Annotated in this window: 56 protein-coding genes and 1 pseudogene (1 of these 57 cut by a window edge); 41 read left to right on the top strand and 16 right to left on the bottom strand. The window is 69.5% G+C overall.

Annotated elements, in window-relative coordinates; genetic code table 11:
* The 16 genes from CRP56_RS43240 to CRP56_RS43165 all read left to right on the top strand — a co-directional run.
* Positions 1–874: the 3' portion of a DegT/DnrJ/EryC1/StrS family aminotransferase gene (locus tag CRP56_RS43240; protein WP_097275724.1), read on the top strand. The gene continues 275 nt to the left of window position 1, outside the view; the window shows 874 of its 1149 coding nt (coding positions 276–1149); its start codon lies beyond the left edge, outside the window; the stop codon is at positions 872–874.
* Positions 875–1013: 139 nt separating this feature from the next.
* Positions 1014–2600 (top strand): class I adenylate-forming enzyme family protein, encoded by a 1587-nt coding sequence (locus tag CRP56_RS43235; protein ID WP_097275189.1) that lies wholly within the window; start codon positions 1014–1016, stop codon positions 2598–2600.
* Positions 2601–2909: 309 nt separating this feature from the next.
* Positions 2910–3983 carry a polyprenyl synthetase family protein gene (locus tag CRP56_RS43230; RefSeq protein WP_257042164.1) on the top strand — a complete coding sequence of 358 codons (1074 nt, stop codon included), beginning with the start codon at positions 2910–2912 and terminating at the stop codon, positions 3981–3983.
* Between the two features lie 73 nt (positions 3984–4056).
* The gene (locus CRP56_RS43225; protein WP_097275187.1) at positions 4057–4971 is read left to right on the top strand and encodes an aromatic prenyltransferase; all 915 of its coding nucleotides are present in this window, start codon (positions 4057–4059) and stop codon (positions 4969–4971) included.
* A gap of 55 nt (positions 4972–5026) precedes the next feature.
* Positions 5027–6235, top strand: coding sequence for a cytochrome P450 (locus CRP56_RS43220; protein ID WP_179851373.1), 1209 nt, complete (start codon positions 5027–5029; stop codon positions 6233–6235).
* A gap of 38 nt (positions 6236–6273) precedes the next feature.
* Positions 6274–6567, top strand: a complete 294-nt coding sequence (locus CRP56_RS43215; protein WP_097275183.1) for a hypothetical protein — start codon at positions 6274–6276, stop codon at positions 6565–6567.
* A gap of 278 nt (positions 6568–6845) precedes the next feature.
* Positions 6846–7592, top strand: a complete 747-nt coding sequence (locus tag CRP56_RS43210; RefSeq protein ID WP_097275181.1) for a helix-turn-helix domain-containing protein — start codon at positions 6846–6848, stop codon at positions 7590–7592.
* A 64-nt stretch (positions 7593–7656) separates the two neighbouring features.
* The gene (locus tag CRP56_RS43205; RefSeq protein ID WP_097275179.1) at positions 7657–8313 is read left to right on the top strand and encodes an undecaprenyl diphosphate synthase family protein; all 657 of its coding nucleotides are present in this window, start codon (positions 7657–7659) and stop codon (positions 8311–8313) included.
* A gap of 55 nt (positions 8314–8368) precedes the next feature.
* Positions 8369–9637, top strand: coding sequence for a cation:proton antiporter domain-containing protein (locus CRP56_RS43200; protein ID WP_097275177.1), 1269 nt, complete (start codon positions 8369–8371; stop codon positions 9635–9637).
* Positions 9638–9679: 42 nt separating this feature from the next.
* Positions 9680–10576, top strand: a complete 897-nt coding sequence (locus CRP56_RS43195) for an aromatic prenyltransferase (protein WP_097275175.1) — start codon at positions 9680–9682, stop codon at positions 10574–10576.
* 17 nt (positions 10577–10593) lie between these two features.
* Positions 10594–12027 carry a DUF6851 domain-containing protein gene (locus CRP56_RS43190; protein ID WP_097275173.1) on the top strand — a complete coding sequence of 478 codons (1434 nt, stop codon included), beginning with the start codon at positions 10594–10596 and terminating at the stop codon, positions 12025–12027.
* 317 nt (positions 12028–12344) lie between these two features.
* Positions 12345–13118 (top strand): sigma factor-like helix-turn-helix DNA-binding protein, encoded by a 774-nt coding sequence (locus CRP56_RS43185; RefSeq protein WP_097275171.1) that lies wholly within the window; start codon positions 12345–12347, stop codon positions 13116–13118.
* A 76-nt stretch (positions 13119–13194) separates the two neighbouring features.
* On the top strand, positions 13195–14781 hold the full coding sequence (locus tag CRP56_RS43180; protein WP_097275169.1) for an MFS transporter: 1587 nt from the start codon (positions 13195–13197) through the stop codon (positions 14779–14781).
* Positions 14781–15428: a TetR/AcrR family transcriptional regulator gene (locus CRP56_RS43175; protein WP_097275167.1), complete on the top strand. Its 648-nt coding sequence runs from the start codon at positions 14781–14783 to the stop codon at positions 15426–15428. Before CRP56_RS43180 ends, CRP56_RS43175 begins: the two co-directional genes overlap by 1 nt.
* Before the next feature lie 105 nt (positions 15429–15533).
* Positions 15534–16436 (top strand): aromatic prenyltransferase, encoded by a 903-nt coding sequence (locus CRP56_RS43170; RefSeq protein ID WP_097275165.1) that lies wholly within the window; start codon positions 15534–15536, stop codon positions 16434–16436.
* Between the two features lie 148 nt (positions 16437–16584).
* Entirely contained in the window at positions 16585–17142 is a 558-nt protein-coding gene (locus CRP56_RS43165) for a sigma factor-like helix-turn-helix DNA-binding protein (protein WP_097275163.1), read from the top strand.
* Here CRP56_RS43165 and CRP56_RS43160 read toward each other — a convergent pair.
* The 7 genes from CRP56_RS43160 to CRP56_RS43130 form a co-directional block, all read right to left on the bottom strand.
* Entirely contained in the window at positions 17045–17620 is a 576-nt protein-coding gene (locus tag CRP56_RS43160; RefSeq protein ID WP_097275162.1) for a TetR/AcrR family transcriptional regulator, read from the bottom strand. The two genes, CRP56_RS43165 and CRP56_RS43160, sit on opposite strands and share 98 nt — an antisense overlap.
* Positions 17621–17641: 21 nt before the next feature.
* Positions 17642–18157 carry a carboxymuconolactone decarboxylase family protein gene (locus tag CRP56_RS43155; protein WP_101924621.1) on the bottom strand — a complete coding sequence of 172 codons (516 nt, stop codon included), beginning with the start codon at positions 18155–18157 and terminating at the stop codon, positions 17642–17644.
* Between the two features lie 100 nt (positions 18158–18257).
* A complete protein-coding gene (locus tag CRP56_RS43150; protein ID WP_097275160.1) occupies positions 18258–18635 on the bottom strand; it encodes a toxin Doc in 378 nt (125 codons plus the stop codon).
* Complete coding sequence (locus CRP56_RS43145) at positions 18635–18880, bottom strand: hypothetical protein (protein ID WP_179851372.1); 246 nt, start codon at positions 18878–18880, stop codon at positions 18635–18637. Before CRP56_RS43145 ends, CRP56_RS43150 begins: the two co-directional genes overlap by 1 nt.
* Positions 18881–19024: 144 nt before the next feature.
* Complete coding sequence (locus tag CRP56_RS43140; RefSeq protein ID WP_228049661.1) at positions 19025–19252, bottom strand: replication initiation protein, RepL2; 228 nt, start codon at positions 19250–19252, stop codon at positions 19025–19027.
* 80 nt (positions 19253–19332) lie between these two features.
* Entirely contained in the window at positions 19333–19830 is a 498-nt protein-coding gene (locus CRP56_RS43135) for a MarR family transcriptional regulator (protein ID WP_257042158.1), read from the bottom strand.
* A gap of 879 nt (positions 19831–20709) precedes the next feature.
* Entirely contained in the window at positions 20710–22029 is a 1320-nt protein-coding gene (locus CRP56_RS43130; RefSeq protein WP_097275156.1) for a multidrug effflux MFS transporter, read from the bottom strand.
* A 1340-nt stretch (positions 22030–23369) separates the two neighbouring features.
* On the opposite strand from CRP56_RS43130, the gene CRP56_RS43125 reads away from it, so the two are divergent.
* The 10 genes from CRP56_RS43125 (at position 23370) to CRP56_RS43080 (ending at position 35076) form a co-directional block, all read left to right on the top strand.
* Positions 23370–24440 (top strand): methyltransferase, encoded by a 1071-nt coding sequence (locus tag CRP56_RS43125; protein WP_179851371.1) that lies wholly within the window; start codon positions 23370–23372, stop codon positions 24438–24440.
* Between the two features lie 46 nt (positions 24441–24486).
* On the top strand, positions 24487–25143 hold the full coding sequence (locus CRP56_RS43120; RefSeq protein ID WP_097275154.1) for an undecaprenyl diphosphate synthase family protein: 657 nt from the start codon (positions 24487–24489) through the stop codon (positions 25141–25143).
* A gap of 86 nt (positions 25144–25229) precedes the next feature.
* The gene (locus CRP56_RS43115; protein WP_097275152.1) at positions 25230–26144 is read left to right on the top strand and encodes an aromatic prenyltransferase; all 915 of its coding nucleotides are present in this window, start codon (positions 25230–25232) and stop codon (positions 26142–26144) included.
* 9 nt (positions 26145–26153) lie between these two features.
* Complete coding sequence (locus CRP56_RS43110; RefSeq protein WP_097275150.1) at positions 26154–26648, top strand: TetR/AcrR family transcriptional regulator; 495 nt, start codon at positions 26154–26156, stop codon at positions 26646–26648.
* The gene (locus CRP56_RS43105) at positions 26649–27584 is read left to right on the top strand and encodes an aromatic prenyltransferase (protein ID WP_097275149.1); all 936 of its coding nucleotides are present in this window, start codon (positions 26649–26651) and stop codon (positions 27582–27584) included. It begins immediately after the preceding gene.
* 158 nt (positions 27585–27742) lie between these two features.
* The gene (gene dxs, locus CRP56_RS43100; protein ID WP_097275147.1) at positions 27743–29632 is read left to right on the top strand and encodes a 1-deoxy-D-xylulose-5-phosphate synthase; all 1890 of its coding nucleotides are present in this window, start codon (positions 27743–27745) and stop codon (positions 29630–29632) included.
* Positions 29633–29669: 37 nt separating this feature from the next.
* Complete coding sequence (ispG, locus tag CRP56_RS43095; RefSeq protein ID WP_097275146.1) at positions 29670–30827, top strand: flavodoxin-dependent (E)-4-hydroxy-3-methylbut-2-enyl-diphosphate synthase; 1158 nt, start codon at positions 29670–29672, stop codon at positions 30825–30827.
* A 233-nt stretch (positions 30828–31060) separates the two neighbouring features.
* Positions 31061–32536, top strand: a complete 1476-nt coding sequence (locus tag CRP56_RS43090; protein WP_097275145.1) for a DUF6851 domain-containing protein — start codon at positions 31061–31063, stop codon at positions 32534–32536.
* A 134-nt stretch (positions 32537–32670) separates the two neighbouring features.
* A complete protein-coding gene (locus tag CRP56_RS43085) occupies positions 32671–34188 on the top strand; it encodes an MFS transporter (protein ID WP_257042156.1) in 1518 nt (505 codons plus the stop codon).
* 213 nt (positions 34189–34401) lie between these two features.
* Positions 34402–35076, top strand: a complete 675-nt coding sequence (locus CRP56_RS43080) for a sigma factor-like helix-turn-helix DNA-binding protein (RefSeq protein WP_097275143.1) — start codon at positions 34402–34404, stop codon at positions 35074–35076.
* Between the two features lie 45 nt (positions 35077–35121).
* On the opposite strand, the gene CRP56_RS43075 is transcribed toward CRP56_RS43080, so the two are convergent.
* Positions 35122–36393 carry an NAD(P)/FAD-dependent oxidoreductase gene (locus CRP56_RS43075; protein ID WP_097275141.1) on the bottom strand — a complete coding sequence of 424 codons (1272 nt, stop codon included), beginning with the start codon at positions 36391–36393 and terminating at the stop codon, positions 35122–35124.
* Between the two features lie 485 nt (positions 36394–36878).
* Here CRP56_RS43075 and CRP56_RS43070 point away from each other — a divergent pair, with 485 nt between their 5' ends.
* Positions 36879–38153 carry a cation:proton antiporter domain-containing protein gene (locus tag CRP56_RS43070; RefSeq protein WP_097275139.1) on the top strand — a complete coding sequence of 425 codons (1275 nt, stop codon included), beginning with the start codon at positions 36879–36881 and terminating at the stop codon, positions 38151–38153.
* Between the two features lie 60 nt (positions 38154–38213).
* On the top strand, positions 38214–39611 hold the full coding sequence (locus CRP56_RS43065) for an MFS transporter (protein ID WP_257042152.1): 1398 nt from the start codon (positions 38214–38216) through the stop codon (positions 39609–39611).
* Positions 39612–40282: 671 nt separating this feature from the next.
* Here CRP56_RS43065 and CRP56_RS43060 read toward each other — a convergent pair.
* Positions 40283–40954, bottom strand: coding sequence for a nucleotidyl transferase AbiEii/AbiGii toxin family protein (locus CRP56_RS43060; protein ID WP_097275135.1), 672 nt, complete (start codon positions 40952–40954; stop codon positions 40283–40285).
* A gap of 8 nt (positions 40955–40962) precedes the next feature.
* Positions 40963–41352 carry a hypothetical protein gene (locus CRP56_RS43055; protein ID WP_097275713.1) on the bottom strand — a complete coding sequence of 130 codons (390 nt, stop codon included), beginning with the start codon at positions 41350–41352 and terminating at the stop codon, positions 40963–40965.
* A 295-nt stretch (positions 41353–41647) separates the two neighbouring features.
* Between CRP56_RS43055 and CRP56_RS43050 the strand changes: the two genes are divergently transcribed.
* Positions 41648–41908, top strand: coding sequence for a hypothetical protein (locus CRP56_RS43050; protein ID WP_097275133.1), 261 nt, complete (start codon positions 41648–41650; stop codon positions 41906–41908).
* A 139-nt stretch (positions 41909–42047) separates the two neighbouring features.
* On the opposite strand, the gene CRP56_RS43045 is transcribed toward CRP56_RS43050, so the two are convergent.
* Positions 42048–42935 (bottom strand): replication-relaxation family protein, encoded by an 888-nt coding sequence (locus CRP56_RS43045; RefSeq protein ID WP_257042343.1) that lies wholly within the window; start codon positions 42933–42935, stop codon positions 42048–42050.
* 577 nt (positions 42936–43512) lie between these two features.
* Here CRP56_RS43045 and CRP56_RS43040 point away from each other — a divergent pair.
* Both CRP56_RS43040 and CRP56_RS48805 read left to right on the top strand, forming a co-directional pair.
* A protein-coding gene (locus CRP56_RS43040) for an IS3 family transposase (protein ID WP_373559782.1) occupies positions 43513–44683 on the top strand; the annotation gives its coding sequence in 2 pieces (ribosomal slippage) (positions 43513–43778 and positions 43777–44683; 1173 coding nt in all).
* A 38-nt stretch (positions 44684–44721) separates the two neighbouring features.
* A pseudogene (locus tag CRP56_RS48805) lies at positions 44722–45037 on the top strand (ISAzo13 family transposase); the annotation flags it as partial.
* A 522-nt stretch (positions 45038–45559) separates the two neighbouring features.
* On the opposite strand, the gene CRP56_RS43030 reads toward CRP56_RS48805, so the two are convergent.
* Both CRP56_RS43030 and CRP56_RS43025 read right to left on the bottom strand, forming a co-directional pair.
* A complete protein-coding gene (locus CRP56_RS43030; protein WP_097275129.1) occupies positions 45560–46228 on the bottom strand; it encodes a DUF11 domain-containing protein in 669 nt (222 codons plus the stop codon).
* A gap of 100 nt (positions 46229–46328) precedes the next feature.
* Positions 46329–46589 carry a hypothetical protein gene (locus CRP56_RS43025; RefSeq protein WP_143665005.1) on the bottom strand — a complete coding sequence of 87 codons (261 nt, stop codon included), beginning with the start codon at positions 46587–46589 and terminating at the stop codon, positions 46329–46331.
* A gap of 484 nt (positions 46590–47073) precedes the next feature.
* Here CRP56_RS43025 and CRP56_RS43020 point away from each other — a divergent pair, with 484 nt between their 5' ends.
* The 3 genes from CRP56_RS43020 to CRP56_RS43015 all read left to right on the top strand — a co-directional run bounded on the left by CRP56_RS43020 (position 47074) and on the right by CRP56_RS43015 (position 49233).
* Positions 47074–47556 carry a hypothetical protein gene (locus CRP56_RS43020; RefSeq protein ID WP_097275125.1) on the top strand — a complete coding sequence of 161 codons (483 nt, stop codon included), beginning with the start codon at positions 47074–47076 and terminating at the stop codon, positions 47554–47556.
* A 671-nt stretch (positions 47557–48227) separates the two neighbouring features.
* Positions 48228–48845 carry a hypothetical protein gene (locus tag CRP56_RS47320; protein ID WP_143665004.1) on the top strand — a complete coding sequence of 206 codons (618 nt, stop codon included), beginning with the start codon at positions 48228–48230 and terminating at the stop codon, positions 48843–48845.
* 151 nt (positions 48846–48996) lie between these two features.
* Positions 48997–49233: a hypothetical protein gene (locus tag CRP56_RS43015; protein ID WP_097275123.1), complete on the top strand. Its 237-nt coding sequence runs from the start codon at positions 48997–48999 to the stop codon at positions 49231–49233.
* A 154-nt stretch (positions 49234–49387) separates the two neighbouring features.
* Here the strand turns inward: CRP56_RS43015 and CRP56_RS43010 are convergent, their stop codons facing one another.
* Entirely contained in the window at positions 49388–49924 is a 537-nt protein-coding gene (locus CRP56_RS43010; protein WP_097275122.1) for a hypothetical protein, read from the bottom strand.
* A gap of 233 nt (positions 49925–50157) precedes the next feature.
* Here CRP56_RS43010 and CRP56_RS43005 point away from each other — a divergent pair, with 233 nt between their 5' ends.
* Complete coding sequence (locus CRP56_RS43005; RefSeq protein ID WP_179851370.1) at positions 50158–50676, top strand: RICIN domain-containing protein; 519 nt, start codon at positions 50158–50160, stop codon at positions 50674–50676.
* A 1139-nt stretch (positions 50677–51815) separates the two neighbouring features.
* Complete coding sequence (locus tag CRP56_RS47315) at positions 51816–52685, top strand: hypothetical protein (protein WP_143665003.1); 870 nt, start codon at positions 51816–51818, stop codon at positions 52683–52685.
* A 226-nt stretch (positions 52686–52911) separates the two neighbouring features.
* Here CRP56_RS47315 and CRP56_RS43000 read toward each other — a convergent pair whose 3' ends face one another.
* Entirely contained in the window at positions 52912–53220 is a 309-nt protein-coding gene (locus CRP56_RS43000) for a hypothetical protein (RefSeq protein ID WP_257042148.1), read from the bottom strand.
* Between the two features lie 462 nt (positions 53221–53682).
* Between CRP56_RS43000 and CRP56_RS42995 the strand changes: the two genes are divergently transcribed.
* Both CRP56_RS42995 and CRP56_RS47875 read left to right on the top strand, forming a co-directional pair.
* The gene (locus CRP56_RS42995; protein ID WP_097275117.1) at positions 53683–54120 is read left to right on the top strand and encodes a hypothetical protein; all 438 of its coding nucleotides are present in this window, start codon (positions 53683–53685) and stop codon (positions 54118–54120) included.
* On the top strand, positions 54111–54248 hold the full coding sequence (locus CRP56_RS47875; RefSeq protein ID WP_179851369.1) for a hypothetical protein: 138 nt from the start codon (positions 54111–54113) through the stop codon (positions 54246–54248). Before CRP56_RS42995 ends, CRP56_RS47875 begins: the two co-directional genes overlap by 10 nt.
* A 23-nt stretch (positions 54249–54271) precedes the next feature.
* Here the strand turns inward: CRP56_RS47875 and CRP56_RS42990 are convergent, their stop codons facing one another.
* Positions 54272–54601 carry a hypothetical protein gene (locus CRP56_RS42990; protein ID WP_143665002.1) on the bottom strand — a complete coding sequence of 110 codons (330 nt, stop codon included), beginning with the start codon at positions 54599–54601 and terminating at the stop codon, positions 54272–54274.
* Positions 54602–54633: 32 nt separating this feature from the next.
* Between CRP56_RS42990 and CRP56_RS47310 the strand changes: the two genes are divergently transcribed.
* The 3 genes from CRP56_RS47310 to fxsT all read left to right on the top strand — a co-directional run.
* Positions 54634–54942, top strand: coding sequence for a hypothetical protein (locus CRP56_RS47310; RefSeq protein WP_143665001.1), 309 nt, complete (start codon positions 54634–54636; stop codon positions 54940–54942).
* Between the two features lie 109 nt (positions 54943–55051).
* Positions 55052–55282 carry a hypothetical protein gene (locus tag CRP56_RS42980; RefSeq protein WP_097275112.1) on the top strand — a complete coding sequence of 77 codons (231 nt, stop codon included), beginning with the start codon at positions 55052–55054 and terminating at the stop codon, positions 55280–55282.
* Between the two features lie 239 nt (positions 55283–55521).
* The coding region (gene fxsT, locus CRP56_RS42975) for an FxSxx-COOH system tetratricopeptide repeat protein (RefSeq protein WP_143665000.1) at positions 55522–57187 on the top strand (1666 nt) is incomplete at its 3' end.

Genomic DNA, 57187 nt, shown 5'->3' with positions numbered 1-57187 from the left:
CGTCGGCGCGACCCCGGTCTTCGCCGACGTACGCCCCGACACCGGCACCGTGGACCCCGAGGCGGTGGCCGACCTGGTCACCCCGCGGACCGTCGGCATCATCGCCGTCGACGTCGTCGGCCTGCCCGCCGACTACACCGAACTGCAGGCGATCGCCGACCGGCACGGCCTGTTCCTCGTCGAGGACGCCGCCTGCGGGGTCGGCGCCACCTACCAGGGCCGGGAGGCGGGCTCGCTGGCCGAGGTCGCCTGCCTGTCCTTCCACGGACGCAAGGGCGCCACCAGCGGCGAGGGCGGCGCGCTCATCGCCACCGACCCGGCCATCGCGGCCAAGTCCCGGCAGCTGGCCTCGTTCGGCATCGGCAGCATCTTCGACATGGGCCAGGTCATCGGCCTGCCCGTGCCGGAGTTCACCGAGATCGGCTACAACTTCAAGCTGTCCGACATCGCCGCCGCCATCCTCCAGGTGCAGCTCGGCCGCATCGAGGAGCTCATGGAGCGCCGCAACGCGGTCGCCGCCCGGTACGCCGAACTCTTCGCCGACGAAGAGCTTCTGACGGTCCCGTACGTGCCGGCCGACCGCACCCACTCCTGGCAGTCCTACCTGGTGACCCTGGACCCGAGCGTGGACCGTGCCGCCGTCGCCACGGACCTGCGCGCCCAGGGCATCGGCTGTCTGCACGGCACCTGGGCCAGCCATGTCCAGCCCGCGTTCGAGTCGAAGCAGGTCTGCCCCGTCTCGGCCGACCTGTTCCGCCGCAACCTCGGCATACCCATGCACGCCGAGCTGACCATGGACCAGGTCGAGCGCGTCGCCAAGGTCCTGCGCACGTCCCTGCGCGCCCACTCGACGCCGGCCCGCAGCGCGGCCTGACACCGCACCCCCGGCCGGTCTGCCGGACGCCGTGTCTCCCGTGCGGAGCGCGCGTCCGGCGGGCCGCCGCTCTCAGGCGAGCCCCGGCACCGGCGCCGACCGGCCTGCCCAAGCCGTGCCCCCGAAGGAGACAGTGCCCATGAAGGGCTCCACAGCCTACAAGTCGATACAGAAGCGCGGTCTTCACATAGGCCTGCTGCCGGAGATGGCCGCGGCCGTGAACCCGTACACCCCCATCACCCTCGACCACGACCTGGACGTCCTGCCCGAAGCGGGACGCAAGCTCACGGTCGCCCAGTACGCCGACCACGTCGACGACCTCGCGGCCCGCCTGTGGGCGGCCGGGGTCCGCCCCGACGAGCGCGTCGTCATCTACAAGACGGCCAACGCCGACCACTGGATGCTCGCCGCCGCCGTCTCCCGCGTCGGCGGCGTCGTCGTGAACCTCTCACCGGCCCTGGACCCGGCCACCGTCGGCGTCCTCATCCAGCGCGTCGACAAGCCGACCCTGCTCACCGACGGCACCAAGCTCGACACCCTCACCGAGCTGCCGCTCGCGGACATCACCAGCCGCGTCATCACCTCCGCCCACGACCGGCCGAACGCGATCGCCCTGTCCGGCCTCGCCGGGTCGCCGCGGGTGAAGCCGGTGGTCCGGCCGATCGACGCGGCCGCCGTGATCACGCACACCTCCGGCACCACCGGCATCCCCAAGCTCGTCGTGCACACCGCCCGCACCCAGGGCATCCGCCTGGTCCCGCAGTGGCGGCTGCTGTCGCTGATGCGGAAGAAGGAGACCGTCGCGATCCATGTGCCGTTCGTGCACTCCCGCATGGTCGCCGCGATGTCCCTGGCCCTCCTCAAGGAGTACCCGGTCCTGCTGATGCGCGAGTCGGACCCGGCCGACGTCGCCGAGCAGTTCCTCACCCACCGGCCGGCGTTCATCGAGGCGCTGCCCAACTCCCTGATGGAATGGGAGGGGTTGACCGAGGACCCGCGGGCGCCGTTCGCCTCCGTGAAGGTCTTCAGCTCCACCTTCGACGCCATCCACCCCGGCACCATGAGCAAGCTGCTCAAGGCGTCCGAGCGGCGCGGCGCCCTGTTCTTCCAGATCTACGGGCAGAGCGAGGTCGGCCCGGCCGTGGGCCGCGCCTACTTCCGCCACACCGCCCACAAGGCCAACGGCCGCTGCGTCGGCTGGGCCATGCCGAAGGGCGCCGCCCGCATCCGCGTCGTCAGCCGCGACGGCAACCCGCCGTCCGAGAAGACCCCGGGCTTCATCGAGGTCGCCTGGGACGGCATCGCCACCGCCTACTACGGCGAGCAGGAGCGCTACGACGCCAACCGCACCGGCGAGTGGTGGCGCACCGGCGACGTCGGCTACCGCACCAAGTTCGGCTGTCTGCACATGCTCGACCGCGAGGTCGACATGATCCCCGGGGTGAAGAGCTCCCTGGAGATCGAGGACGTCGTCCTCAGCAAGCTGCCGGAGCTGAGCGAACTCGTCGTCGTCCAGGGCCCCAACTCCGAGGCGGTCCCGGTCATCTGCACCGTCGACGACCAGCCCCTGGACCGCGACCGCTGGCGCTCGGCGATCGCGTCCTTCCCCCAGCTGGCCGCCCCGGTCCAGATCCCGCAGGCCGAACTGCCCCGCACAGCCACCCTGAAGGTGCAGCGCCTGGCCCTGGCCCGCCGCCTGGAGGAGGAACTGCGCGAGAAGGCCTGACGCCCCGGCGCCACGCCTCTCGCCCTCGACCCAGCGGGGGCGGCGGACAACCCCCCGCCCCGCCGCCCCCGCTGCACCCCCTTCCCCATCGATACGACGAGGACGGAGACCCGGTGCCCCGACCCCGCCCTCGCGAGGACGACCCCTCTCCGCACCCCCGACGCTGCACCCGGGCCCGCCGCCCCCACGGCCACCGCACCCCCCCGCCGCGGCCACCCGCTCCACCTGTGTCGGTACCCCAGCCCCCGCCCAGCCCTCTGACGCACCGCGCGCACCCGACGTACCGGCATCCGCCCGAGGAGATACGCAGTGACCACCGAAGTGACCCCCAGGCCCCGCACCGCCCGGGAGTCGGCCACCTCCGAGCGCCGGACCATGGACGACCTGCTGCGGCGCGTGGAGCACCGGCTGTCGACGTTCCTGGCCGCCGAACGGGCCCGCTGGGCCGAGGTGGACGAGCGCACGGTCGTCGCCATCGACGCCCTCAGCGACCTGGTCGTCTCGGGCGGCAAGCGAGTGCGGCCCACCTTCTGTCTCACCGGCTACCTCGCCGCCGGCGGCGACCCGGACGACCCCGGGATCGTGGCGGCCGCCGCGGGCCTGGAGATGCTGCACGTCTCCGCGCTGATCCACGACGACGTGCTCGACGACTCCGACCAGCGCCGCGGACGGCCCACCGTGCACACCGTGTTCTCCGCACTCCACGAGCGGCACGGCTGGCAGGGCGAGACCCGCCGCTTCGCCGAGGGCGTCGCCATCCTCGTCGGCGACCTGGCGCTCGCGTACTCGGCGGAACTGGTCTCCCAGGCGTCCCCGGCACTGCTCGCGGAGTGGCACCGGCTGCGCTCCGAGGTGCTCGTCGGCCAGTACCTGGACATCGCCGCGGCCGCCGAATTCTCCGTCGACCCCCGCCTGTCCCGCCTCATCGCCGTCATCAAGTCCGGCCGGTACACCATCCACCGCCCGCTGGTCATGGGCGCGAACGCGGCCGGCCGGCCCGACCTCGCCGCGGCCTTCGCGGAGTACGGCGAGGCGCTCGGCGAGGCGTTCCAGCTCCGCGACGACCTGCTGGACGCGTTCGGCGACTCCGCCCAGACCGGCAAGCCGACCGGCCTCGACTTCAACGGCCACAAGATGACGCTGCTGCTGGGCTGGGCGATGCAGCAGGACGACAAGATCCGCAGCCTGGTCACCGAGCCCGGCCACACCCCCGACGAGGTCCGCGCCCGCCTCCTCGACACCGACGTCCCCGAGAACGTCGAACGACACATCACGGGCCTGGTGGAACGCGGCTGCGAGGCCATCACGGACGCCCCCGTCCCGGAAACCTGGCGCGCCGAACTGAAGGAACTGGCCCTGAAGGTCGCCTACCGCAACAAGTAGCCACGCCCCCAGCCCTCACAACCCCCACGCCCCCCGTCCCACCAGGACGCCGAGATCGATGCTTGGAGGAAGAATGTCGCAACCCACCCACCTGGCCGGTCTCTACGCGGGCGTCGAGGAATCGGCCGGTCTCATCGACGTCGTGTGTTCGCGGGACACGGTCCAGAACATCCTGACGGCCTACGAGGACGTACTGCCGCAGGCCCTCGTCGCCTTCCGGGTCGCCACCAACGCCCGCCACGAGGGCGAGTTCGACTGCCGCTTCACGGTCCCCAAGGACGTCGACCCCTACGTCCGCGCCCGCGCCCACGGCCTGGTCACCGAGACCGGCCACCCGGCGGAGTCGCTCCTCGCGGACGTCGAACAGCGCTGCGTCGTCGACCTCTACGGCGTCGACTTCGGCGTCGTCGGCGGATTTCGCAAGATCTGGGTGTACTTCCCGCCCGGCCAGAGCCAGAGCCTGTCGACGCTGGCCGCCATCCCGTCGATGCCCCGCAGCCTCGCCGAGAACATCGGCTTCTTCGCCGACCGCGGCATCGAGGACAAGGCCGACCTGATCGCCATCGACTACCACAGCAAGACCGTCAACCTGTACTTCACCGACCTCCCGGAAGGCCTGTGCACCCCGCGCTCCGTCCTGGAGATGCACCGCGCCATCGGCCTCCCGGACCCCAGCGAGCAGATGTTCCGGTTCTGCGAGAAGGCGTTCGGCTTCTACGCCACCTTCAGCTGGGAGTCACCGGCCATCCAACGGATCGCGTTCAGCGTGAAGACGAAGGACCCGCTGTCGCTGCCCGCCCGACTCGGCCCGAAGATCGAGAAGTTCGTCAAGACCGTCCCGTACGGAGTCGACGACCCGAAGATGGTCTACGCGGCCATGACGTCGTCCGGCGAGGAGTACTACAAGCTCCAGTCGTACTACCGCTTCCGGTCGCGCAGCCGCCTGGACCTGATGCCGTCGGCGGACCGCGCCGCCGACCCCGCATGACCGCGGCCGGCCCATGGAACCGGAAGCCTTTCAGTTCAGCCGCCTGGAGCGCCTCGTGCGAGGGCACGCGATCCGCACGGTGACGGTCGACGGGGTCCGCGCGGAGTTCGTCGCGGACCCGGCCCTCGTCCACCGCATCCTCGTCAAGGACGCCAAGAGGTACGGAAAGGGCGAGCTGTTCCGCAAGGCCAGGAACCTCAGCCGGGTCGGCCTTCTCGCCGACGACGATGCCGTGCACCGCCACTACCGGCGCCTGGCGCACCCGCAGTTGCGCACGTCCGCGGTCGCCGAGCACGCCCCCCTCATGCGCGACATCGCCCGCGAGACGGTGGCGTCCTGGCGCCCCGGACAGGCGGTCGACGTCCAGACCGAGATGTGCGGGATCGCCAGTGCGATCGCCCTGCGCACCCTGCTGCCCGGCCTCGCCCCTGCACAGTCGGCCGCCCTCACCGAACAACTCGCCGCGCTGTCCTGGGAATTGATCAGAAAGCCGCTCTACGGCAGGGCGGCCGCCCGCGCGAACCGGCCGCGCCCGGCGGAGCGCCTCGCCCGCGTCCGCGAAAACTTCCGCACCCCGCTCGCCGCAGCCCTGGCCGACCGCGCCGACCGCACCTGCCCCGCGAGCGCCACCCCGGACTACGTGTCCGCGCTCGCCTCACACCCCGGCCACGGCGGCGCCCCCGCCCTGACGGCCGACCAGATCTGCGACGAGGCCGTCATGCTGCTGACCGCGGCGACGGTCACCACCGCCTCCGTGCTGTCCTGGGCCCTCCACGTGCTGTCCGAGGAACCGCTCATCGAGGAGAAGGTCCTCAAGGACCTGGCCCAGGAGGGCGACGGGAACCACTACACCCCGCGCTTCCTGACGGAGGTGATGCGGCTGCACCCGCCGGTGTGGATCAGCTGCCGCCGGGCGCTCACCGACGTCGAACTGGGCGGCACCTCCTACCCCGCGGGCACCCACGTCCTGTTCAGCTCCTACCTGCTGCACAGGAACCCCGACAGCCACCCGGACCCGCACCGCTTCGACCCCGACCGCTGGCTCACCCACCGGCCGGCGCCGGGCGAGGCGTCGTACATCCCCTTCGGGATCGGCGCGAAGGGCTGCATCGGGGAGTCGTTCGCCTGGCAGGAGCTCGAGACCGTCCTGGCCGCCGTAGTCCAGGAGTGGCAGCTGACCCCCGAGCCCGGCCACCGGGTCCGCACCGCGGCCGAGACCGCACTGCACCCCCGCCGCCTGCGCCTGATCCCGCACCCGCGGTGACCGTGAAGAACCGTCAGAACCTCCCGAGGAGGGGCGTCATGCCGACCCAGACGACGCACACCCACCCGCACACCGCTGACGCCGAGATCGTCACCCGCGCCTGGGCCGAGGCCCGCTCCATGGCCGGCCTCGGCCCGCGCGGCGGCCGCCCGCCCGGCGGCCGCCCGCCCGGCGAGGTGGCCGCCGCCGCGCTCAGCGCCCACGGCACCCTCTCCGCCGGCCTCGGCCGCAGCGTCCCGTTCACCGCCCTCGCCCCTGCCGGGACCACCGACTCCGGGGTACGCCAACTCGCCGCCTTCCTCGCGGTGTACGCCGCCCAGCAGGCCGCTTGACGGCCCGAACCGCCGTGCCTCGTAAGGGACTTGAGGCAAGGTCAAGCCCTCTTGGCGGGGCGCTGGCGGCCGTGTCACTCTTTCGGCACACCTGTCCTGCCCGAAAACCGCCCCTACGGCGGCCAGTAGGGGCCGCCCTCGCCGGCGGACCGCAGAACGGCGACGGCAGACCCTGGCCCGCGCCCTGGAGCGCGGGCTTTTTTCGTGCCCGTGCCCAGGGCACGGCCCGGCTGTCGCCCCCTCGACCCCGGCCACCCGGCCTTCAACAGGAGCCCTTCATGGAGCACCTAGTGCGGCACGCCGTCACCGCGATCCGCGAACGCTACGCGGAGCCGCTGAGCCTCGACGAGCTGGCACAGAGCGCAATGGTCAGCAAGTACTACTTCCTGCGGGTCTTCAGCCAGGTCACCGGCGTCACCCCAGGACGGTTCCTGACCGCAGTACGGCTCCAGGAGGCCAAGCGCCTGCTGCTGAGCACCAGCCTCAACGTCGCCGACATCTCGGCACGCGTCGGCTACAGCAGCACCGGCAGCTTCACCCGCCGCTTCACCGAGTCGGTCGGTCTGCCGCCCACCCAGTACCGCAAGCTGTCGCTCTCGGCCTGCGACGAGGCACCCGAGCCCGCCCGGCCCGACACGGCGGCCTCGCCGGACCCCACGGCGCGCCAGGCCGACCCGGCGCCCACCGGCTCCGTGACCGGAATCCTGCGCACCCCGGGCCCCGTGGGCTCGCCCGTCTACATCGGCTCGTTCGACAGCCCCATCCTCCAGGGCACCCCCGCCTCCTGGAGCAACGTGAGCGCGCCGGGCCGCTTCACGCTGACCGGCATACCCACCGGCACCTGGTACATCCACGCGGTGGCCCAGGCGGACCACACACCGCTGACGGCCACCGTGGGCCCGGTCTGCGTGGAGGGCGCGAGGAAGCACGCCCTCGACATCACCCTGGCCCCGATGGACTGGACCCGGCCGCCGATCCTCTCCGCGCTGACCGGCCTCAACCCGCCGCTCGCGCTCGCTTCCTGAGCACCCAAGTGCCTTGAGCACCCACCCAGCGCTTCACCCGCAGAAGAAACCTAAGGAGACCACGGTGACCAACCTGCTGCTGCTGCCGGACGGCATGCGCCGCTACTCCGAGACGAACAACATCTCCCTCGACGAGGGCTACACGGCGATGGCGGACAAGCTGGTCGAGCTCACCGACTGGGCCCGGCAGGACGGCCTCAAGGGCCTCTACGTCGCGACCAGTTCCGCCCAGAACTTCTCCCGCCCGCCGGGCGCGGTGAAGGCCTTCCTCGACGCCTTCCTCGACGTGGCCCGCCGCTGCCACTCCTCCGTGAACTTCACCATCTCCGGCTCCCTGGACCTCGTACCCGAGGAGTACCTGAGCGAGCTGAAGGAACTGAGCGAGAAGTCGGCCAAGGACTCCGGGTTCACCCTGCACTTCGTGCTGGGCATGTCCCTGCTCCGTGAGATCGTCAACACCTTCAACAAGTACAACGGCAAGGTCCCGGAGATGACCACCGAGCTCCTCGCCGCCAACGCCTACGTGCCGGCGACCATCGACTACGTCATCCGCACCAGCGGCCACAACCGTCTGTCGAACTTCTACCCGCTGATGTCGCCGTACGCCGAACTGCACTTCTGCGACACCCTGTTCCCCGCCATGACCCGCGACGACTTCGACACGGCCCTGAAGGACCTGCGCAGCCGCGACCGTCGCTACGGCGGCTACCCCACGGCCTGACAGCCGGCGCACGGCACCCACACGCCGGACCGCACCGCACGGAGAGACGGATCGAATGGACACGCATCAGACCACGTCATTGCTTGCAGGCCTGGCTGCCTTGGTGGTCATGGCGCGCCTGCTGGGCGCGTTGGCCCGGCGGCTGGGCCAACCCGCGGTGATCGGCGAGGTTCTCGCTGGTATCGCGCTGGGCCCGACCCTGTTCCACGGGGCGATCTCCGATGCCCTGTTCCCGGGCGACATCCGGTTGCTGCTGGCCGCGTTGGCCGCGGTCGGTGTCGCCGTCTTCATGTTCATCGTGGGCCTGGAGTGGGACGCGTCGATGATCAGGGGCTCGGGGAGTCTCGCCGCGACCGTCTCGGCCAGCTCCATCCTGCTGCCGTTCGGCCTCGGCTCGCTCCTCGCCCTGTATCTGATGGACGACTACGGCACCGGGGACAAGACGGCGTTCATGCTGTTCATGGGCATCGCGATGTCGATCACGGCGTTCCCGGTGCTGGCGCGCATCCTGACCGACCGGCACATGACCCGCACCCCGCTGGGTGTGGTGGCTTTGGCGTGCGCGTCCATCGATGACGTGCTGGCGTGGTCGCTGCTGGCCGCGGTGGTCGCTATCAGCGGCTCGGCGGGTCCGGACCAGTGGCGCATCCTGCTCGCCATCCCCTACCTCGTGGGCATGCTGTTCGTGGTACGGCCCCTGCTTCAGCGCGCCGTGTCCCGCCGCCCCGACCTGCGGCTGAGCCCCACCGTCCTGGCAGGCGTCCTCGCGGGCCTGCTCCTGTCCGCCGCCGCCACGGAGTGGGTGGGCCTGCACTACATCTTCGGCGCCTTCCTGTTCGGCATGGTCCTGCCCCGCACCGGCACCGAGCAGCTGCGCGCCGAGGTCCACGACCGCCTCGGACAGATGAACAACACCCTGCTGCTGCCGGTGTTCTTCCTGGTCGCGGGCCTCAAGGTCGACCTGTCGAACGTCGGCACGGCCGGGTTGGGGGCGCTGGCGCTGATCCTGCTGGTGGCGGTCGGCGGCAAGTTCACGGGCGCGTTCGTCGCCGCCCGCCTCAACAAGATGCCGCTGCGGCAGTCGGCGGCGCTGGCCACGCTGATGAACACGCGCGGCCTGACCGAGTTGATCGTCCTCAACGTGGGTCTGCAGCTGGGCTTCATCGGCAAGGACCTGTACTCCCTGATGGTCGTCATGGCCGTCCTCACCACCGCCATGGCCGGCCCCCTGCTGACCTGGCTCATCGGCCGCCCGAAGACCGAACTGACGCTGGCCACCGAGGCCCCCGAGCACACCGCGTCATCGATCCGCACGGCCGCCTAGGGCTCACATCGACCACCCCACGCCCGATCACATGGAGGACTGATGTCCCGGGGCATCGAGGCAGAAGAGCTGTACGCGGCCGTCGAGAAGGCGGCCGCTCTGGTAGGCGCGCGCTGCGCACGCGACGAGGTCTGGCCGATCCTGTCCGCCTACCAGGACGCGTTCACCGAGGGCCTCATCGTCTTCAGCATCGGCGGCCGCGAGGCGGGCGAACTCGAGTACACCGTCCAGGTGTCCGCCGAGACCGACCCCTACCAGCCCGCCCTCGCCGGCGGCTTCGTCCCACGGACCGACCACCCCGTCACCACCCTGCTCCCCGAGATCCGCTCCCGGGCGCCGGTCGGTGACCTCTTCATCGACGGCGGGGTCGTCGGCGGCTTCAAGAAGATCTACACCCAGTTCCAGGCCCCACAGAAGGTCGCGGACCTCGCGGCCCTGCCGTCCGCGCCGCCCGCACTGGCCGCGAACGCCGACTATTTCGCCCGCCACGGGCTCACCGACATCGTGCTGACGGGCATCGACTACCAGAACCGCACGATGAACCTGTACTTCCAGTTGCCCGCCCCCCTCGCGGGCAACCTGGAGGACAAGGCCATCCGGGCGATGCTCCGCGAGATCGGTCTGCCCGAGCCCAGCGACCCGATGGTCACGTACGCGCGCGGCTCGTACCGCGTCTACCCCACCATCGGCTGGGACTCCCCGCAGATCAAGCGGATCTCCTTCGCCCCGCAGCCCCGCCGCGGCATGGACCTGACGGCCCTGCCCGTCCAACTCCCCGCGCACATGGAGCAGTTCCTGCGCGGCGCACCCCACACCTACACCGGCGAGCTCGTCAACGCCTCGGCCGTCAAGTGGACGCCCACCGCCGAGCACCTCGACCTCGCGGCGTACTACCAGGCCACGCCGCGGCAGCTGCAGTTTTTCGACGGCAACGCGTGAAGAAGAGGACACCACCCATGACGACCGGGCGCGCACCCCAGCTCAACTTCGACTTCGACAACGGCAACATCATCCGCGACCTCATCACCACCAACGCCGGCGGCGGCTTCCCCGCGGCCGACGCCATGGCCCCCGGTGACGTGGCCACGTACACCTGGATCACCCACCTGTTCCAGATGTCGTGGTTCGACGCGGTGGCCCCGTACCACCCGACCGCGGTCGGTGTGCACTCCCGGATCGGGCGCCGCCCGGCCGAGGAGTCGGCCACCAACCGCAACAAGAACATCGCCATCATGTACGCCTCCTACCAGGTGGTGCAGGCCGTGTTCGCGGAGCGCGCGCCCGTCATGAAGCAGGCGATGCTCGCGCTCGGCCTGGACCCCGACGACGTCTCGGAGGACCCGACCACCCCGATCGGCATCGGCAACATCGCCGGCCGGTCCATCGTCGAGGCCCGTGCCCACGACGGCATGAACCACCTCGGCGACGAGGGCCGCGCCTACCACCGCCGTCCGTTCGCCGACTACACCGGCTACCGGCCGGTGAACACCGCCCACGAACTCACCGACCCCACCCGCTGGCAGCCGGCCGTCGGCCCGCACCGCCGCCGCGTCGGCGGCGGACCCGGCGACCTGGGCATCTTCACCGTCCAGGAGTTCGCCACCCCGCAGCTGCGGCTGGTCGAGCCCTACACGTACAAGGACCCGGCCACCTTCGAGCTCACCGCACCCGACCACCTCAACTCCGCCGACTCCGCCGCCTACAAGAGCGCGGTGGACCAGGTCCTGGCGGCGTCGGCGAAGCTCACCGACGAGCAGAAGGTGAAGACGGAGTTCTTCGAGTACACGCCGGCGTCCGTCACGCTCGCGCCGCGCGCCGCCGCCGTCTCCCACGACCTGGACCTGGACGGCTGGGTCCACCTGTTCATGGTGACCTCGCTGGCCCGCTTCGACGACCTGATCGCCGTCTGGCACCACAAGCACCACCACGACGCCGTACGGCCGTTCAGCGCGGTGCGCCACGTGTACGGCGACGACCGGGTGACCGCCTGGGGCGGCCCCGGCAAGGGCACCGTCGAGGACATCCCGGCCGCCGAGTGGGAGGGGTACCTGCCGGTCGGCAACCACCCCGAGTTCCCGTCCGGCTTCACCACCCTCTTCGCCGCCCAGGCGCAGGCGGCCCGCCGCTTCCTCGGCGACGACGTCCTGGACTGGACGTACGCCTTCCCGGCCGGCTCCTCGCAGACCGAGCCCGGCATCGCCCCGGCCGGCGACCTGAAGCTGACCTGGGAGACCTGGACCGAGTTCGTCGCCGACAGCGCCGACAGCCGGGTCTGGGCGGGCGCGAACTTCCCGCAGACCGTGGAGAAGTCCGCCACGTTCGGCACCCAGTTCGGCGACCTGGCCTACGAGTTCGTACGACGCCACATCGACGGCGACGTCGAGGGCTGACCCGCACCGCACCGCGCGCGGCAGGTCCGGTGCAGCTGAGCTCGAAGTTCCGTAGGACACACGGGACTTGACGTAGCCCGGCGCCTAGCATGAACCACGTATCCCCTTCCGCAGGTGTGCCCGCCCGACCTCATCCCCCCAGGGCGGGCACACCCGCTTTCGCCCCGTCCGACAGCCGCCCGCATCTTCCGGTGCCGAGGCGAGCGCGACGTGTGAGCCCCCGGGACACACCCACCTGACGACAGGCGACGAAGCGCGCCTGGACGGCCGGACGTGACGGCACATCAGACGACCACGGCCGCCAAGGAGGAGCCGGTGTGACCAGGACCGAGGAGTTCGAGGAAGTACGACCGCTGCTGCTGGCCATCGCCCACCGCATCCTGGGCAGCGCCGGCCGCGCCGAGGACGCGGTCCGGGTGGCCGGGCGGCGCTGGGCGGACACCTCCGTCCGCCCCGCGTCCGTCGAAGGCCATCTCGCGGCCGAGGTCACCCGGATCTCCACCGAGGCCCTGCGCTCGGACCGCCTGCGTCAGCAGGACGCCTACGCCGGCCCCTGGCCCCCCGCCCCGCTGCTCATCGACCCCGACCCCGAGCACCCGGCGGGACTGACCGACTCGCTGCTCACGGCGGCCCTGCTGGTGCTGGAGCGGCTCTCCCCGCTGGAGCGCGCGGTGTTCGTGCTGAGCGAGGCGTTCGGATGCAGCGTCGAGGAGACCGCGGCGGCCGTCGGCTGCTCGCCCGAGGCGTGCGGCCAGCTCGTCGCCGCCATCGCCACCACCAGCGACGGCGGCCGCGAGCCGCTGCCGTGGCCCACCTACATCGCCGGCACCCGTAACGTGGCCCGGCTGCTCGGCGCGATCGTCCCGCCGCTGATGCGGATCGGCGTCACCGTCGAGAACCGGATGGTCAACGGCCGCCCCGGCTCGGTCTTCCGCGACCGCACCGGCCGGGTCCTGAACGCGCTGGCGCTCGGCGTCCACGAGGACCGGATCGAGGAGGTCCACCTGGTGGTTAACCCCGACCTGGTCGCGGACGCGGACCCCGTCGCCGAGGCCTACGCGATCCTGCGGCAGGCCAACGAGGGGCGCTGAAGATCGACTTGAGTCGGAATCACCCGATCCAGCTTCGCTCTACCGACTCTCTAATGCGAGTAACCATCATTTGAATATGGCTCTCAAAAATCGCTGGTTGGCGCTGGTGGGACTGACCATCAGCGTGCTCGTCATCGGATTCGACCTGACGATCCTGAACGTGGCTCTGCCCACCATGGCCGCCGACATCGGCGCCGACACGGGCCAGTTGCAGTGGATCGTCGACTCCTACGCCGTCGTCTACGCCTCCGCGATGCTGCCCGCCGGTCTGCTCGGCGACCGCTTCGGTCGGCGCAAGCTGCTGGTGACAGGCCTCGCGATCTTCCTGGGCGGCTCGGTCCTCGGAGCGCTCGTGTCGACCCCCGGCCCGGTCATCGTGGCCCGCACCATCATGGGTGTCGGCGCCGCGCTGATCATGCCGCTCACGATGTCCGTCGTCCCGACCCTCTTCAAGGGCGCCGAGCAGACCAAAGCCATCGCCATCATCACCGTCGGCCTCTCGATCGGCCTGCCGTTGGGACCGCTGGTCGGCGGCTGGCTGCTCGAACACTTCTGGTGGGGCTCGGTCTTCGTCATCAACATCCCACTGGTCGTCGTCGGCATCATCGCCTGCCTCGCCCTCGTCCCCGAGACCCGCGACCCCTCGGCTCCCACCATCGACCCGGTCAGCACCGTCCTCGGGATCCTCGGCCTCGGTGCCCTCATCTACGGCGTCATCGAGGCGCCCAACGAAGGCCTGACCGACCCGGTCATCGCCGGCTCCCTCATCGGCGGCCTGGCCATGCTCATCGCCCTCGCGGCCCGCGAACGCCGCCAGAGCCACCCCATGATGGACATCGGCCTGCTGAAGAACCCCGCCGTCCGCTGGAACACCCTCGTCGGCACGCTGGGCATGTTCACCTTCACCGGCCTGCTCTTCGTCCTGCCCCAGTACCTCCAGGCCGTCCAGGGCCACGACGCGTTCGGCACCGGCCTGCGCCTCATGCCGCTCATGGCCGGCCTGATCTTCGTCGCCCGTGCCGTACCGCCGCTGACGGCCCGCTTCGGCACCCGCCCGCTGGTCATCGCCGGTCTGGTCCTCATGGGCGCGTCCATGCTGGTCGGCAGCACCACCGATGCCGACACCGGCTACGGCTTCACCGCACTGTGGATGACCTTCACCGGACTCGGCGCCGGCTTCGTCATGGTGCCGGCCCTCGACAGCGCCCTCGCCGCGCTGCCCAAGGCCAAGGCGGGCACCGGCAGCAGCCTGATGAACACCCTGCGGCAGGTCGGCGGCTCTGTCGGCATCGCCGTCCTCGGCAGTGTGCTCAACGCGGTCTTCACCGACCGGCTCGACACCAGCGGCGTGCCCGCCCAGGCCGCCGACGCCGCCGAGGAGTCCATCGTGGCCGCCCAGGGCGTCGCCGAGAAGCTCAACCTCGCCAGGCTCGCCGAGTCCGCGGAGTCCGCCTTCACCCACGGCGTCACCGTGGTGCTCCTGGTCTGCGCCGTCGCCGCCCTGGCCACGGCCCTGCTGAGCTTCTTCGTCCTCCCCGACGACCGCAAGGCCCGGCAGGCGGCGGCCGAGGAGACCCCGGCCGACACCAGGGTGGCCGAGGGCACCCCGGCCGACACCACCGACACCCCGTCCGTGCCGCAGGTGGCCAAGGGCGCCCGGTAATGACCCGGACACCGTCAGCCGCGACCGCCGCACCGCAGGCGTCGGCCCTGGTCGACGCCGAAGCCGGACTGGGCCTGCGCGAGCGCAAGAAGCTACGCACCCGGCAGGCGATCCAGCAGGTGGCGTACCGGCTGATCGAGACGATGGGGTACGAGAACACCACCATCGAGCAGATCGCCGCCGCGGCCGAGGTCTCCCCGAGCACCGTCTTCCGGTACTTCCCCACCAAGGAGGACATCGTCCTCCGCAGCGACTACGCCGTCGCCACGGTCGAACTCCTGCGGGCCCGGCCGGCGGACGAACCTCCGCTGGCCGCCCTGCGGGAGGCACTGACCGGGATGATGCGCCTGTTCCACGAGGACTACAGCGCCGAGTACACCTGGAAGATGGCGCTGGTCCGTGAAGTCCCCGCGGTACGGGCGCAGATGCACGCCGCCCAGGACCGGGCCGTCGAACAGCTCATCGTGGCCCTCGCCGAGCGCACCGGCCGCCGGCCCGACGAGCTCGAACTGCGGGTGGTGGTGGGCGCCTTCATGGGCGGCCTCCACCAGGCGGTGCTCGACTGGGGAAGCCACGGACAACAGGGCGACCTGCCGGAACGCGTCGAGCGCGCGCTGACGGTACTGGAGCGCGGACTCACGCTCTAGCCACCTCCCTACGACAACAGGGCCTTCCGGCCCCCGGTGTGACCGCCGGGACCGGAGGGCCCTGCTGGATTCTCACCAACTCGCGTAACGGAAACTGGAGGAACTATGGCCACGGCAGATGAGCGGGAGCGCATCTACTCCGCCATCGAGGAGACGGCCGGACTGCTGGACATCACACCCTCGCGGGAGACGGTCTGGCCCATCCTGAACACCTACGACCTCCCGTCGGTCGTCGTCGCCTTCCGGGTGACCACCAAGAGCACGGACGACCTCGACTGCCGCTTCACCGCGCTGCCCGGCGACGTCAACCCGTACACCTACGCGGTCTCCAAGGGCCTCGCCGAAGCCACGGACCACCCCGTCGGCCGCCTGCTCGACGACGTCATGGAACAGTTCCCGATCGTCACCCACGGCGTCGACTTCGGCGTCATCGGCGGCTTCAAGAAGACGTGGACCTTCCTCCCCCTGAACAACCTCCAGAAGCTGTCCCACCTGGCCGAGATCCCGTCCATGGCCCCCAGCCTGGCCGAGAACCTGGACTTCTACGCCCGCTACGGCCTCGACGACAAGCTCAGCATGATCGGCATCGACTACCCGAGCCGCACGGTCAACGTCTACTTCGTCGGCGCCCCCGACAAGTGCCGCGAACCGGAGACGGTCCGCGCGATGCTGCGCGACCTGGGCCTGCCCGAGCCCAGCGAGCAACTGCTGCGGATGGCCCAGCAGGCGATCGGCATCTACACCACGCTGACCTGGGACTCCCCGAAGATCCAGCGCATCACGTTCGCCACCATGGTCCCGGACCTCAAGGAACTCCCGCAGCGCACAGCGGTGGACCCGAGGATCGAGAAGTTCGCGACCAACGTGGGCCACACCTACGACATCGCCGGAAAGGGCCTCTACAACGTGGCCTCCTACTCCGGCGGCGAGTACTTCAAGCTCCAGACGTACTACCAGCTGAGCCCCGGCTCGGTGGAGGCGAAGGGGCTGCTGGGCCCGGACGCCTAGTGACCGCCGCCCTCGGGAGGACGGCACCACCCGCCCTCCCGAGGGGCACTCCACCCGCCCTCAAGCCGCCGACGAGCGTCACTCCACCACTCTGTGACCCAATGACCTCCCGCCGGACGCATGCGCGGACGTGAGGAGGGGGGCTTGCATGAGCCGGAGCAAAGATCCCGATGAACTGGACACCTGGCTGCGCTACGACCCCGCCGTGACCACGGCGGCGGCCCTCTCCCTCCTGGAACGCCTCTCCCCGCTCCAGCGCGCGGTGTTCGTCCTACGCCAGGTCTTCGACTGCGCCCCCGCGCGGACCGCGGCAGTCGTGGGCTGCTCGGAGACGACGTACCACCACATCACCACGGCCGTGTCGAGAACGACCGGCACGGACGGCCGCCTGCCCTCCTGGCCGCCCCTCATCGCCGGCGCGGACCACGTGGCCCGCGCCCTCGCCGCGATCGTCCCGGCGCTGACCGGCGTGGGCATCACCATGGAGCCGCACCAGGCCGGCCACCACCAGGGCGCGGTCTTCCGCGACCACGACGGTCAGGCACTCGGCGCCCTGCACCTGGACATCCTCGACGGCCGCATCAGCGGGATCCGCTGGGTGAAGGAGCTCAAACGGCAGCCGGAGCAGGCCAGTTGCGCAACAGCGAGTCCAGGGCATCAAGCGCCCGAGCCCAACTCTCCCCGCTCTCCGGGGAGCTGTGGCTGAAGCCGCCCCCCGCCTCCAGGCTGACGAAGCCGTGAAAGACGCTCCCCAGGAGCCGGACGGCATGTGTCTGGTCCGGCTCCACCAGGTCGTACCCCCGCAGAACGGCCCGCGTCATCAGCGAATGCCGCCCTCCGGCACTACGAGCCGCCTCCTCCGGGGTGAGCCGCAACTGAGTCGCCGCATACCGCCCCGGATGCTCCCGCGCATAGTCCCGGTAGACGTTCCCGAGCGCGCTCAACGCGTCTTTCCCGGCCCGCCCGGCAAGGGCGACGGCTGCGCGGTCGGCGAGCTCCTCCAGAGCGAACAGAGCGATCCGAACCCTCAACTCCTGCGAGTTCTTCACATGCGAGTACAGACTCGCGACGGTGACATCGAACCGCCGAGCCAGCGCGGACACGGTCACCTGCTCGAACCCGACCTCATCGGCCAGCTCGGCCCCGCCCCGCACCACCGACTCACCACTCAGCCCCGCACGCACCCCGACATCTTAGACATCGGCTCAGTCCCACTGCGCGTCTGCGAGGGAGGCGACGGGCTGAGGCTTGCCGATGACGGCCAGGGCGACGAAGAAGTTGATCTGACCGATGGCGACGGTGAGCGTGGCCAGCGCCTTCTTGTCGTAGTGCCTGGCCACCTCGGCGTACAACTCGTCGGTGACGCGCTCCCTGCCGTGCGGGGCGGGCTGGAGGGTGGCCTCCACCAGCGCGAGAGCAGCACGCTCGGCGTCGGTGAAGTAGGGGGCGTCCTGCCACGAGGCGACCGCGGTGATGCGCTCCTCGGACTCCCCGCCCTTGCGCAGGAAACCGGTGTTGAGAACCGTCAGATACGTGTTGCCCACGATCTGCCCGGCGCGCAGATGAACGAGATTGATCGTGGTCCGCGGCACGGACTTGTTGCCCGTGGCCCGGAAGAGGGCGGCGCTGATGTCCTTCATCTCAGGCACGTACTCGGTCGGGTCGGACATCCGCGAGATCGATCCGGCGGCCGGGCCTGCGTTCGAGGGCGTGTGCGTCATGGCTGGTGCTCTCCTTCACGTCAATGTCGGTGTGTTCACTGCACTGACGGATGGGCGGAAGCAGTTGTGACAGGAGAACGGGCGCAGGTGCCGGGCGCCCTCAGATTTTCCAGGCGCGCAGCTGCTCGGCCACGGCAGGAACCCGGAGCCGGGAGTCACGGATCTTGCGTACGAGGTCCGACAGCGCGCCGTAGGGCGGGTCGATGCCTTCCCCGGACTGGTCCATGTACTGGGCCGCGACGAACGCGGCGAACAGGCTGTTGCGGTGCGGGAGCGGCTCCAGCCGCACGATGGTGTGCATGAGCGCGGCCGCCCGCCAGGCCGCGTCCGGGTCGGCGGCCTCAAGCGTGGGCAGCTTGGTCTTGTGCCGCGCGACAGCGGCGACCAAGGCGGAGTAGTCGGCAACCGAGACATCCTCGGTGCCGAGAGCGGCCTCCTGGACATCGAGCAGCCAGGAGACATCAACGTACAGCTGCATCAGGCGGCCGCGGCCCCGCCCCCACCCGCACGCTCGGCGGGCGGCACCTCATCGGGGAACGCCTCGTCGAACTCCGCCCGCAGCCGATCAGCCCACGCCCCGGCACCCGCGACGAACCGCTTACGGTGCATCTCCCGCACCCCGAGGTCGTGCAGATACTGCTTGAGGCTCTTGCCCTCGGCAGCAGCGGCCGCACGCACGCCTTCGAGCTCCTCGTCGGTGAAAGACACGTTCAGCGATGGCATACGACAATGGTACCTACTAGGTGCCTCGACGTCAGGGCCGAAGTCGTGATCCCTTCCGGACAGCGCTGATGTCATGTGACCCGACCGAGGAGTCGTTTCACATGAACGATCCGTACATGCCGGAAGCGCACCGCCAGGGAGACCTCACAGGGCACGCCGCATGGGCACGACGTTCTCCTCCCCCGTGGCACGGGGGGTCAGCCGGTAGTACACGATGTTGGAGAACCGGTCGGACTGCTCCAGCCAGCCCGCCTCCACCAGCTGCCGCCGCATCCGGGAGAAAACAGTGGGGGTCATGTTGACCTCCGCAGCCAATTCCTGTCCGGTCATGCGCACCGCGCCGGCCCGGTCGGTCGGCATCATCGCGTACATCAGGACGATCAGGCGTTGACTCGCGGACAAGCCTGCCGTGCGCCGCAAGAGCGTGCGGTAGTACGTGCCGTCAGTAGCGTTCACTGGCCCTCCCAGCCCCGCGGACCCGGCGCCGTCCATCCTGGGATGTCGGGCGGGTTCCAGTCCCGCACCGCTTCCCTCTGATCGAGGCCCGATCCATGGAAGGCGATGTAGGGACTGATCCTGTACAGCTTGATCCGGCCCAGTTTCCCAGTCTCGATGATCAGACGGTGCTTGGCCAGCTTCTTCATGATCCGCGCAAGAGCGTCGGGCGTCATGCCGACCTCTTCCGCGATGTCCTTGCCGGTACGGTGCACCGGATCCATGCCCGGGGGCGACGCGCCGATGAACCAGAGGACCATGAACTTCTCGGCCGGCGTGAAGCCTGATGACTTACGCGTGATGGCGCGCACTCGCTCCTTGTCCACGGTGGCGTGCCAGCCGCTGTAGGCGTACGGCGCGGTGGGGACGTCGTTGCCGAACTCATCCACCACGCGCCGGACGGGCCGTGCTGATGCCAACGTTCCTCCGAACCTGGGGCGTTGCTGATCGGACAATGCGAGCCGACCGTGAGATCGGTTGAGATGAACGTAACGTACATGCACCTCCGGTCAATGCATTCTTGCTTCCTCGGTCGTGTCGTATGACTGGCCAAGGGCGTGAGCCCGCCGACATCTCAGGCTCAACCATCAGACTCTGCAATGTACTTATCGTTCATCTCACCCGATCCCAGGATCGTGTGCACACGACCTCCGGATCTGGTTGACCCGCTCACTGGATCGGGACCACAAGACCCTGCAGTCGGCCCCACACGACCCTCAGGTCGGGTAACCCGAGGCTGAGATCGGGTTACCCGACCTGAGGGTCGGTCGACTGCCTGCATATGCGCAGGTCAGAGCGTTATTCAGACGGCGCCCTCTTATACCCGCTCAATCCCTGCAGCCCTCTGACCTGACGCACCGCCGTCAGTTTGTCTGTGGTGAAGGCGGCTTCGCGTGCAACGCCGTACTTGTCGACCGGTCGTGGACGGCATCAACGGTCCTGCGTCTCGGGCGGTTGATCCCGTCGACGAAGCAACAACAACAAGCGGGGTGACGGCCGGTGACGGGCGGAGGTACCTCCGCCTGTGCGCGATGCGTCGCGAAGGTTCGTTGAGGTGCCGTTCTGTGGCTGGGGGAGTGGGATGTGGGTGGTGTCCGCCGTGACGTGGCCCGCGCCTGCATCTCTTCGGGGGCGCCGGCTGCTCTGTCCCGCGGGGAGTCCTTGCCCATCGGCTACGGCCGAGCTTCAGGCCCCCGGCCGGTCAGCCGGTGGGGGGCCTGTTGCGACCGCTCTGACGAAGCGGTCGGCGTACTCGGGCGTGGAGGAACGGTTGGCCGAAGAGCTCTTCGGTGCTTGGGCCCGGGCGGAGCGCGGGTACGAGCACCGGGGTCCGGTCAGTGCTCCAGGGTGGCCGCCGCCCGGTCCCGCCGTGGCCGGCACACCACCAAGAAGGCGACGATCGCGGCCAGTGCGCTGCACAGCTGAACCAGCGCCATCGGCACCGCCGAGTCCTTGCCGGTGACCGCGACGGCCGACGAGGCGATCGCACCCATGACGAAGCAGGACGTGCCGATCAGCGCGGAGGCGGAACCGGCGGCGTGCGGGGTGCGCATCAGGGCGAGCGCGTTGGTGTTGGGCAGGACCAGACCCAGCGCGGAGATCATGAGGAACAGACCGGCCGCGAGCGCAGCCGTGCTCGTTCCGCCGAAGACGCCCTGCGTCACCAGCAGCAGCATCGTCCCGGCGACGCCGAGCATCGCCAGACCGCAGCCGAGCACCTTTTCCAGAGCGACCCGGCCGACGAGGATCTTGCCGTTGATCTGGCCGGTGACCATCAGGCCGAACGAGTTGAGGCCGAACAGCAGCGAGAAGGTCTGCGGAGACGCCCCGTAGACCTCCTGGATCACGAACGGCGAGGCGGCTATGTAGGAGAACAGGGCGCCGTACGCGAAGCCGTTCACCATGAGGTAGCCGGAGAAGACCCGGTCCGCGAAGAGCCCTCGCATGATCCACAGCGCCTCGAGCACCCCACCGGTCTGCCGCCGCGCCGGCGGCAGCGTCTCCGGCAGCCTGCGCCACACCAGTACGGTGAGCGCGGCGCCGATCGCGGCGAGGACGAGGAAGATCCCCCGCCAGGTGATGAGCCGCAGCACCTGGCCGCCGATGACGGGCGCGATGATCGGGGCGATGCTGGAGACCAGCAGCAGAGTGGAGAAGAACCGGGCCATGGCCAGTCCGTCGTAGAGATCGCGTACGACGGCCCTGGCGATCACGACGCCGGCCGCACCGGCCAGACCCTGCAGCAGCCGGCAGCCGACGAGGATCTCGGCGGTGGGCGCGAAGGCGCAGGCCACGGAGGCGACGATGTAGAGGAGCAGGCCGGCCATCAGCGGCCTGCGCCGGCCCCACTTGTCGCTCATCGGGCCGACCACCATCTGCCCGAGGGCCATGCCGGTCAGACAGGCCGTCAGGGTCAGCTGGACGGTGGTCGCGGTCGAGTTCAGGGTGCTGGTGACCTTCGGCAGGGCCGGGAGGTACATGTCCATCGACATCGGCGGCACCGCCGCGAGGGCGCCGAGGACGAAGGCGATGAAGAGCCCGGTCCGGCGCGGCGATTCACCCTCGCCCGCCGTGCTCTGTACGCCCTTCGCCGCTGCCGGCGTGTTGGGGAACCGTTTGCCGTCGGCGACGGCTTCCTCGGCATGTTGAGACATGCGCCCTCCGCGTCAGTCGATACGTGGCTACCGCTGATGCTCGCAACAAGGCGCTCAAGAACGGGCGGACAACGACTGGCGCGGACTTGCCACCAGCACCTCCGCACCACCCAGCCTCCAGCCCCCGCGCCGCTACCGGGCCCTTCGCCGCCGCCGCCCAACCGCGGCCGAAGCCTCACTCCCACCCGGTCCCACCCCCGCCGACTCCGCCACTCCACCGGACCACGCGCCTTTCGAAGCCGCCGTGTCGCCTCGATTCCCCCACTGCCAGAACTGCCCTGCCGCCCGGCCCCGGTCATCGCCGGAATCCTCCCCAGCTGTCCCGGCGCCCGGCCTCCCCGCTGTCCCGGCGCCCGGCATCTCGCCTCCCCGCCGTCTCGGCTCCCCGCTGTCCCGGCGCCCGGCATCTCGCCTCCCCGCCGTCTCGGCTCCCCGCTGTCCCGGCGCCCGGCATCTCGCCTCCCCGCCGTCTCGGCTCCCCGCTGTCCCGGCGCCCGGCATCTCGCCTCCCCGCTGTCTCGGCGCCCGGCCTCCCCGCTGTCCCGGCGTCTCGCCTCCCGCCTCCCCGGCGTCCCAGCCGTCCCGCCGTCGCGGCGTCCCGGCCCGGGCGTCCCGCCGTTCCGGCCCCGGCGCCCCCGCGCCCCGCCACCCCGGCGCCCCCGCGCCCCGCCACCGCGGCGCCCCCCGCCCCACCGCCCCGCCGGCGCCCACGCCCGCCACCAAGCCCCACCCCGCCGACGCCCCTCCAACCCACCGGAACCGGCACGAACTCACCGCCCCGTAGCCCTCGGCAGCCCTCCCGCGCCACCCCTAGCGTGAGGCTGAAGTCTGCCTGGAGTGCTCCAGGGGTTCCCTTGGCGCCGGGAATTGGGCGTGTCACTATTTCGGCACGCCGACCCTGCCCAAAACCCGCCGCACCACTGCGGACTGAGCTGCGCGCTCCTGAACTCGCGTAGCAGCAAGAGATCGTGACGGCTCGTCACATCAGTCACCGACCACATCAGCCCGGAGCCCTGACACACCCAGCATCCGGCCCCCCGGCACCTCCCGGTCGCCCACGGCACCCGCCCTCCCCTCACCGGCCTGTCCGCGCTCGCCTCCACGCACCCGGTTCGGTTGCCTGCAGCCGCCGGAGCTGAGCGAACTCGTCATCGCCCAGGGCCCCAACTCCGAGGCGCTCCCGGTCATCTGCACCCGTCGACGACCAGCCCCTCGACCGCGCCTCGGCCGCGAGCGCGACCGCGACCTCGACCGCCGCCGCCGCCGCTCGGCGACCGCCTCCTGCCCTGCCCCCTGACGAGGAACAGCACCTCCACCTTTCACCGAAAAGGATCACTGCAATGACGTCAGACGCCACGCTCCGCCGCCTGCGCGAGTACATCGTCGGGCCCACCCGGTTCATGACCCTGCTGTCCGTGTTCGAACTGGGCATCGTCGACGAGCTCCGAGGCAGCGCGGGCCTGACCGCCGCCGAACTCGGCGAGGCCGTCGACGCCAAGCCCGACGCCGTGGAGCAGCTGCTGTTCCTGCTGGTCAAGGAAGGGTTCGTCACCTACGACGAGGACAGCGCCCGCTACCGTCTGGGCACTCTCGCCGAGGTCGCCGACCACGACCTGGCACGCGCCCGCGGCGTCATGCACCTGGTCAAGGTGACGACGCTGCGCCAGCTGTACTACCTGACCGAGTCCGCCCGCACCGGCAAGGTCGTCGGCCTCAAGGAGCTCTACGGCACCGACGGCACCCTCTACGACGCCGCGACCGGCAACCAGGACCTGCACGACGCCTGGCTGGAGCCGATGAACACCGTCAGCGCCACCATCGACCCCTGGTTCTTCGCCAACATCGACATCCCCGCCGGCGCCCAGGTGCTCGACGTGGCCGGCAACACCGGCCAGGGCGCCATCCACACCTACCGGGCCAAGCCGTCCGAGGGCCTGAAGGTGACCACCTTCGACCTGCCGGAGAAGGAGGCCGAGGCACTGGAGAACTTCCGGGCCGCGGGCCTTGAGGAGCACCTGTCCTTCATCGGCGGCAACGTCTTCGACACGATCCCCGAGGGGTTCGACGTCGTCATGGTCAAGCACTTCCTCGACATGTTCGACAAGGACGACATCCTGAAGATCCTCAACGGCATCAGCACCTCGCTGCGGCCCGGCGGCGAGATCCACGTCCTGGTGCCGGTCTACCCCGAGGACATCACCGAGGCCGACAACTACAACGTCGACTTCTTCCCCGCCTTCTTCATCGGCGCCGCCATGGGCCAGGGCGGCCCGCAGAAGGTGTCGGTCTACCAGAGCCTGCTGGAGCAGGCCGGGTTCAAGGTCACGAAGACGGTCGTACGGGACCCCGCCGACATCCCGCCGGACGTCATCCCCGTACAGGCCCTGCTGACCGCGACCAAGGTCGCCTGAACCGCCCTCCGGCCCCCGCCCCCCCTCACCACGAAAGGAGAGCACGGTGACCACCCTGATGCTGCTGCCCGACGGCATGCGCCGCTGGTCCCAGAAGTACGGCGTCTCGCTCGACGACGGCTACGCGGCGATGGCGGACAAGCTGATCGAACTCATGGGCTGGGCGAAGGAGGAAGGCATCGACAAGCTCTACGTCACCGCCTCCTCCGCCGCCAACCACAGCCGCCCCGCAGCGGCCGTGACCACCTTCATGGAGGCCTTCACCGACGTGGTGCGGCGCATCCACGACACCTCGGCCTTCGACTTCTCCGGCTCCCTCGACCTCGTCGACGACCACTACCTCACCGAACTGGGCGCCCTGCGGGACAAGTCGAACAAGGAGTCCGGGTTCACCCTGCACTACATCCTGGGGATGTCCCTCACCCATGAGGTGATCAGCATCTTCAACCGGCTCAAAGACGAGGTCCCGGCCCTGACCGAGGAGATCCTCGCCGCCAACGCCTACGTGCCCGAGCAGGTCGACTTCCTCATCCGCACCGGCGGCGCGACCCGTATGTCGTCCTTCTTCCCGCTCATGTCCCCGTACGCGGAACTGCACTTCTCCCCGGTGCTCTTCCCCGACATGACCCGCGCCGACTTCACCGCCGCCCTCGAGGACCTGCGCGCCCGCGACCGCCGCTTCGGCGGCTACCCAGCCGCCTGAAACCCCTGAACCAACACCCCCCTGAACAACACCCCCTGCACCCACACCACCTGAACCGACACTGTTCGACACTGGAGGACAAACGAATGTCCAGGACCGCCGACATAGAGAAGGTCTGTTCGGCACTTGAGGAATCGGCTCAGCTGGTGGGCGCGGTCTGCGCACGGGACAAGGTCCTTCCCGTCCTGAACGCCTTCGGGGACGAACTCTCCCAAGCCATGATCGTGTTCGGGGTGCAGGCCGGCGTCCAGCACATCGGAGAACTCGACTACAGCTTCACCGTGCCCTCGACGGTCGCCGACCCCTACGGCCACGCGGTCGCCCAGGGCCTCACCACCGCCACCGACCACCCCGTCGGCTCCGTGCTCGCCGACATCCGCGAACGCTGGCCCATCACCGAGTACTTCGTCGACGCCGGCATCGTCGGCGGCTTCAAGAAGCTGTACGCGCACTTCCCGCAGACCATGCAGAAGGTGTCGGACCTCGTCGCCCTGCCGTCCATGCCCGACTCCGTCGCCGCCAACGCGGAGGTCTTCGCCCGCCACGGCCTGACCGAGGTCGCGATGGTCGGCGTCGACTACCGGCACAAGACCGTCAGCCTGTACTTCCACTTCGGCCCCGACGGCCGCCCCGAACCCGCCGCCATCGGCGCGTTCCTGCGCGAGATCGGCATGCCGGAACCGGAGCAGCGGGTCCTGGAGTTCGCCCACCGGTCGCTGCGGGCCAACATCACCCTCGGCTGGGACAGCCCGGACATCCTGCGGGTCGCCTTCGCCCCGCCGCCCGTACGCGGCCTGGACCCGGCGGCCATCCCCGGCCGCCTGGGCCCCCACATCGAGAAGTTCGCCCGCCAAACCCCGCGCGTCTACGAGGGCGAACAGGTCAACCTGTTCGCGGTCAAGTGGGTGCGTGGCGAGGAGTACCTGGAGATCTGCTCGTACTACCAGCTCTCCGCACTCCAGCAGAAGCTGCTCGCCGAGGCCCCCCAGCCGCAGCGGTAGGAGCCCACCATGCCCCGAACCGCACAACAAGCGACGACAGCCGAGCCCACGACCGCCGGTCCCGCCGACCTCGCCACACAGGCGAACGCCCTCTTCGCGCAGGCGATCGCCGGGCCGCGGGAGCAGCTCGGCGAACGCCTCTTCCGGATGTCCCTGACGGCCTGGGAGAACCCCGCGCTCAGGCCGCAGCTGCTGCAGAAGATCAGCTCCGCCACCACCGGCGAGGAGGGCGCGGCCCAGTTGCGGGACCACTTCACCGCCCTGTTCGTCGACCGGGTGGGAGAGGTGGTCCCGGCACCGCGGCTGCGGCTCAACGCGGTGGTCGCCCAGATCGTGGGCCTGATCATGCTGCGCTACGTGATGCGGATGGAGCCGATCGCGTCGGTGTCCGTGGACGAACTCGTCGACACCTTCGCCCCGACGGTCCAGCGCCATCTGGACGCGGCCCAGGACCTGTCGGGCCCGGACCCGACCCCGTCGACCCCTCAGATTCCAGGAGATTGAATGTCAGCCGCACTCGCCGCCACAGACGCTCCCGCGCTCGCCGCGCAGAAGCTCTACGCAGCCATCGAGGAAACCGCCGGCGTGTTGGACGTGACCTTCGCCCGAGACACCGTCTGGCCGATCGTCACCACGTTCCAGGACAACCTCGCCAAGGCCGCCATCCTCTTCCGCGCGGCGACCGACAAGCGCCACGCGGGCGAGCTCAACCTGCACCTGATGATGCTGCCGGGCGACGTCGACCCGTATGCCCTGCTGCGCTCCAAGGGCCTGGCCGAGCAGACCGACCACCCTTCCGGCAGCCTCCTCGCCGAGGTCGCCGAGCGTTTCCCCGTGGAGAGCTACGGCATCGACTTCGGTGTCGTCGGCGGTTTCCAGAAGACCTGGTCGTGCTTCCCCACCAACGACATGCAGCGGCTGACGGAGATCGCCGACCTGCCCTCCGCACCCCCCGCCGTGGCCGCGAACCTCGACTTCTTCGCCCGCTACGGCCTGGACAAGAACGTCACCCTCGTCGGGATCGACTACGCGAACCGCACGACGAACCTGTACTTCGGCGAGGTCGACGAACTGCTGAAGCCCGACAACGTGCACGCGATGCTGCGCGACCTCGGCATGCCGCAGCCCAGCGCCGACCTGCTCCACTTCGCCGAGCGCGCCTTCGGCTTCTACATGACCTTCAACTGGGACTCCCCGAAGGTCCAGCGGTTCTGCTACGCGGCGATCGCCGTCGACCCCACGACCGTCCTCGCGCGGGTCGAGCCGGAGATCGAGCACTTCCTGAAGACCGTGCCCTACGGCCACGACGACCCCAAGGCCGTCTACGCCGCGCTCTCCCCGAAGGACGGAGGGGAGTACTACAAGATCCAGTCGTACTACCAGTGGCGGCCCCGGCTGACCAGCCACATGCACGCCACCGTGTCCGACTCCGGCGAGTAGCGTCCACGGCTCCCGTCCCGCCGGGCCCGGTCCCGGCAGGACGGGAGCCACGTTGCCCGGCCCCGGCGGCCGGTCATTCCCATCGGCCTTCCTTGCTGGCCTTCCTTTACCGGTCGTTCCTACCGATTCGGACTCAAAATTACGCTGAGGAGCCGTTCATGGGCCTTCTTGAGAAGATCACATGTCCACAAGACGTGCGGAGGCTGGAACCCTCCCAGCTGCCCGGCATCGCGGCCGAGATCCGTGACTTCCTGGTGGCCAAGGTCTCCAGGACGGGAGGACACATCGGCCCGAACCTCGGTGTCGTCGAACTGACCCTCGCCCTGCACCGGGTGTTCGAATCACCGCGGGACCGACTGCTGTTCGACACCGGCCACCAGACCTATGTCCACAAGCTGCTCACCGGACGCCGTACCGGCTTCGACAAGCTGCGCCGGCGCGGCGGACTGTCCGGATACCCGAGCCAGGTCGAGTCCGAGCACGACGTCATCGAGAACTCCCACGCCTCCACCGCGCTCTCCTACGCCGACGGCCTGGCCCGGGCCAACCGGCTGCGCGGCGACGACGGCCAGGTCGTCGCCGTCATCGGCGACGGCGCGCTGACCGGAGGCATGGCCTGGGAGGCCCTGAACAACATCGCCGGCCACCAGGACCAGCCGGTGGTGATCGTCCTCAACGACAACGGCCGCTCCTACTCGCCCACCATCGGCGGCCTCGCCGACCACCTGGCCTCCCTCCGGGGCGAAGCGACCGGCGAGACGGCCCGCGAGGCAACCAACGAGACAGCCGGCGAGGCAACCCCCGACCCGGCCCCGGCCCCGGCCCCGCGAGCCCTGTTCGAGGGCCTCGGCCTCGCCTACCTCGGCCCGGTCGACGGCCACGACGTTGCCGCCCTGGAGGAAGCCCTCCACGCCGCACGCGCGCTCGGCCGCCCCGTGGTGGTGCACTGCATCACCAAGAAGGGGTACGGCTACGCGCCCGCCGAGAACCACGCCGAGGACCGCTTCCACGGCCCCGGCGCCTTCGACCCGCTCACCGGCGCCTCGAAAGCCGTCCCCGGCACCTCCTGGACCGACGTGTTCGGCGACGAACTCGTCAAGATCGGCACCGAACGCTCCGACGTCGTCGCGCTGACCGCTGCCATGCTCCACCCCACCGGCCTCGCCGAGTTCGCCGACGCCTACCCCGAGCGCGTCCTCGACGTCGGCATCGCCGAACAGCACGCGGTGACCTGCGCCGCCGGCCTCGCCCTCGGCGGACTGCACCCCGTGGTCGCGGTGTACGCCACCTTCCTCAACCGGGCCTTCGACCAGGTGCTGATGGACGTCGCCCTGCACCGCCTGCCGGTCACCTTCGCCCTCGACCGGGCCGGCGTCACCGGCAGCGACGGCCCCAGCCACAACGGCATGTGGGACATGTCGATGCTGTACCCGGTGCCCGGCCTCAGCATCGCCGCCCCCCGCGACGGCGCCCGACTGCGCGAACTGCTGCGCGAGGCCGTCGACATCGACGACGGCCCCAGCGTCGTCCGCTACCCCAAGGGCGGCGTCCCGGCCGACTTCGAAGCCGTCGGCAAACTCGGCACCATGGACGTCCTGTCCCGCTGCGCCGGCCTGGAGAACACCGGCCACGGCATCGAGGACGTCCTGCTCATCGGCGTCGGGTCCGTCGCCGGGACGGCGGTGGAAGCCGGCCGGCTCATCGCCGCCCAGGGCCTCGGCGTCACCGTCGTCGACCCCCGCTGGGCCAAGCCCCTCGACCCGGCCCTCGTCGACGCCGCCCGCCGGCACCGCCTGGTCGCCGTCGTCGAGGACAACGGCCGGGTCGGCGCCGTCGGCGACGCCGTCGCCCGGCTGCTGCGCGACGCCGACGTCACCACGCCGGTGCGGACCTTCGGCATCCCGCAGGAGTTCCTCCAGCACGCCGACCGCTCCGAGATCCTCGCCGACATCGGACTGACCGCCCAGGACCTCGCCCGCACCCTCACCCACCTCGTCCACGCCCACACCGTGGCCGGCAACCCCCGCTTCCTGTCCCTGCACGCATGACCTATCAGCACCCCCCAACGTGAAAGGAGACGCTCCCGTGCCGAACGTCGATCTGGGCGTGCCGCAGTTCCCCCGGCGGCCTATTGCGCAACGGCGCCGCTCCCGCCCGATCAAGGTGGGAGCGGTCGGAGTCGGCGGGGACCACCCCGTGTCGGTGCAGTCGATGACCACCACGGTCACGTCCGACGTCAACGCCACCCTCCAGCAGATCGCCCAACTCACCGCAGCCGGCTGCCAGATCGTCCGCGTCGCCGTGCCCTCCCAGGACGACGCCGACGCCCTGCCGCAGATCGCCCGCAAGTCGCAGATCCCCGTCATCGCCGACATCCACTTCCAGCCCAGGTACGTCTTCGCGGCGATCGAGGCCGGCTGCGCGGCCGTACGCGTCAATCCCGGCAACATCAAGAAGTTCGACGACCGCGTCGGCGACATCGCCAAGGCCGCCGCCGACGCCGGCGTCCCCATCCGCATCGGCGTCAACGCCGGCTCCCTCGACAAGCGGCTGCTCGCCAAGTACGGCAAGGCCACGCCCGAGGCGCTGGTGGAGTCGGCGCTGTGGGAGGCGTCGCTGTTCGAGGAGCACGGCTTCGGCGACATCAAGATCTCCGTCAAGCACAACGACCCGGTCGTGATGATCGAGGCCTACCGGCAGCTCGCCGCCGCCTGCGACTACCCCCTGCACCTCGGCGTCACCGAGGCCGGCCCCGCCTTCCAGGGCACCATCAAGTCCGCGGTCGCCTTCGGGGCACTGCTCGCCGAGGGCATCGGCGACACCCTGCGGGTCTCGCTGTCCGCCGACCCGGTCGAGGAGGTCAAGGTCGGCACCAAGATCCTGGAGTCCCTCGGGCTGCGCGAACGCGGACTGGAGATCGTCTCCTGCCCGTCCTGCGGCCGGGCCCAGGTCGACGTCTACAAACTGGCCGAAGAGGTCAACGCCGCCCTGGAGGGTTTCCCCGCCCCGCTGCGGGTCGCCGTCATGGGCTGCGTCGTCAACGGACCCGGCGAGGCCCGCGAGGCCGACCTCGGCGTCGCCTCCGGCAACGGCAAGGGCCAGATCTTCGTCAGGGGGGAGATCGTCAAGACCGTCCCCGAGGCGCAGATCGCCGAGACCCTCATCGAGGAGGCCATGCGGCTCGCGGAGGAGATGGGCATCGACCCGCTCGCCGTCGACGACGCCACGCAGAAGGTGGCCTGAACATTCCGGACGTCGTCCAGGATCGCCCTCGGACGACTCGAACTCTCCTTTAGGGAAAGGGGAGTTGGTGGACATGCCGGTCGCACGGTTCCTAGCGTGGTCGGCGCTGGACACGAGGCAGGGGGCACGCGGGCAGCCGGGGCCTGGGCTCCGAGGAGTGGTCCGTCCCGAAGAGTCCCCGAAGACCTCCCCGTGGACGGACTTTCCCTTGTGACGACCTGAAGGAACCCACCATGACGACGTCCGGACCTTCATCCGCCCCCGCGCAGGCCGCCCCCGCGCAGGCCGCCGCGGCACCGCCCGCCTTCGACCTCGACAACGGCAACTTCTACCGGGACCTGCTCGCCGCCGCCGGCGACTCCTCCGGCGCCAGCCAGGGGATCGCCCCCACCGACCTGCCCCTCATCCTCTGGATCGAGGACATCATGCAGACGGCGTGGTTCGACGCGCTCGCGCCCTACCACCCCACCGCGGTCGGCGTGCACTCCCGCATCGCCCGCCGCCCCGCCGCCGAGGCGGCCACCAACCGCAACAAGAACATCGCCGCCCTGCACGCCGCGAACATCGCCGTGCGGGCCCTGTATCCCGAGCGCGCCCCCATCATGCGGCAGGTTCTCGCCATGGTCGGCCTCAACGCCGACGACGACTCCACCGACACCACCACCGCCGTCGGCATCGGCAACACAGCCGCCAAGGCCGTGCTGGAGTCCCGGATGCACGACGGCATGAACTTCCTCGGCGACGAGGGCGGCAAGTACCACGGCCGGCCGTACGCCGACTACACCGGCTACGTGCCCGTCAACACCCCCTACGAGCTGTCCGACCCCTCCCGCTGGCAGCCCGCCCTCACCACGCACCGCCGACGCGCCGGCGGCGGACCGGGCGACGAGGGCGTCTTCGCCGCCCAGCACTTCCTCACCCCGCACCTGGGCCGGGTCACCGCCCACACCTTCCGCGACCCGGACCACATCAAGCTCACCCACCCCGCCCACACCGACCACACCGGCCCCGCCTACCGGCACGCGGTCGACGAGATCCTCCAGGCCTCGGCCGGTCTCACCGACGAGCACAAGGTGAAGGCGGAGTTCTTCGACAACGCCTACCAGGGCGTCCTGCAGGCCACGAAGTACGCGGCCCTCGCCCACAACGCCGACCTCGACCTCGACGGCTGGATCCACCTGCTGTTCACCAGCTCCGTCGCCAAGTTCGACAGCCTGATCGCCGCCTGGCACCACAAGCGCGAGTACGACGCCGTACGGCCCTTCAGCGCCGTCCGCCACATCCACGGCGACCGCCCGGTCACCGCCTGGGGCGGAGCGGGCAAGGGCACCGTCGACGACCTGCCCGCCAACGCGTGGGCGAGCTACCTGCCGGTGTCGAACCACCCCGAGTACCCGTGCGGCACCACCGCCGTCATCGCCGCGGAGGCCCAGGCCGCCCGCCGCTTCTTCGACGACGACGTCCTGAACTGGACCGTCAAGGCCGCCGCCGGCTCCTCCCTGATCGAGCCCGGCGCCGTCCCCGCCAAGGACCTCGAACTGCGCTACGCCACCTGGACCGACTTCGAGAAGGACGCCGCCCACAGCCGCGTGTGGGCCGGCCTGCACTTCCGGGAGACCGCCGAACAGTCCCTGGAGTTCGGCACCCAGTTCGGCGACCGCGCCTACGACTTCGTACAGCGCCACATCAACGGCGACGTCGAGGACTGACCGCGACCACGTCGGCGGGCCCCCTACCCCCCCTCGGGGCCCGCCGCCGAAACCCGTGCGGCCGCGGAGTCACAGGACGGCCGCCGAGATCGTCCCGAGCGCGACGGCTCGAGTTCTTTCGATGGGAGACATTCATGGCAACCCCCAAGTCAGCCCCCGCGCCCGGGCCGAGTGCGCCCACGGCCGACCCCCGGCGGTGGCTGATCCTCGCTGTCATCTGCACCGCCTACCTGATGGTGGGCCTCGACCTGACGGTGATGAACCTCGCGCTGCCGTCCGCGCAGGACGACCTCGGATTCAGCGACGCCGACCGGCAGTGGATCGTCACCGCCTACGCCCTGCCCTTCGGCAGCCTGCTGCTGTTCTGCGGACGCCTGTCCGACGTGATCGGCCGCAAGGAGACCTTCCTCGGCGGCGTGGCCGGCTTCGTCATCGCCTCCGCCGTCGGCGGAGCCGCCAACAGCTTCGCCATGCTGGTGACCGCCCGCGCCTTCCAGGGCGCCTTCGCCGCCATGCTGGCCCCGGCCGTCCTCGCCCTGGTCGCCACCACGTTCATCGACCCCCAGGAGAAGAGCAAGGCCTTCGCCGTCTTCAGCGGCGTCGCCTCCAGCGGCGCGGCCCTCGGCCTGATCATCGGCGGCGCCCTCACCTCCGCCCTGGACTGGCGCTGGTGCATGTACGTCAACGTTGTCATCGGCGGTGCCGCCCTCATCGGCGGCCAGATGTGGATGCGCAAGCAGCCCAAGGCCGGCGCCCGCATGGACGTCCCCGGTGTGCTGCTCGCCTCCGTCGGCATGTTCTGCGTGGTCTACGGCTTCTCCAACGCCGCCGAGCACAGCTGGAGCACCCCCTCCGCCTGGGGCTACCTCGTCGTCGCCGCCGTCCTGCTGATCGCCTTCGCCGCCTGGCAGTCACGCGCCGCCAACCCGCTGCTGCCGCCGCGCATCGTCCTCGACCGCAACCGCGGCGCCGCCTATCTGACCGTGTTCTTCGTCGGCATCGGCCTGTTCGGCATCATGCTGTTCCTGATCTACTTCCTGCAGAACAACCTGGGCTACTCCGCCATCAAATCCGGCGTCGTCCTGCTGCCGATGATCGTGTTCACCACCGTCGCCGCCGGCGTCGGCGCCGTGAAGCTGCTCCCCAAGCACGGCCCCAAGCCGCTGATCACCCTCGGCATGCTGCTGAACGCGGTCGGCCTGGCCTGGCTCACCCAGATCGACGCCCACTCCAGCTACGCGGCCGACATCCTCGGCCCGACCCTCGCCGTCGGCTTCGGCATGGGTCTGGTCTACTCCGCCGCCGCCCGCACCGGCACCGCCGGCGTCGCGCCGCAGGAGGCCGGCATCGCCTCGGCGTGCATCAACACCGGCCAGCAGCTCGGCGGCGCCGTCGGCACCGCGCTGCTCAACACCATCGCCGCCACCGCCGCCAGCGGCTGGCTGGACAGCCACGTCACGGGCAAGCCGACCGCCGAGCAGCTCGGCCTCGCCGCGATCGACGGCTACACCACCGTCTTCTGGTGGTGCGCCGCCTTCTTCGCCTTCGGCGCCCTCGCCGCCGGCGTGCTGCTGCGCTCCGGCCCGCTGCCCGCACCCGCCGAGGCGGGCGCACCGCAGCCCACCGAACAGAGCGAGTCGGCACACTCCTGACCACCCCTCCACCCCGGCCTCCTGTGACCGTGTCACAGGAGGCCGGGCCGGTTCGTCCTAGGTCCACCAGGAGACAACGCAGCGCGCACGCGCCGCACGCACCCTCCGGCACATGGAAGAAGGCCGGCCCCGCATCGAGACCGACCACCAGGAGCGCCAGGAGCTCGCCGCTTTTCGGCTACTTCATCCCGGCTGAGACCAGGAGAAGCGAGCGTGAACCGGATCGAGGAGTTCGAGCAGGCGCGCCCCCTGCTGCTGTCGATCGCCCGCCGGTTCCTGGGCCGTGGCCACAAGGCCGAGGACGCGGTGCACGAGACCTGGCTGTGCTACGAGACCCAGCCCGCGCAAGCTCCTTCGGACCGGGCGTTCCTGTCGGCCACGGTGGCCCGCATCTCCCTCGACATGCTGCAGCCACGGCGTCCCGAGCACCCGCCGCCCCAACCGGCCCCGTCCCCGTCAGCGGCCGCCGTGGCGCTGCTGGAGGGGCTGCCCCCGCTAGAGCGCGCGGTCTTCGTCCTGCGGGAGATCTTCGGCTGCGGCCCGCCGGAGATCGCAGCGGCCCTGGGCCGTACCCAGGCGGCCTGCGACCGGCTCGCCGCCGCCGTGCCGAGGGCCGGCGACGGACGCGGCACGAACCGCTGGCCGGGGCGTATAGAGGGGGCGGAGGCAGTGGCCCGGGCGCTGGCCGCGATCGGCCCGTCGCTGACCCGCATAGCCGTCACGATGGAACCGCAGCAGGTGGGCCGCCGGCCGGGCGCGGTCTTCCGCGACCGTGAGGGCACGGTTCTCTGCGCGCTGGCTTTCGACGTTCTCGAAGGGCGGATCCAGACCATCCGCTGGCTGACCCGCCCATATACGTGTCCGTCCCGCCCGACGCCGGCACCGTGAGCAACGGCCGTACGCGGGGCGGGACGAACGCGGGGAGCCCGGACCTCAGTCGGCGGCGGGAGCCGAGACGTCGGCGATCAGGTCGGAGAGGTCGGGGTTGAACAGGGCGTCGTTGCGGGCGAGTCCGGAGATCAGCTGGACGAAGTCCACATGGGCGTCGTTCTTCTTCTCCGGGTCGGTGATCGTCTGGGCTAGGTCGAAGTAGAAGCCCTTGGTCTTCGAGCGGTCGTAGAACCCCTCCACGAAGACGCGGATCCTGTCGAAGAAGTCCTTGTACGCGGAGGCGTACCGGTCGAGCGCCTTCTCCTCGATCTGCGGGTGCTCGATGATCTGGTCGACGATCTTCGCCAGGGAGCTGGCCGCCATGGTCGCGAGCGCGACACCGGGCGAGAACAGCGGGTCCACGAACGCGGCGGCGTCGCCGACCAGCACCCAGCCGTTCCCGTAGAAGCGCTCGTTGGTGTACGACCAGTCGCGCGCACTGCGGAAGCCCGCGGTCTGGTGGGCGTCCTTGAGGAGTTCCTTCAGCTTGCCGCTCTTCGCCACCTGGGACCTGAAGAGGTCCTCCAGGGACTGCTCCGACGCCTTCGCGGTGGCCGAAGGTGTCACGAAGCCGACGCTGAAGACACCCTTGTCGATCGGGATGCCCCAGAACCAGCCGTCCTTGACGCCCTCGATGAGGATGTTGCTCCACTCGTCACCGGGCAGCCGGTGGCAGCCGTCGAAGTACGTCCACACCGCGACGTTCCGCAGCTGCTCGTGCCAGTTGACCTCGGAGTACTTGCGGCCGATCACCCGGGCCTGCCCGGAGGCGTCGATGATCAGGGAGCCACGGGTCTCGACGACGCCCTCGACGCCGCGCACGGCGTAGCTGACGCCCACGGCACGGCCGTTCTCCTCGATGGTGTCCTTCACCGTCGCCTCTTCCACGACGATGGCACCCAGCTCGCGCGCCCGGTCCAGAATCATCGTGTCCAGGTCGGCGCGGCGCGTGTGGTAGGCGTACGGGATCTTTCCACCGGTGGCGAACGCGAAGTTCCACGGGATCTCGTTGTTGCCCCAGACCACCGTGCCGCCGTACTTGCGCTCGAAGCCCTTCGCCTCCATGCGCTCGGTCAGGCCGAGTTCCGCCATAGGAAGCATGAATCCGGGAATGAGCGACTCCCCGATGTGATAGCGGGGGAACCGCTCACGGTCGAGGACGAGAACACGACGACCGCGCTCGGCGAGAAGCCCTGCGGCGGTCGCACCGGCGGGCCCGCCGCCGATGATGATGACGTCGAAATCGTCGGTTATCCCTTGCAGAGTGGACGACATGCGAGACCTTCCCCAGATCCGGTGTTCGCGCGTCGAGTGCGGACAGGAATCCCTCCGTTGTCGCACATCGCGCTCACCGAACAGCGTGCAGGGGCCAATCACCCGGTGTCATCGCTGAAATTGCTCAGCCGATTCTCCGCCGAATCTGAGTAGGCCACGTATGTCCGCGGAAACAACCGAGGAAGTCCGCCGACTGCCCATGTAATCCGACATTCCTTCCGGCATCCCCACAGGAATACTCAGGCCGGCATCGGAACATCCGTCAGAACAACTCAGGGCCCAGTCGGGAAGCACTCGAAGAAGACGCGGCCCTCCCTCAAGCACGCGGCTGAAAAATGCTGTTGGCCCCTACCGGAGCCGCGGCACCGCAGCACCCCTGACCCTCCGCTGCCGGTCCGTTCCTCATGCCGCCTGCCGACGGCCCGCCCGCGCCCCGTGCCCCGCACAGGAACGCGGGCGGGCCCTCGCCCACGGAGACGGATGTCATGGATACGCATCAGACCACGTCATTGCTTGCAGGCCTGGCTGCCTTGGTGGTCATGGCGCGCTTGCTGGGCGCGTTGGCCCGGCGGCTGGGCCAACCCGCGGTGATCGGCGAGGTTCTCGCCGGTATCGCGCTGGGGCCGACCCTGTTCCACGGGGCGATCTCGGATGCCCTGTTCCCGGGCGATATCCGGTTGCTGCTGGCCGCGTTGGCCGCGGTCGGTGTCGCCGTCTTCATGTTCATCGTGGGCCTGGAGTGGGATGCCTCGATGATCAGGGGCTCGGGGAGTCTCGCCGCGACCGTCTCGGCCAGCTCGATCCTGTTGCCGTTCGGCTTGGGCTCGCTCCTCGCCCTGTACTTGATGGACGATTACGGCACTGGGGACAAGACGGCGTTCATGCTGTTCATGGGGATCGCGATGTCGATCACGGCGTTCCCGGTGCTGGCGCGCATCTTGACGGACCGGCAGATGACCCGCACCCCGCTCGGTGTGGTGGCTTTGGCGTGCGCGTCCATCGATGACGTGCTGGCGTGGTCGCTGCTGGCTGCGGTGGTGGCGATCAGCGGTTCGGCGGGTCCGGACCAGTGGCGCATCCTGCTCGCGATCCCGTACCTGCTGGGCATGCTGTTCGTGGTGCGGCCGCTGCTCCAGCGCGCGGTGTCCCGCCGCCCCGACCTGCGGCTGAGCCCCACCGTCCTGGCAGGCGTCCTCGCGGGCCTGCTGCTGTCGGCGGCGGCCACGGAGTGGGTGGGCCTGCACTACATCTTCGGGGCGTTCCTGTTCGGCATGGTCCTGCCCCGCACCGGCACCGAGCAGCTGCGCGCCGAGGTCCATGAGCGGCTGGGTCAGATGAACAACACGCTGCTGCTGCCGGTGTTCTTCCTCGTCGCGGGCCTCAAGGTCGACCTGTCCGACGTTGGCACGGCGGGGTTGGGGGCGCTGGCGCTGATCCTGCTGGTGGCGGTCGGCGGCAAGTTCACGGGCGCGTTCGTCGCCGCCCGCTTGAACAAGATGCCGCTGCGGCAGTCGGCGGCCCTCGCCACGCTGATGAACACGCGCGGCCTGACGGAGTTGATCGTCCTCAACGTGGGTCTGCAGCTGGGCTTCATCGGCAAGGACCTGTACTCCCTGATGGTCGTCATGGCTGTCCTCACCACTGCCATGGCCGGCCCCCTGCTGACCTGGCTCATCGGCCGCCCGACGGAGAACGTCCGGCACCGAGACCACGAGCCCACAGAAACCCTGCCGACCACGCCACTCAAGAGGGCCGCCTAGCCACACCCCACCGCCCCGCCCCCCACTCCTCCCGCACCTCCCCAATGAAAGGGCCCCTTCATGGCCACGGATGTCCCACCCCGCCCAAGCCCACAGGAGTTCGTCGACGGCACCCCGATGAGCCGCAGGCAGTGGCTCATCGTCGTACTGGGCCTGCTGACGATGATCGCCGACGGTCTCGACTCCACCGTCGTCTCCTTCGTCTATCCCAGGATCCGCGACGACTGGGGCACCGAGATGAGCACGGTCACCGCCATCGTGACGGCGAGCGTGCTGGCGATGATCATCGGCGGCGCCGCCGCGGGCCCGCTCGCCGACCGTTACGGCCGCAAGAGCGTCGCCGTCACCGGCATCGCGGTGTTCGGCCTCGGCACGGCCTGCCTGGGACTCACCCAGAACGTAGCCTCCTTCGCCGCACTGCGACTCATCGCCTGCCTCGGCCTCGGCGCCATCCTGCCGACCGTGATGGCGCTGGTCGCGGACTGGACACCGGCGGCACGCCGGGTCCAGTCGGTCGCGCTGGCCTTCTCCGGAGTCACCGGCGGCATCGTCCTCGGCGGCATCCTCGCCTCGCTCCTCGTGCCCGCCGTCGGTTGGCACACCCTGCTGCTGGTGAGCGGCATCGCCCCCCTGCTGCTGATCCCCGCGGTCCTCCGCTACGTCCCCGAGTCCGTCGGCGTCCTCGCCGCCCGAGGCGCGTCCCCGGCCCGCATACGCGCCGCCCTGGCCGCCGTCGCCCCGGACCAGGACGTCTCCCACGTGGAATACGCTCCCGCCGCCGAACAGCGACCGGAACGCCGCCCGGCGAAGGTCGTCCTCTCCCGCGGCCTCGCCCGCACCACCGTGCTGATCTGGCTCAGCTTCTTCCTGGGCCAGGGCATCGGCGCCGGACTCATCACCTACCTGCCGCTGCTGGCCGAACGGACTGGCCTGACCTCGTCACAGGCCGCCGTGGCCGTGGCCGCGTTCGGCTGGGGCGGCCTGACAGGACAGCTGTCGGTGTCCTTCATCCTCAAGCGCTACGACCGCTTCCGCGTCCTGTGGACCCTGTGGGCGGCCACCGCGATCGGCTTCGCGGTCGCCTCCCTGGTGGCCACCCACTTCGCCGCGCTCATCGCGCTGATGTTCGTCCTCGGCCTGTGCCTGCCGGCGGCCAACTCCGCGCTCCAGGCGATCGCCGCGGTCGCCTATCCGGCTTCTGCCCGCGCCACGGGCGTCAGCTGGGCCAACACCGCGGGCAAGCTCGGCCCCGTCGCCAGCGGCCTGCTCGGCGGCCTGATGGTCGACGCAGGCTGGTCCCTGGGCACGGTCCTGCTCACCCTGGTCCTGCCGGTCGCCATCTGCGTAGCAGCAGCACTGGCCCTCAAAACCCGCGCCAACCACCCCCAGCACCTCAACCCAACCCCGACCTCACCCCACCCCCGCCCCACCCGGGCTCTGGCCTCAGAACAGTCCTGACGACACGCTGTGGCCCCCCGAAACCTGGGGGGCCCGCCGATCGGCGACGTCGCGTGAAGTCCACCATCCCGAACACGATGGACGTGATCTTGGACGAGAGCTATCACGCCCGGACGTTGCCGAACGCAAGGCGCGTGAGTGCTGTGGCGGGGCTCAGAACACGCCTGGTACGCCAGCGCCAGCCCTGACCAGACCATCGACCAGGTCAGGCTGACCACGGTCACGATGAGGGCACAAACGGCGTGGTCAGCCGCTGGTCAGCCCGACCATGCGGCGACCACGGGCGGCTGCGCGACGGGTGCGGTCACGGTTGCGCGCCTGCGCAACGGACGGTGCGAAACCGCGAAACGGCACCCATGTCGGCGTGCGCAGTCGGAGGTTCGGCCGTACACGACAGGGACGTGCACACCAGGCTGCGCGGTCTTGCGCACGCAGCCTTTCCAGAGACCCGTCCGGCGTTGCGCAACGAGAAAGCCGCCGCACCGGTACCCACCCCTCACGGTTGCGCGGCCCGCGTTGCGCATCGAGTCTGCGCGATGGTGCGCAGTCAGGTTGCGCAGCTGGGCTCGGCCAGGTTGGAGCCGCAGCGCGGTCTGCCCCACCTGCCTGGACCGGTCGCCCTGCACCGCGGAACTTGCCATCGGTTGGTCGTGGGGCTGGCGGCCGTTCGGTCAGTCCTGGTCAGGGTGGGACTCGTCTTCTTCGAAAAGCCAGCTGGCGAGTTCGTCGGCCCACTGCACGGCCCAGGTACGTAGAGCGGCGATGGTGGCTGCGTCGAGGCCATAGGCGGCGAAGGCTTCGTCATCGGTCCACTCGGCGCCCGCGAGGTTGGCCTGGAGGTCTTCTCGTTCGAAACGCCCCCGGGCGTGTCGCCGCCCGAATTCCTCGAGGTCGGCTGTGCTCCAACGCCGAGAGGCCGCGAACACGTCGATCAGATCCCGGGGGGCGCCCCTGTCCCCCAGGGCGCGTACCTTCGTGCCGATCACGTCTTCTTCTGCGAGTACGGGCCCGTACGGGCTGTCGGCGACGGGACGCCAGAAGATCTCCTTGAGGATGTCGACCTCGACCTCCTGGCCGGTATCCGGGTCGCGGACGGCGAAGCGAGCGGACAGCGGGGCTGTTTCCAGGGACTGCACCTGCCAGCCGCGCTCCTGAAGGCCGCTGCGGAGGGCGGCGGCGATGTCCGCCATGGGAGCGGGATTCTCGGTGGCGACGTCGAGATCCTGACTGGGACGGCTGACCAGACGGTGCGCGCGCACCGCGTACCCGCCAGTCAACACGAGCGGGTAGGGAGAGCCCAGGGTGATCACGTCCGCCAGGAGCCGTGCGTGCAGCTCCGGCATGTCCTGACTCACGCAGCCGCCCGGCCGCGGGCGGCCAGCTGAGGGAAGGCTTCTTCCCACACGGTGCGCACCGTACGGCCGACCAGACGACGCAGCGTGGGCCACAGCTCCAGCAGAACATCGTGATTCAAGAAAGCTGTCAGGTCCTCGCGCAGGCCTTCGTGCAGCACGGTCCGGTACAGCCCCATGCGCTGACGCGGCTTGTCCAGGTCGTAGGAGGTCAACCCGGACCACGCCACATGCAGCGGAAGATCCACCACACCCCGTACCGGGCCCCGCAACTCATCCAAAGACGCAGGCAGGCGCTGATGGAACTTCTGCCGGTACAACGAAAGATCTTCCGCGTACGCTCCCGCAGAATCGGGCCTGGAGGTGGGCGAGTGGGCACTGTCTGCCATATCGCCATTATGGAGGCGGGCGTGGCGAACCATGAGCCGGACGAGGCCACCCCTGCTCACGAGATGACTACGGTCATGTGCGGATCTACCGCGCAGCCGGACGACGGGCAGCACTCGCTGAGGGCCAGGTCCGGACCCACAGCGCTGGAAGGCCGGTCCGGGTCGCTGTGGGCCGACGCCGCCGAGTGCGGTCCCTGCCACCCAGGGTGGCGTCATGAGGACGGGATCTCGCCCAACCTTTCACGAACAGCCGATCACTGCGTGACCACCACAAGCAGGGTTACGTTCACCGGCCATGCGAAAGATCATCACTTGCGGCCTGCTGGCCGTCGCGGCCCTTTCCACCGCCACGCCTGCCTTCGCTGACGACGACACCAACTTCGGCGGCGGGATCAACCCTGCGAACAACTGGAACTTCACCGCCTCTGACGTCTGCCTCCAGGAACTCGCCGTGGTCCCCGCTCTGAGCGACTGGACCGGCAACCACCAAAACAACTGCTCCAACGGCAACGTCATCGATCACTCCGGCAGCGGCGCCCTGCTGCCCGGGCACTGACAGCACCACACCCACGGAGCCCCGCCCGGGAAGGCCCTGTCCCCGACGTAAGCAACCGTGGGTTGACACGACCGAGCGGCTCTCAGGACTGAGGGCCGCTCAGTACAGCCCACCCGTCATCCAGCCCTGCGCCCGCCCGTCAGCCTGCCGAAGGGGCTACCCAGGACACGGACTGCTCCGTCGCGGTCGCGGGCCGCCAGACGGGCGCTGAGGGCCCGTCACGGAGCAGATCCGCCAGCGGCGCCGCCAGGATGGGCACCTGGCGTATGTAGTCGGCTCCGGCCAGCCGGGCGGCCGCGCGCAGCGCGCTCAGCCGGTTCTCAACACCGGCCGATCCGGTGCCGTCCAGGACGAACAACAGGCGTGGGAAGAGCGGATACCGCCGCCGCCATTCCTCCTGGGCTTCCTGGACAGTGCCGCCGCGCGGCCGGCCGACCGGCACCGGTACGTACCGGTACAGCCGTTCATAGGCACCAATCTTCGCGGCCAGGCGTTCGGGCCCCATGGTGGCGCGGTCGATTTCCACGAACGCCCGCAGCATCGACCAGTCATGCTCGCTGTCACCGGTGCGCCGGTAGTAGAGCAGGGCGTCGGGGATGACCGCTTCCCCGCCACCGAGCGGGTGGTAGACCTCCGGGATCCAGTCCAACGGCTGGCACATGTCCCCGCGGCGGCGGGCGTCCTGCACGAACGCCAGCGCGGTCTGCGTCACCGTCAGCACATGTCCCGCCCGCAGCCGGGCCGCCGTGCGATCCGTCGCCAGCCGTGACGGCCGCCAGTCGCGTAACTCCGCAAACCCTCCGGCGACCTCTGCGCCGTACTGGGTGACGAACCAGGCCCGTGTCCGGCCTGCCTGAGGCAGCGTCACACGATCAATCAACCCCTCGTCGCGCAGCTTGGCCAGCCGTCGCCGCGTCTGCTCGACCCGCGCCCCGGGCGCGATCATCAAGTGCATCTGCTCAGTGGTGGCCATCCGGTGCTGCGCCACGACCGCCAGCGCCAGCCGGTCCCCGCCCCCTGCGTCCATGCTCGCCACGGCCCTGCCCCTCTCGTGCCAGGCCGGCACCACCAGGTTGAGGTGCCGCGCACGAGACAGGCCAGCAGTCGGCCCCGACCAGAACTCTGACCGTCAAGGCCCGACCAGCGTCACGATGCGATAACCCCGCCGATAACCCCTCCCACGAACCCGCCGTAGACCAGGCCGACAACCCCTTCCACAACTGCTGGCACCCACAGCAGACCTGACGGAGTATCCGCAGCTCACCACCCCTGAACAGGCATGGTCGGCAGCCCGACATCCCCCTCTGCACATCCCGACGCCCCCAGACAAGAAGAAGGAGAAGGGAGGGGCGGGGACGGGTGTGGGTGCGCCTCGGGGGATCGGGGCGCCGTCCTTCTGCTTGCGCGTCGGCGGGCCTCCGCGCTCGAGGCGTCGCGCTGTCGTTCCACCGCACACGGTGGAACGACAGCCGCGCGCATCGGCCCGCCTCTACGCTGGCCTATTCAGCACAGCGGCGGGGTGTCGGGGGATGTGGATGGGGGCCCTCCACCTTGGTCGTGGACACCTCGACAATGGATCTTGAGTCCGGAGAGAGGAGTCCCAGGTGGGGACCTACAAGTACTCGACGGAGTTCCGGGCTGACGCGGTGGCGTTGGCCCGTTCGTCGGGCCGGCCTGTCTCACGCATTGCCGCCGAGCTCGGCGTGCATCACGAGACGCTGCGGCAGTGGATCAAGACGGCGGAGAAGGCCGACAGGCCCGAAACGGTTGCGGCGTCGGCGAAGGACGCGGAGATCGCGGCCTTGCGCAAGCAGGTGCGCGAGCTGGAGATGGAACGTGACATCCTGCGCCGGGCGGCCAAGATTGTGCGGGCGAGACGAACTGGTGAGCCGCTTCGAGTTCGTTGCCGACCACCGCGGCGCCTTCGGCGTGAAGCGGCTGTGCACCGTCTTGAACCTGTCGAAGTCCGGGTTCTACCGGTGGCTGAAGACCGCGCCGGCCCGCGCCGCGAAGAAGGCCGCGGACGCCGCACTCACCCGGCGGATACGCCAGGTCCACGCAGAGTCCGGGAGGACGTACGGGGCCAAGCGGATCACCGCCGGGCTTCGCGCGGACGGCTTGATGGTGAACCGCAAGCGCGTCGAGCGGCTCATGCGTCAACACGCTGTCCGGGGAAGGAGGTTGAAGCGGCGGCACCGCATCATCGTTCCGAACCCCGCCGCCCAGGCGGTGCCCGATCTGCTGCGGCGCAACTTCACCGCATCCGCGCCCAACCGGGCCTGGGTCGGTGACATCACCTATCTGCCCATCGTCGGCGGGACGTTCCTGTATTTGGCCACCGTCATCGACGTGTACTCCCGTCGCCTGCTGGGCTGGTCGATAGCCGATCACATGCGGACCGAGCTCGTCACCGACGCGCTCAACGCGGCCGTCCGCACTCGCGGCGGCCAGGTGAACGGCGTCATTTTCCACAGCGATCACGGGGCTCAGTACGGGGCGAAGGCATTCGCCGACGCCTGTCACCGGGCCGGGATCCGCCGGTCCATGGGAGCGGTCGGCACATCCGCGGACAACGCCGCCGCGGAGTCGTTCTTCGCATCGCTGAAGCGGGAGATCCGGCCCGGCCGACGCGCCTGGCCGACCGAACGGGCCGCGCGACTCGCAGTCTTCCGCTGGCTCGGCTTCTACAACCACCAGCGCCGGCACTCCACGATCGGCTACCTCGCGCCGGTCGGCTACGAACAGAGATCAACTACGCTGGCCATTGCTGCATGACAACCGGTCTCCACGATCAAGGTGGAAGCCCCGCCGCTGTAAAAGATCTCACCGACACTTTGGCACTCGACGGCGACGTCAAGCGCGGCCGCCCGCCCCGGCTCGCCTTCCACGATCAGGTCCTGGCGGCCGTCCTTCACCTGCGGGTCGCCTTGGTCGCGTAACCCCTGTAGTGCTCCTCGGCAGTAGCCGCACCGCCATGCACCGCACCCTGCTGAAGATTAGGACCCTGCTCAAGGCCCACGGCATCAGCATCCCCCGGCGACCACCCCACCCGCTGCCCTCGCAACCCTCCACGCCCGGGTCATCGCCCTGACCAACAACCCCAATACCAAGAGCAAGACGCCATGTTGATGATCTGCAAGCTCTTAGCTTGGTGTTTAACCTTTGACCGTTCACCTGACCTGCTGATCTTGGTTCTTTCCCGGGACAGCAGGGCGGCCGTTCTTCACGCTTCGAGGTGTCGAGCAACGTCGCGTGAAGGAACGGCCGCTGGTGAAGAGTCTCGCCGCTGAACAGTCCGCTGACGCCGCGTTGGGCGTCCTGTCCCACTTACGTGTCGAGTTCTACGACTGCCTCTACACCCGGGCGGATGCGCTCTTCGAGCTCACGCGAGTTCGTGGCCGCCTACGGCCCTGGCGCGTTTTCCCGCTCCAGCTCCCGGGCTTCGTCAAGCGAGGTGATGACCACGCCGATGAGGACGTTGACCAGGACGAAGGAAGCCAGGGGTCACGGTGGAGCGGTCAGGGGACGGGCGACTGCGCGGCCGTTCTGCCACGTGCTCGGTATCGCCCGCCTGCCCAACCGCACTCTGACCGGATGACGAAGAAACGAGCAGGTCACCCACCACGTCAGAGATCATCTGCGGGACAAGTCTTAGGGAGCGGTGGCCGTGTAGGCCTGGCTGTTGCTGTTACTGGCCCCGGGACTGTTGAAGTTGCTGTTCGTGTTGATGTTGTTGTACACGGGGATCAGGCCGCTGAGGTTGACGGGGAGGATGGACCCACCGTCCCCGTTCCCGCTGCCCCCTCCGCCCCCGTTGGGGCAGTCGCCGCCGGTAATGGTGGTGGGGTCAGTGGCGCTCGCCGCAATACCGGTGGTGTCGTCCCGCACGGCCACGACGTTCGTGACGGAACAGGGCGCGTCGTTCGCGACATCAACGGTCAGAACGATGGTGAACCCGGACGTGGGCGCCGCGTAGACACGAGTGGTGGAGCAGCGCAGGACGTTGCTTCCCCGGCTGCCACTGCAATCGACGGTCGTGTCGTCGGTGGTGGCGATCCGGTAGTCGGCGACGGTCAGCCCCTCCGGGAGAGCGTCGCCCAGGGTCGTGCCCGCTTGAGTGAACGAATCGCCCCGGTTGGAGACCTTGATGGTGTATTCGCCGATTCCGCCCCTGGGGAAGGTGCCCACGTGGGTCTTGGTGATGCGCAGCTGGGCTACCGCGGCCGCTGGGGTGGCTCCCAGGCCCAAAGTCAGCACTGCGCTCAACCCGAGGACGGTTCCGAGGGCAGATGCGCGTCGTTGCAGTACGTGCGTGGCCATGGTCAGCCCTTTCTCTCATGTGAGGAGTCCGAGGCAGCGCAGCCCCGGTTCGAGGCCTACCCAGGCGGGTGAGGCCACCGTTGGGATCACGGGTGAACGGTCAACTGATGAGCCGGCCCAGGCCGACGTGACCGGCCCCGGCCGGCGCCAGCCCGGACGTGAGACCGACGACCTGGCGGCGGGCGTCTTGAACCGTCGGAGCGACGAAGTCGAGCGACAGGAGGTTGTCCAGGCTGAGGGGACCGGCCGTGGCGGAGCCGAGCCCCGCACGTCCGGCGGCCTGCGCGGCTGGTGTGCAGAGAAGGACCAGAGCGATGGCCAGAGCGGTGCCTGCTGCCACGCGGACAGCTGTGTGTGCCATAAATCCTTCAACGCCCCGAGCTCCGCCCGGTAATGGAGTGAGGGTCTGGCCCGGTCCTGATTCCCCCGAGTGGCCCGCAGGAGGCGGGCTTGGAGCACGTACAGGCAGTCGAACCCGGTGCCGTCACCTGAGGACGGAGGACGCCCGTGTGGTCGGAAAGCTGCTCCTCAGACTGTCCGGAGCAGGAAGAGCACCGAGATCTCCGTGCTCCTTCGGCCGCACCGTCCGCAGCTACATCACACGACAACTTGTCACCTGACGAAGAGCCAGGCTACTGACTACAGGGCGCGGCCTCGGCAGATTCGGTCTCTCACCTCTCGCCGCGAAGAGGCGGGCAACTGACCACATCAGGTGGTGTAGTGCCAGTTGCGCCGTGTCCGGGGTGCCCGCACGAGTACATGGACAGGGTGTGCAGGTGACGAATCGAGCGGATCATCCCTGTGTGCTGCCGTCAGACCCTTCCTGGATCCATGACGCCAGACACGTGCGGGACATCGTTGCCTGTCTGGCGGCTGCGGCGGCCCTCGCCCATGACCACGGCGAGCCTGAGCGGTACGTCCTGCCGCACCTGCCGTACCAGGTCGCGGCAGACACGCTCGGCCAGATCGGCTCCGACGTGGAGCCCGCTCGGAGTGACGGCGTGTATCTGATGGCCCTGCCGTCCTTCCAGCTGGACGCCCTGTGGCAGGTCCTGGGCGTCCTGCGACGAGCACGGGACGGCGACCAGGACGCCGCTGAGGTCCTGGACCTCGTCTCCGACTACGCTGCCCGCTGCTTCCTCCCACCGCGGCGTGTGGACGACGTGGTCACCGGCCTGGAGCGCGTCCTGGCCGTCCTCACACTGGACATTCCCGCCGTCCGCACCGTGGCCACCACTCTGCTCCTGGAGGGCGAGCGCGACGACGACTTCCGTTCGGCGTGCGACGACCTGGTCGCGGCGTGGCGGGCCGCTGGCATCGCTCACTGACGGGACCCGGCACCACTGCTCCGGGGCGGATGGCCGGCCGTGCGGGGCAGCGGCGGCCCAGCTGAGAACGGCACGCGCAACGACAAGCGTTTCTGCGTGGCCGCGAGCTTGATCGATCTCAAGGAGAGGGGCCGCCGGCCTTGCTGCAGCGGCGTCTTGCGGCGCCGCGTCCGGGTGGCACGAGGCCCCGGCCGTTGCGACACGCAGGCCGGCGTCTCGCGGTGCACTTCATTGACCAGCCGGTCCAACGAGTGACCGATGGCCGGGTCACACCGTCCCGAACAGGGGCACGTCGCCGGGCTCCATGTCGGTGCGGATAGCTGGTATCGGATACGTATTCATCCCCTGCGGTATTCCGTTGGCGGGTGGTGTCAGATTGCAGGGTCCGCCAGTGTGAAAGGGCGCCCCGGCAGTAGCTTCTTGTGACGGTGTGTGAGGTATTGGGGGCTTGTGGCTGGGAGTTGGTGGCCAGGACTAGGGCGCATCCAACGAAACCAGCCGACGGCTCGCCAGCGTCCTTCTCGGCAGGGCGACGGGGGCTGCATATGGCCGGACATCAGCAAAGGCGACAGCGGGTGCGCTTGGCTCAACGCAGGCCCGCGCCCGCTCGCGTCCGAGCCCGTAGCCGGGCGGCCCGTCTCCGTGGACTCCCATGGGTCACGATCGCAACGGTGATCGGGGTCGTCGCAGCCATTGGGGGGCTCATTTTCTCTGGCATCGCCACGTACTACGGGGCCTTGGTTTCGGCCGACCAGTTAGATCAAACCCGTGAGGCGGCGCAGACTGCCGCCCGGGATCAGGCGAACCACATCTCCTTCTGGACTGAAGACGAAGGAAGAGCGGTGACATTTCACGTGCAGAACCGCTCGCCAGACCCGGTACCCAGCATCTATCTCATGGTTGCGGGGTGGGGTACGGTCCACGCTGAGGGGTTGCCGCCAGATGAAAACGCCTACGTGTATTGGATCCGAACGGCGCCGCCAGTGCCTCCCTGTGCCGAGCTTGTCTTCACGACCAAAGGCCTCTCCGCGACCATGGTTCGCCTGCGTCCATTGGCTATGGGCAAGGTAGACGCCGTGAAGCCAGAGTGGTTCGCCGCACTTCGATTCGCGGATCGCGACGGCCAGACGTGGGAGCGAACGAGGTGGTCGCTCCAATCAATAGATGAATCGGCCTCTCCAGTCGAGATGGCGGGCCTGGGTGAGTGGTCCGCTTACCAGGCCAACTCCGCGGACGTTCTCCCTCTCCCTAAGGTGAAGAGAGCCGTTGCCTGTGGCGGAGACAACTGAGTTGCCGAACTGCGCTTCCTCCAGGGCGAGTTGCTGCGATCATCCACGTGTCACCCGGTGAGCGACACGAACCGAGACATCAGCATGACGTGGCCCTACGCAGGGTGCGTCCGAAGTGACACACAATTCGAACAAGCGATCTAATGTCGGTATGGACGTGACCGCTTTCCCCGACGACCTCGTACAGACGCAAGCCGCCTGGAACGCCACCTACCAAGCACTCGCCGCACCCCGTCCCCGCGACACCACCGCCCTGCGCCGCCGTCTGCTGCTCCTGTCCGTGCGGCTGTGGTGGCACCCCTACTGGGAGACCGTCTCCTCGATGCCGGCGGCGCGCTCCGAGCTCCGCCACCTCGCCCGCGTCCACGGCGCTGTCCCGGCGCCGTGACCGGTCACTGTGCATGGTGACGCCGGCCTTGCGGCAGCTGCGTCGCGCGATGCCGCGTCCGGGTGGCACGAGACCCCGGCCGCTGTCATGGCGGCCGGGGTCTTGCGGTGCACTTCGTCGACCAGTTGGGCTAACGAGTGACCGACGGCTGGCGTCACGCCGTCCCGAACAGGGGCACGTCGCCTGGCTCCATGTCGGTGCGGATACGGGTCGCCCGTACCGGATGGCGCCACCGTCCCGCCTGGTCTCTGGCGACGTCCACGGCGACCTCCGCCACGACGTCGGGCACGACCAGGCGCACCGACAGGTGCTCCCGCGATCCCCATCCCACACTGAAGGTGCGTGCCGTCCATGGGTGGCCGCCGTCTGCGGCGTGCAGCTGGTCGGCGAGGCTCTGCCGTACGGCCGCGTTCAGCGTGGTGGTGCGGCCGGTGTACCGGAAGTACCCCTCGCCGTCGTAGCGGCCCAGCAGTGCGGTGGTGGGGGCGTGCAGGCTGCCGGTGACCGCGCCGACGATCGCCTCACTGGTGTGCCGCGCCTTGTACTTGGTCCACCCATGCCCGCCCGGCACGTATCTGCTCGCCAGGGGCCGGAACACCAGGCCCTCGATGCCGACGGCCGGGTAGTCGGCGAGCCAGCGGGCCGCCTGCTGGGGGTCGGTCGTGGTCGGGCACAGCGACCACGTCGCCAACAGACGGGGTGACGGAATACCCAGGCTGGGTCAGGGGGCCGGGCGGCCGCCGCGCGTCCGTCGGCGCTCGTGCCCCGCTGGGTTCTTGGATTGGGAACGCGCGCCGGATGCGGACTGTGTGCTGGTAAGGGGCCGTTCGTGCGTCCCCGGCGGCGCGGAGAACACCCAGACACACCCGCCGTGACTCTACGTGTACGGTTGCTCACTAATTGTTGTGAATGGGAAGGCCCCTCATGAACCTCGCCTGCACGCGCGCCGGTCACCGACTCGCCGCTACGGCCGCCCTCATCGCCGCGGCCGTACTCACCGTCGTCACCGCACATCCCGCAGCCGCACAGGATTCCTTCCGGATCGAGACTTACAACGGGGGATGCCTGGAAATCGCGGACGCCAGTACGCACAACGGCGCCCCGCTCCAGCAGTACCGCTGCCTTGGCACGGACAACCAGCTCTTCACGACGCAAGACACCGGAGACGGAGACGGCTCCGTCAGGATCAAGACCTTCGCCGGCAAGTGCCTGGAAGTCCTGGACAGTGATCCGCCCGCCGACGACACGATCGTGCAGGGGGACTGCGACGACCGCTACTCCATCCAGGAGTTCCAAATCCACGACCTAGGCGGCGGTGAAGTCGCCATCGAGGTCAACCACCTGTTCTTGACCGTCGAAGAAGGACACGGCGGATTTCTCGCCCCGGTCGTGGTGCACGACGGCTCACCCGGCGGCCACCAGGTATTCACACTCGTCAACTGACCCCCACGCCCGCCTCTCACGTCCGGCGCTCACCAGTACTTCTGACCGTCCCGGGTCGGGCCGCCGAACCATCATCCACCCGGCGAACCCGGCCTCCAGCAACCAGACCCGGCCTGCCCCGGTCCCCGAGCCGCAGCCGCGGTGGATGCCGATGGTGGTGAGGTGATGCTGCTGGGCGGGGTGCAGGGTGGTCATGGTGAGCGGCTTGGAGTCGTGGGTTCAGTGGGTGGCGGTTGACTGTCTTGCTGGGTGAGCCCGCGGGTCACGTCGCCCAGCACGACTGCGCGCTGCTCTGGGGGCAGTGCAGCCGCGGCATCCACGATCTGCTGTCTGCGGGCGTCAACGTTCTCCGTCTCAACGCGTTTGGTCCTGTCTGTCAGGACGTGTGGAGTGAGCGCTACGACGGCACCGGCGAGGACGCAGACGACGACAACCCAGCCGGAGCACCGGCCACTGTGGTTATGGCGCCGATGCCGGGGACGGATACGGACGACGGGATGTTCACGCTGGTCTCCGCTGGGCAAGGCTGGGCAAGGGGCGGGGGCGGACACCTGCGTGGTGTCGTCCGCGTGGATAAGCCGCGCGGTCGGCCCAGCCCTCGGCCCGGGTGCGGTACCCGATCGAGGCGCTGGAGCCAGAGTGGCACGGATTCCGTCGGGGCATCCCCCGGCTCCCTTCTGAGTGGACTGCGGTCAGACATGGCGGCTTGGCTTCCCGCCCCCTTGCGCCCCGGGCGGGGCGGCACACAGCAGATGCGAGGAGGCGGAACTTGGTGGGAGCACGGTGACGGAGCGCTGGCCTAGCTACACAACCCCCGCGGCCGCCCTCTTTGATCCGGGGCTAGGACGTGGGTTAGCTGACTGAGGAGCAGCGATTCGGGCGGAGGGCATGGTGACGGTGGCCAGGCCTAGCCACACAAGCCCGGCGGCCCGCTCCTGGGTAGCAGCACCTTCTGCTTCCCGGCACGGGCGAGGCCCGGACCGTGATGGTCCGGGCCTCACTTGCTCAGAACCTCACCCTGGACGACGACCCAGCACGACCGGCCCCATGTGCGGAACCATTCGTTGGGAAGTTGCGCTCGAGAGAAGGGTGGGAAAAGGGCAGGATGCGCGGGGTGTTGGAGAAATAGACTCGCCCATGTGACAAGAACATGGCGGCGGCTGGCAGACCGGCTCAACGGAAAACATGATCCAGAAGTTCTCTACGAAGGGCTTCCTGATCACCTGGCTGTTCCCGTCAGGCACTGGGCCCTCGAGGCTCTGCGTAACTATGTACTTGTTGGCGTTGTCTGCTTGCGTCTGCGGCTGCCGTCCACGGTCCTCAACAGCCGTGCGCCAGATGAAGCGCTCGCCAACTACCAGGACAAGAACAACCCAATGATCTTCTTGGAGATCGTTGATGCGTTGTTGGCCGGCCTCGCGGATACCAACCCCTACTCGTCGGGGAACTACGGAGCCACCGCCAGAGACCTTCGCACGAAGCTGGACTACATCCTCACCGAAGGAGGATCGGCTTACATGGTCAACCCGGAACGCGACGGGTTGTGCCGCAGAGTCAATGAGACCCTACGCGAGTCCCTGGAAGCCGCTGTGCAGGCTGCGGACAAGCAGACGCAGGGCGCAGGCACGCATCTCCGAGAGGCTTTTTCCGCTGCCTACGGGATCAGCCCCAACCCCAGTGTTGCCTACTCTCAGTCCGTGAAAGCGGTCGAAGCGGTAGCCAACCCACTGTTTCTTCCTAAATCGCCTGAACCCACCCTGGGGGCTGTTCGATCAACCCTTGACCAGGGCAGAAACAAGTACGAGATGGTGGTGCAGGACCGGACGGGGGCGCCCGCAGGCATCAACGCAGTCGTTGAACTTCTCAACCTCCTCTGGCATGGACAACGCGACCGCCATGCCGGAGGCCCCACGAGTCAACCGGTGACGCAGGAAGCCGCGGAGACCGCCGTACACGCTGCAGCTCTCTTGGTTCATTGGATCGCGACAGGCGCGATTCGCAAGAAGTAGCAGGGGTGTCTCCCTGCCCCGCTGGGCGCAATTCGCTGCTGCATCGACTGAGGGCTACGTCCGACGGGGCTTCCCCTGGCCGTACCCGACCGCCGGGTCCGGCTCCGATGCCTATCTGGCGGCCGCACGTCAGGGCCTCACCGCGGAGTGAAAGGGCTGGCAGTGAGCGTGCCGTCGTCGTTCAGTTGGACCTGGTCGGCGAGTTGGGCGAGCAGTTGTTTCGGGCTCAGGCCAGTAGCGTGGCCCGCAGGCGACGGCTGACCTCCGCCGACAGCCACACCTGCGCCCGCAGTTCATCACGGGCGTCGCGCTGCTCCTGGCGCCAGGCGGCATGTCGGGCCGCCCAACGTTCAGCGAGCCCTACGGGATTGTCCGGCACCAGTTCCCCGCCCACCCTCACGGGCGCGTGCAGCTGCTGGGTCTCCCTCTCCCGCCGTACGGCTTCAGCGACCTTGCCCGCGACCTCCTCGGCATCCAGCCCCGGCGCCTGCCGGCGCATCGTGGCCCGCGCGACGTCCTCAGCACTCCAGATCATGCCTGCCCCCCGGCCCACCCCAGACTGAGCGCGGCCAGCTCGCCGCGCCGCTGCGCACTCGCTTTGCGAATCCGGCGCGCGCCGAAGGGTGCACGCTTGCGCCCCTGCACGTGTGGTTGGAGGTGCTGGGACGCAGGCGGGCGGGCTGTTGGGGGTGCGGGGGTGGTGGGGGTGGTGCGCGGCGGGGCGTGCGCCCCGCGCTTCTGTGTGACCTGGGCCACAGATGAGCGCTGCGGGTTTGAGGTGATTGTCGTGACATTTGATAGATGCCCAGGTCACGCACTGTTACTTCCCGGTAGTTGATAGCTCAAAGTCCTGAGGCGGGTGCGCTGCGTGAAATTCGTGTGGCCGTGCGTGAACGTTCGGCCGTTCGATGGGCTTGAGTGGTCGTCATATCCCGGTGGCCCGGAGGGAGTTGTCCCGCCCCTCGGGCCGCTTCCAGTCCCCGAGTGATGAGGAGCCATGAACGACAACCACCCTGCCCGCAGCGGTATCGACAGCAGTCTCACGCTGAGCTACCAGGCCGAGTACATCTCCGACCAGAAGGCGTTCCACGACTACGCCTACGCCGTGCTCGGAGACGACGACGCCACCGAACAAGCGGTGCACACCGCGATGGCCCTGGTACGCGACAGCTGGGACGAACTGCTGGTGGAAAGCAACATCAAGCAGCAGCTGTGGGCCATCGTGCGCGGGGTGGTGCAGCAGTACCGCGAGCGCGCGGAACGCAACGCCATCGCCGCGGGCCTGGACGACTACCGCCAGGGACTGCGCGAACTGGAGGGCGACCAGGGCGTGTTCGACGCTCTCACCGCGCTGCCCCGGAGCAGTTCGACGCGGTCGTCCTGCGCTGCGTCCTGGGCTACAAGCCCGAGAACATCGCCTGGTACATGGGCCTGAGCCAGGACGTGGTCCGCCGCCACGTCCGCAACGGCAAAGCGCGCATCGAGCAGGCCGTGCCCTCGCTGCTGAAGAAGACCCCGGACACCGTCCCCGACGACCACCACGAGAGGGACACCAAGGAATGAGCATGCGCCGATCCAAGGCCGAATCATCCCGTCCCGCCAGAACCCTCGATGAGATCCTCGCGGCCGCGGGCCAGGAACTCCAGGCCCGCCGCCGCCCGTTCGACGAAGCCGCAGGACTTCGCCGGCTGGCCCGCCAGACCGAACCGACCCCGCTCAAAGGCGCCGCCACGGTCACCCGGGCCCGCCACCAGCTGTCCGTCATGACCAGCCTGTTCCTGCGCGACCAGCACGCACCCGCCCACATTCGGGAACTCCCCGCCCGCCTCGGCGACGACGGCAACGACGCCCCGGCCCAGTCGCCGTCCGAGGACCTCGATCTCGACGGCGCCCACCTGTTCGGCTGCATGCTCCACCTGGCCGGACACCCCCTCAGCGCCCAGTTCTGGTGGGAACTGGCCGCCGGCGCCGACCACGTCGGCGCCGTCTACTGCTTTACCTGCACCACCTCGGACAAGGCGCCGGCGCCGAAGCCCTGCACTGGATCCACTCCCTGCGCTGGCGGCACGCCGACATCGACGAAGTCTTCCTGCTCGGCACCGGCCGCTTCATGGAGTGGATGTACGAACACCGGCCCCCCTCCGCCCACCCCGATCTGCTCGGCGAAGTCGTCCGCCTCGCCCTGCGCCAAGACGACCAGTTCCTGGTCTGCCGGCCCGAACGCCAACTCGCTGAACGCCTCAAACGCTCCCACTGAGCCACCGCACCACACACGGCGAAGAGCTCGCCGCGGTCACCGGTTTGGAGGCCACCGACCGCACACGAGCCCTTCGTCAGAGAAGCACCCTCACGAAAAGAGCCCTCTCATGGCGAAGCGTACGCCCCGACGCACCCGAAAACCCCGAACCAAGAAGGACCGCAAGAGCCGCCAGAGCAAACGGCGCCTGATCTCCATCGCCTGGCGCGCCCCCGGCCGCGGTCGGCGCCAGCGCCGCGATCTCCAGCGCCACCTGCTACGCGGCGCCGCCTACAGCACGGGCGCTGGCATCGTCGGCCTCGTCTTCTGGTGGCTGCGGCTCCGCTTCCACGTCGTCTGACCCCACCAAGCGAGGAAGGCGCGCTCAGGCGACCCTCGTCGTGAACCCCGCGCCAGCACTCACCAGTCCTCCCCGCAGCGGCACCGGATCCGCCGCCACGAGCCAGCCACAGGCTGGCTCCGGATCCGGTGTCGTGGGAAGCCCATCGGCCCTGGACAGATGACGGTGAAGCCGGGCCCGGATCGGTGCCAGAGTCCTACGCTGAAACGCAGCACCGTGGCGTGGTTTCGGGGGACACGATGAACGCGATCGACATGCCTGACAAGGCACCTGCCAGCACGTCAGAGGATGTGTGGTTCATCAGTCATGCGGGTGCGGATCGGGCGTGGGCGGAGTGGATCGCCTGGCAGCTCCTGGACGCTGGCTTCGAGGTGGAGTTGGACTGCTGGGACTGGGGTGCGGGTGACAGTTTCATCGCGAAGATGAACGCCGCGTTGGGGCGGGGCCGGATGCTGGCCCTGTACTCCCCGGCGTATTTCGAGCCCGAGCGTTTCACCACGATGGAGTGGGAGGCGATGGTGGCGATGCGGGAGAAGATCACTCCGGTCCGTATCGCCGAGGTCACCCCGCCGCCTGTGCTGCGGCCGTTGATCGCTCCGGACCTGTTCGGCATGGACGACCACACCGCCCGCGAAACACTGTTGCGGGCCATCAACGGTCCGTCCCGGCCGAGTGTGGCGCCGGGGCGGCCGCCGGGGATGCTGTCGAGGATCGGCGGTACCGGCCCCCGTCTGCCGGGGAGTCTGCCGCGGGTGCGGAACCTGCCGGCACGCAACGCGACGTTCACCGGCCGCGACAGCATGCTGGTACACCTGCGTGAAGCGCTCGCGTCCGGGCAGCGAGTGGCAGTTCAAGCCCTGCACGGCCGGGGTGGGGTCGGCAAGACCCAGCTCGCCCTCGAGTACGCCTACCGTTTCGCCGGCGAGTACGATTTCGCCTGGTGGATCGCTTCGGAAGACCCCGCCCTGATCCCCGACCAACTCGCCCAGCTTGCCATCCGCGCCGCTATCGCGCCTGCGGGAACATCACCGGCCGCCGCAGTCGAGCTGCTGCTGGCTGAGCTGGGAGCAATGTCACGCTGGCTGCTGGTCTTCGACAACGCCGAAACCCCCGACGCCCTCGCCCCGTTCCTGCCCGGCGGGCCCGGCCATGTGCTGATCACCTCCCGCAACCCCCTGTGGACCAGCTACGCCGTTCCCGTCGACGTCGACACTCTCTCCCGGACCGAGTCGGTGTCCCTGCTGCGCGCGCAGGGCGCGGCCCTGACCGACGGCGACGCCGACGACATCGCCGCCACCTTGGGCGACCTCCCGCTCGCCCTCACGCAAGCGGCCGCATTGTTGACCCGGGGCCTGTCGGCGACGGATCTGAAGGAGGAGCTGGCGGCGAATTTGGTGGAGGTGATGAAGCGCAACCCTCCGCCCGGCTACCCGGCCGGTTTGGCCGCGCAGGTCCGCCTGACCCATTCCCGCCTCCAAGCGCAGCATGCCGGGGCGGCCGCGGTGGTGAATGCGCTGGCTCTGCTGGCTCCCGAACCCTTCCCCCTGACTTCATGCGCCGGCCGGCTTCCCGAGCAGGCGTCCGTGCTTATTGGGGAGGCGGTGGGTTCGCGGTTGGCAGCGGTGGACGCGGTGGAGGCCATCGCCCGCCACGGTCTGACCCGGATCCAGGACGGCACCGTGCACCTGCACCGCCTCACCCAGGACCTGCTCACAGGGCAGATGACCGGTCCCGAACGCGATCAGGCGTGGGCGGATGCCGAAACCCTCCTGACCGCGGCCTCCCCCGGGCCCGCCAGCGATCCGCTGAGGTGGCCAGCCTGGCAGGTCCTGCTCCCGCACGTCCTGGCCGTCGACCCTGCCCGGTTCACCACTCACCAAGGACGGCTCGTCCTGGCGGAAACGT

The organism is Streptomyces sp. TLI_55, assembly GCF_900206255.1.
Lineage (GTDB): Bacteria > Actinomycetota > Actinomycetes > Streptomycetales > Streptomycetaceae > Streptomyces > Streptomyces aquilus.
This window is presented reverse-complemented; position numbering and strand designations above follow the sequence as displayed.

Bases quoted from the DNA above. Each gene is read 5' to 3' on its own strand.
- CRP56_RS43070 (WP_097275139.1), top strand. From the start codon at position 36,879: ATGGATACGCATCAGACCACGTCATTGCTTGCAGGCCTGGCTGCCTTG.
- CRP56_RS43190 (WP_097275173.1), top strand. From the start codon at position 10,594: ATGACGACCGGGCGCGCACCCCAGCTCAACTTCGACTTCGACAACGGC.
- CRP56_RS42980 (WP_097275112.1), top strand. From the start codon at position 55,052: ATGGCGAAGCGTACGCCCCGACGCACCCGAAAACCCCGAACCAAGAAG.
- CRP56_RS43170 (WP_097275165.1), top strand. From the start codon at position 15,534: ATGGCCACGGCAGATGAGCGGGAGCGCATCTACTCCGCCATCGAGGAG.
- CRP56_RS43050 (WP_097275133.1), top strand. From the start codon at position 41,648: ATGCGAAAGATCATCACTTGCGGCCTGCTGGCCGTCGCGGCCCTTTCC.
- CRP56_RS43125 (WP_179851371.1), top strand. From the start codon at position 23,370: ATGACGTCAGACGCCACGCTCCGCCGCCTGCGCGAGTACATCGTCGGG.
- CRP56_RS43180 (WP_097275169.1), top strand. From the start codon at position 13,195: ATGGCTCTCAAAAATCGCTGGTTGGCGCTGGTGGGACTGACCATCAGC.
- CRP56_RS43130 (WP_097275156.1), bottom strand. From the start codon at position 22,029: ATGTCTCAACATGCCGAGGAAGCCGTCGCCGACGGCAAACGGTTCCCC.
- CRP56_RS43200 (WP_097275177.1), top strand. From the start codon at position 8,369: ATGGACACGCATCAGACCACGTCATTGCTTGCAGGCCTGGCTGCCTTG.
- CRP56_RS43140 (WP_228049661.1), bottom strand. From the start codon at position 19,252: ATGTACGCGATGATGCCGACCGACCGGGCCGGCGCGGTGCGCATGACC.
- CRP56_RS43225 (WP_097275187.1), top strand. From the start codon at position 4,057: ATGTCGCAACCCACCCACCTGGCCGGTCTCTACGCGGGCGTCGAGGAA.
- CRP56_RS43110 (WP_097275150.1), top strand. From the start codon at position 26,154: ATGCCCCGAACCGCACAACAAGCGACGACAGCCGAGCCCACGACCGCC.
- CRP56_RS43045 (WP_257042343.1), bottom strand. From the start codon at position 42,935: ATGGACGCAGGGGGCGGGGACCGGCTGGCGCTGGCGGTCGTGGCGCAG.
- CRP56_RS43085 (WP_257042156.1), top strand. From the start codon at position 32,671: ATGGCAACCCCCAAGTCAGCCCCCGCGCCCGGGCCGAGTGCGCCCACG.
- CRP56_RS43000 (WP_257042148.1), bottom strand. From the start codon at position 53,220: ATGATCTGGAGTGCTGAGGACGTCGCGCGGGCCACGATGCGCCGGCAG.
- CRP56_RS43115 (WP_097275152.1), top strand. From the start codon at position 25,230: ATGTCCAGGACCGCCGACATAGAGAAGGTCTGTTCGGCACTTGAGGAA.
- CRP56_RS43235 (WP_097275189.1), top strand. From the start codon at position 1,014: ATGAAGGGCTCCACAGCCTACAAGTCGATACAGAAGCGCGGTCTTCAC.
- dxs (WP_097275147.1), top strand. From the start codon at position 27,743: ATGGGCCTTCTTGAGAAGATCACATGTCCACAAGACGTGCGGAGGCTG.
- CRP56_RS43055 (WP_097275713.1), bottom strand. From the start codon at position 41,352: ATGGCAGACAGTGCCCACTCGCCCACCTCCAGGCCCGATTCTGCGGGA.
- CRP56_RS43025 (WP_143665005.1), bottom strand. From the start codon at position 46,589: ATGGCACACACAGCTGTCCGCGTGGCAGCAGGCACCGCTCTGGCCATC.
- CRP56_RS43015 (WP_097275123.1), top strand. From the start codon at position 48,997: ATGGACGTGACCGCTTTCCCCGACGACCTCGTACAGACGCAAGCCGCC.
- CRP56_RS43210 (WP_097275181.1), top strand. From the start codon at position 6,846: ATGGAGCACCTAGTGCGGCACGCCGTCACCGCGATCCGCGAACGCTAC.
- CRP56_RS43065 (WP_257042152.1), top strand. From the start codon at position 38,214: ATGGCCACGGATGTCCCACCCCGCCCAAGCCCACAGGAGTTCGTCGAC.
- CRP56_RS43145 (WP_179851372.1), bottom strand. From the start codon at position 18,880: ATGCCATCGCTGAACGTGTCTTTCACCGACGAGGAGCTCGAAGGCGTG.
- CRP56_RS43165 (WP_097275163.1), top strand. From the start codon at position 16,585: ATGAGCCGGAGCAAAGATCCCGATGAACTGGACACCTGGCTGCGCTAC.
- CRP56_RS43030 (WP_097275129.1), bottom strand. From the start codon at position 46,228: ATGGCCACGCACGTACTGCAACGACGCGCATCTGCCCTCGGAACCGTC.
- CRP56_RS47875 (WP_179851369.1), top strand. From the start codon at position 54,111: ATGGGCCTGAGCCAGGACGTGGTCCGCCGCCACGTCCGCAACGGCAAA.
- CRP56_RS42995 (WP_097275117.1), top strand. From the start codon at position 53,683: ATGAACGACAACCACCCTGCCCGCAGCGGTATCGACAGCAGTCTCACG.
- CRP56_RS43195 (WP_097275175.1), top strand. From the start codon at position 9,680: ATGTCCCGGGGCATCGAGGCAGAAGAGCTGTACGCGGCCGTCGAGAAG.
- CRP56_RS43090 (WP_097275145.1), top strand. From the start codon at position 31,061: ATGACGACGTCCGGACCTTCATCCGCCCCCGCGCAGGCCGCCCCCGCG.
- CRP56_RS43105 (WP_097275149.1), top strand. From the start codon at position 26,649: ATGTCAGCCGCACTCGCCGCCACAGACGCTCCCGCGCTCGCCGCGCAG.
- CRP56_RS43215 (WP_097275183.1), top strand. From the start codon at position 6,274: ATGCCGACCCAGACGACGCACACCCACCCGCACACCGCTGACGCCGAG.
- CRP56_RS43155 (WP_101924621.1), bottom strand. From the start codon at position 18,157: ATGACGCACACGCCCTCGAACGCAGGCCCGGCCGCCGGATCGATCTCG.
- CRP56_RS43005 (WP_179851370.1), top strand. From the start codon at position 50,158: ATGAACCTCGCCTGCACGCGCGCCGGTCACCGACTCGCCGCTACGGCC.
- CRP56_RS43175 (WP_097275167.1), top strand. From the start codon at position 14,781: ATGACCCGGACACCGTCAGCCGCGACCGCCGCACCGCAGGCGTCGGCC.
- CRP56_RS43075 (WP_097275141.1), bottom strand. From the start codon at position 36,393: ATGTCGTCCACTCTGCAAGGGATAACCGACGATTTCGACGTCATCATC.
- CRP56_RS43060 (WP_097275135.1), bottom strand. From the start codon at position 40,954: ATGCCGGAGCTGCACGCACGGCTCCTGGCGGACGTGATCACCCTGGGC.
- CRP56_RS43150 (WP_097275160.1), bottom strand. From the start codon at position 18,635: ATGCAGCTGTACGTTGATGTCTCCTGGCTGCTCGATGTCCAGGAGGCC.